Origin of the sequence: Corynebacterium sp. 045007 (assembly GCF_040743205.1) — a bacterium.
GTDB classification, from domain to species: domain Bacteria; phylum Actinomycetota; class Actinomycetes; order Mycobacteriales; family Mycobacteriaceae; genus Corynebacterium; species Corynebacterium jeikeium_D.
In genome coordinates this window covers 1-56,177 of record NZ_JBFLKW010000014.1, presented here as the reverse complement: position 1 = coordinate 56,177, position 56,177 = coordinate 1, and the positions used below count along the sequence as shown (strand labels likewise).

The following is a 56,177-nucleotide window of genomic DNA, read 5'->3' as shown; positions in this document are numbered from 1 at the left end:
AGTCCGAGCCACATTACGCTCGAGGCTATCGGCGCTCTTGCTGATGTCGACGTAGTTTTTGCTCTCGACAAGGGTGATGCCAAAGCGGACTTGTTGGCTGCGCGACAGGCGATCGTCGATAAGCATGCGCCGCATGTCGAACTCGTTACCGTTCCCGACCCGCCACGTGACCGCACGCCCGATAACTACGGCGCAGTCGTCCGTGACTGGCATCAGCGCCGTGCAGAGCTGCTTGCCGACGCCTTCGTCGCTCACCTCGGACGAGAGGGCAAGCGCCGCGGTGCGTTCTTGGTCTGGGGTGACCCCTCCTTGTATGACTCAACATTGCGGATTTTGCAGCGCGTCCGCGACCTTGGGCTGGACGTGCGCTCGCGAGTTATCCCCAGTGTGACGGCGATTTCCGCGCTGACCGCAGCGCATGGAGAATGCCTGAACCAGATTGGTAAGCCGGTATTGATTACCACTGGTCGGCGCCTGGGGGAGCGTGCGCCTGGCATGGATGCGGTGGTGATGCTCGATGGCGGTGCAGCCTGGCTCGAGCACGCGGACCCGGAGGAAGAGATTCTCTGGGGTGCATTCCTGGGAACGGAGCTGGAGACGCTCCGCCGTGGTCGCGTTGGCGACGTCGGCGAAGAGATTGCGGAGCTGAAAAAGAAGCTCCGTGCGGAGCACGGTTGGATTATGGATATCTACCTGCTGCGTTCCGGCGCCTAGGACTGAGCAGTCGCAGCCGTGCCAGTTCGGCTAGCTGACTTTCTTGCCCAAGAAGCCCTCTGCCCATCGGTGGAGGGCTTTTTCGGCGGCTTCGACGCCGTCGGCGACGGTTACCTTGGTGAGGACCTGATCGTCGTTAGGCAACACGCGTGCGGGATCGCCTGCGGGACGGACGGTGATGCTGACGTGGTCGGCATTGATGACCTCGACGGTTGCTAGTGCGAGCATCTCGACGTTCGTCTGCTCAGCAACCGCAAAGCGGTAGGCGGTGTCGTTTTCCCACTCGGTGGTGGAGTTCCGAAGGAACTCGGCGACGGAGTCAGGGACCAATTCTGTGAGTAATTGGGTTGCGACCGGGGCGTCATCGACGCGGGAATCGTGGCGCAGCGGACGGCAGTAGAAGCGGCCGGCATTTACTTCCATGGGTTCCATACCGTCCACTCTAGACGTCCTGAACAGTGTTTAAGGGCGCCGGGGGAGGGGCTGAAAAGAATCAAGCGGGGCTGGCTGCGAATCCCATCGCAACCAGCCCCGCTTAGAGCTTTAGAACTACTTCAGTTCCATCAGGACATCGCCCTTGCCGACACCTGAGCCAGCCTCGGTAGCCAGACCCGTGACAACGCCGTCCTTGTGAGCCTTGACTGGGTTTTCCATCTTCATGGCCTCAAGGACAACCACGGTGTCACCCTCGGAGACTTCCTGGCCCTCTTCGACGTTGACCTTAATGACGGTGCCCTGCATCGGAGCAACCACAGCGTCACCGGAAGCAGCCTTCTTGGAACCGCCAGCGCGCTTCTTCTTGCTCTTCTTCTTGGCACCAGCGTTGCCTCCGCCCAGAGCCAGGTCGCCCGGCAGGGCTACCTCGACGCGGCGACCGTCGATCTCGACGACAACCTTCTGAGCCGGGACGGTGTCGGTGTCAGCGTCGGAGTCCCCGTCGTACGGAGCGATCGGGTTGTCCCATTCCTCTTCAATCCACTTGGTGTAGACGTCAAACTTCTCGCCATCGCCGACAAACGCCGGGTTCTCCACAATGTGGCGGTGGAACGGAATGACCGTTGCCAGCCCCTCAACCTGGTACTCGGACAGGGCACGAGCGGAGCGACGCAGAGCCTCTTCGCGGGTCTCGCCCCAAACAATCAGCTTGGCCAGCATGGAGTCGAACTGGCCGCCGATGACGTCGCCCTCCTTGATGCCGGTGTCCATGCGGACACCCGGGCCGGACGGTTCGACGTACTTGGTGATGGTGCCCGGAGCCGGCATGAAGTTGCTGCCGGCGTCCTCGCCGTTGATGCGGAACTCGAAAGCGTGACCGCGCATCTCCGGGTCTTCCTTGATGGACAGTTCCTTGCCTTCAGCAATGCGGAACTGCTCGCGGACCAGATCGAGGCCGGTAATTTCCTCGGTGACCGGGTGCTCCACCTGTAGACGAGTGTTGACCTCGAGGAAGTTAATCAGACCGTCAGCGCCAACCAGGTACTCAACGGTGCCGGCACCGTAGTAGCCAGCCTCGCGGCAGATGTCCTTAGCGGACTGGCGCAGGCGCTCATCCTGCTCTGGGGTCAGGAACGGAGCAGGTGCTTCCTCGACGAGCTTCTGGAAACGACGCTGTAGCGAGCAGTCACGGGTGGAGGCGACAACGACGTTGCCGTGCTTATCAGCGAGAACCTGGCACTCGACGTGGCGTGCCTTGTCCAGGTAGCGCTCGACGAAGCACTCACCGCGACCGAAGGCGGCAACGGCCTCACGGGTAGCGGACTCGTAGAGGTCAGCGACCTCTTCCATCTTGTGTGCGACCTTCATGCCGCGGCCACCGCCACCGAAAGCGGCCTTAATGGCGATTGGCAGACCGTGCTCCTTGGCGAACGCGACGACCTCGTCTGCATCCTTAACCGGCTCCTTGGTGCCTGGAGCCATTGGAGCGTCAGCCTTCAGCGCGATGTGACGAGCGGTGACCTTGTCGCCCAGGGCGCGGATGGACTCTGGTGACGGGCCAATCCAGATCAGGCCAGCGTTCTCAACAGCCTCAGCGAAGTCGCCGTTCTCCGACAGGAAGCCGTATCCCGGGTGGATGGCATTAGCGCCGGACTTCTTTGCGGCGTCCAGAATCTTGTCGAAAACTAGGTAGGACTCAGCGGAAGTGGTGCCACCGAGAGCAAAAGCTTCATCCGCCATGGTCACGAAAGGAGCGTCCGCATCCGGCTCAGCGTAAACGGCGACGGAAGGAATGCCGGCGTCCTTCGCAGCGCGAATAACGCGAACGGCAATCTCGCCACGGTTGGCGACGAGAACCTTCGTGATTTTTTCAGTGGTCTGCTCGGACACGAAATCCTCCATTTTTCGTGGGCACCCCGAGAATTGGCCCTCGGGGCAAGGTTGCGACAGTCATTTGTAGGAATCACAAGCAGCACTGCAGTTAACTGAGTGGTGAACCGCAATGCGGTTCACCACGCGGTAGCTAACAGCGTGTGACCCAATGTCTCCATTGTGTCACAGGTGCGGTAAGCAACCTCTTTTTGCTCGCTACATAAGGGGGTAGGGATTGTGGTCTTGAGCAGCGTTCAAGTGGTCATGGGGGCAGCTGAAGTGGCTATTTTCCGCCCAAAAACCTAGGTTTGTGGTTAAAATTATCACCCAAGAGTGCAAGAGCCGCCCCCTTGATTGGGGGCGGCAGGGGGAAACTAAATCTCCGGTGTAGCGTCAGCCGCTGACGCTGGAAAAACGGTGGGGGAAGCGCCCACCGGTTGCGTCGATCGCCTACAGGCTTCCCGGCTCCGAACCGTGGGCAATGGGCATGCCAATCATATTGCCCCACTCAACCCACGAGCCGTCGTAGTTGCGAACATTCTCGTGGCCGAGCAGGTGGTGCAGTACAAACCAGGTGTGCGCGGAGCGCTCGCCGATGCGGCAGTAGACAATCGCCTCATCTTCAAATTGGACGTGCGCGTAAATCTGCTCGAGCTCTTCGCGATCGCGGAAACGCGAGTTCGGGTGAACGGACTGATTCCATGGAATGTTTACCGCGGTTGGAATGTGGCCACCACGCAGGACGCCTTCCTGTGGGTAATCGACCATGTGGGTTCGTGCACCGGCATACTCCTCCGGAGTGCGCACGTCGATAATCGGAGCCTTTCCAATGCGCTCACGTGTATCGCTGAAGTAGGCGCGCAGTGTCTTGTCGTCGCGCTCGACGACAGGGTAGTCAGTGCGTGGGTAATTGGGGACCTCGAAGCTCGTGTCTCGTTCTTCAGTCATCCAGGCATCGCGGCCACCGTTAAGCAGGCGCACGTCGGGATGCCCAAAAAGCTCGAAGACCCAGAGTGTGTAGGCGGCCCACCAGTTGGACTTGTCGCCGTAGATTACGACGGTGTCATCGCGCGAGATGCCCTTCTCGCGCATGAGCTCGGCAAAGCCTTCGGCGTCGATATAGTCGCGGCGCACGGGATCGTTAAGGTCGTGATGCCAGTCGATGCGAACCGCGCCCGGAATATGTCCAATGTCGTAGAGCAGTGAGTCCTCGTCGGATTCAACAACGCGCAGACCGGGAGAGCCCAGTCGGGCAGCAAGCCAGGAGCTAGAGACGAGGCGCTCAGGGTGGGCGTACTGCTGGAACTGGGGGTGCGGGTCGTGCGGAACAGCCATCGGATACTCCCTTGGCGCAAGTTGGGTGGGTGGGACTTTCTGACGTTTATCGTCAATTGCATATCTAGTTTACGGGTCGCGTGGCGAACGGCGGAATAGTCCCCAGTGTGAGCGCTTTCCGACGGCAACAATTGCGTCCGCGGCCACCCTGGGATACGCCTCACAGTTGGGGGTAAAAGCAGTGTTTTCAGCGCGCTTGGAGTCCAGGTAGTGCCCTAAAATTTAGCTGAGAGTTAGCGCAAAAACTGTGTTGATTCGTATCACTGGAAAATGGGCTGAAATGGGCTATCTGCCTGGGTATTCGCTGCGTTACGGAGACAATTGAGTGCCGGAAGTCCATGTATTTTCTTAAAAGGAGTGCCTGTGCACAAGAACATTGTTGTATTCGAGATCGAGGGCGGCTCGGACAAGTACTTCGACGGACACCGCAAGGACACCATGCCAATCGTCAACGCTATCCGCGAAGCCGGTTGGTCCGCTGAGGTCGTCTACTACCGACCGGAGTGGAAGGACGACCTGTACGACTACGTCTCCCAGAACTTCGACGGCTACATCTCCCGCGTAAACCCGGGCAACATCCCGGGTGGTGAGAGGGGCTACTTCGAGCTTCTGACCAGTCTCTCGGTCGCTGGTTTGGTTGGTATGTCCACCCCGGGCGAAATGATGGCCTACGGCGCAAAGGACGCACTGGTCAAGCTCAAGGACACCGACCTGGTTCCGTCTGACACCGCTGCATACTACGACGTCGAGGCATTCCACAGCACTTTCCCGACCTCCCTGTCCTACGGCGAGCGCGTCCTCAAGCAGAACCGTGGCTCCACCGGATCTGGCATTTGGCGCGTGCGTATCGCTGACGAAGAGGTTGCTAAGAACGTTGAGCCGGGCACCCCGCTGCCGCTGAACACCAAGCTGAAGTGCACCGAGGCCGTGGACAACCACACCGAGACTCGCGAGCTCGGCGAGTTCATGGATTTCTGCGACCAGTACATCATCGGCGATAACGGCATGCTCGTGGACATGCGCTTCATGCCGCGCATCACCGAAGGCGAAATTCGCATTCTGCTGGTCGGTCCGCACCCGGTCTTCGTGGTTCACAAGAAGCCGGCCGAGGGCGGCGACGCTTTCTCCGCAACCTTGTTCTCTGGCGCGAAGTACACTTACAACAAGCCGGAAGAGTGGCAGGACCTCATCGACATGTTTGCTGAGGCTCGCCCGGTCATTGCCGAGAACCTCGGTGGCGACAATATCCCGCTAATCTGGACCGCTGATTTCATGCTGGCAGACGGCGAGGACGGCGAGGACACTTACGTTCTCGGCGAGATCAACTGCTCCTGTGTCGGCTTCACCTCCGAGCTGGATATGGGTATTCAGGAGCTTGTTGCTCAGGAGGCCATCAAGCGCGTTGAGGCTGCTAACAAGTAGTCTCAACAGCTAAGAAAACCGCACCAATTTGGTGCGGTTTTTGCTTTACGACGTCCTTGCGATGCCTACCGATTCCAGAACTGGGAGACCGAATAGCCGTAGCGATACAGAGCTCGGCGCACGACAGGTAGCGACAGTCCGATCACACTGGATGAGTCGCCATTGATGCCATCGACAAACCAGCCGCCTAGAGCCTCCAAAGTAAACGCGCCAGCGCACTTCAGCGGCTCGCCCGTCGCAGCGTAGGCACGGATGTCCTCTTCTGGGACTTCAGCGAAATCGAGGGAAGTAATCGCCACCTCAAGGTGCTCGCCCTTTGGTGTCACGACACAGTGACCAGTAATCAGCTCAGCCGTCCGGCCACTCTGTTGATGCCAGCGCTCAATGGTCTTTTCTTCCGTGTGGGGCTTGCCCTGCAACTGCCCGTCGAGAAGCAGCATTGAATCCCCGCCAATGACAATGTCATTGGGGTAGGCCGGAGAGGCAGCGTGTGCCTTGGCCTGTGCGAGTTCCTCGACGATGCGTACCGGCGATGCGTCCGGAAGGGCTGTGATTACGGCATCCTCGTCGACGTTGGGCGCTACTGTGATGGGCTCGATGCCTGCAGAGCGGAGAATGTGCAGTCGCGAAGGGGAAGTGGAAGCCAAGACGATTCGGGGGCTGCTCATAGTTAGTGATTTTAGTGAGGGCGGAATCGTAAAGCCTAATTTTTGTGGCAAACATGCGTGGGGTTGGCCCGATTGTAAGAACAGGCAGATTTTTTAGATGGCAGCTGCCTTCTAGTGATGTAAAGTAAAGTGGACATCAAGTTAAAGAAAGTACACAGATGAGTGGGGAAGAACGTTCGAACCAGGTCAGGAGATACCGACGCTGGTTGGAGCTGAGCCAAGCGGATTTAGCCGCGCAGGTGGAGGTCTCGCGGCAAACCATTGCAAATATCGAGCGGGGAAATTACTCGCCTTCGGTGTATTTGGCGTTGCGTATCTGCAAGGTCCTGGGAAAAACAGTCGAAGAAATTTTTGGTGAGGAAGGATACTGACAATGTCCTATGCGGATGTCGTAATTGAACGCAACAGCGCCACGGTGGACGATGAGTATCAGCAGATGTTGCTGCATAAGTCCTACACGTACGGGTTCACAATGATGATGTGGGCTAACTACGTGCTTGCAACGGTACTGATTTGGCTCATTCCAGAGCCAAAGATGGTGGGCGTGACAGTGGCAATCATCTTGATGCCGCTGGTTGGACTCCTGTTTTCGCAGCGGTGGTTGCGACGTCAAGTGCCAATGCCGAAGATTAATGGTCTTACAAAAGGCGAGATTGCAGCACTCGTAGCCGTCATTGGGCTGTGGCTGATTGGTTTTATCAGAGTGCAAATGCTCTCTGAGGCAAGCGCTGGTGGGGCACTATCGGAATCGTGGGGATCCATTGCCGGCGCTGTGGTGGGTGCTGCCATCGGTCTGGCGTTTGTGTATTTCCTGTTCAAGGTGGTGTGGCCGGTAGCTCGCAACCGTGATCAGCGTCGGCTGGACCGGGAGCTCGATGACGAGTTTGATGGCGAGTCGCTGGGTGAACAGCGCTAGTAATAAGCAGTGGTCAAGGCTAAGGCAGTAACAAAAACCAAAGCGCCACCATCGGAAAACCCGATGGTGGCGCTTTGTGCTAGCGAATCAACGCAGCTAGCGTGCGGTAACGACTACGCGGTAAGCGGTAGCTGTACTAGTAGAAATGGACGTTGCGGAACGTGCCCGGTACGTGCTGGTGCGGCTGGTGGAAACCCTCTTCCAGCCGACCCCAGTTGTTACGCGGGCCGCGGTCCTCTGGGGCGCCGCCGGCTGCTGCCATACCTGCGAACAAAAGCGCGAGCGTGGCGGTTTCAGCGTCTGACGGGTTGCCTTTGAGGACGGACATGAACGGTGCAGCCGGGGCTGTAGCGGCGTCCTTGTCTTCGGTTGCTGGGGTGTTTTTGGAATCGGTCACAGCGGAATGTTCCCATGCTTCTTGGCGGGTACGTTAACAACCTTGCGATCCAGTAGACGCAGACCCTCGATGATCTGGCCGCGGGTCTCGCTCGGCGGGATAACGGCGTCGATGAAGCCGCGCTCAGCAGCCATGTACGGGTTGACCAGGGTGGCCTCGTACTCTGCCTCGTACTCCTTCTGCAGTGCGACGACGTCCTTGCCCTCGGCTGCAGCAGCCTTGAGCTCCTTGCGGTAGATGAAGCCGACAGCGCCGGAAGCACCCATGACCGCAATCTGAGCGGTCGGCCATGCCAGGTTGATGTCAGCGCCCATGTCCTTGGAGCCCATCACACAGTAAGCTCCGCCGTAGGCCTTACGGGTGATGACGGTAATCTTCGGGACGGTGGCCTCAGCATATGCGTACAGCAGCTTGGCGCCACGGCGGATGATGCCGTCGAACTCTTGGTTGGTGCCCGGCAGGAAGCCTGGAACGTCAACCAGCATGATGATCGGAATGTTGAAGGCGTCACAGGTGCGGACGAAGCGAGCCGCCTTCTCGGATGCCTTGATGTCGAGGCAGCCAGCGAACTGAATCGGCTGGTTGGCGACGAAACCGACCGAGCGACCTTCCACGCGACCGAAGCCGATGACCACGTTCTGTGCGTAGTCCTCCTGAATTTCCAGGAAGTCCTCGTCGTCGACCAGACGGGTGATGACGTCCTTGATGTCGTACGGCTGGTTTGGGGAGTCCGGAATCAGCGTGTCGAGCTCGAGGTCAGTCTCAGTGATGTTGTCAGCGATGGAGCCCTCGAACGGCTCAGCCTCCATGCGAGGAGCCTCAGCGCGGTTGTTGGACGGCAGGTAGCTGACCAATTCCTGAACGAAAGTCAGAGCGTCTTCGTCATCAGCGGCGGTGTAGTGCGAAGTACCGGAGGTGCTCATGTGAGTACCAGCGCCACCCAGCTCTTCCTGTGTGACCTCTTCGCCAGTGACGGTCTTAATAACGTCCGGGCCGGTGATGAACATCTTGGAAGTGCCATCGACCATGACAATGAAGTCGGTCAGAGCCGGGGAGTAGACGTGGCCACCAGCGCAGGCGCCCATGATCAGGGAAATCTGTGGGATAACACCAGAAGCCTGGGTGTTTCGGAAGAAGATCTGGGAGTAGAGGCCGAGGGAAACAACGCCCTCTTGGATGCGGGCACCAGCACCCTCGTTGATGCCGATAATTGGGACACCGGTCTTGATGGCCAAATCCATGATCTTGACAATCTTTTCACCGTAGACTTCACCGAGCGCGCCACCGAAGATGGCGCCGTCCTGCGAGAAGACACAGACCTGGCGGCCATCGATGGTGCCGTAGCCTGTCACAACACCGTCAGTGACAGGGCGCTTGGCATCGAGGCCGAAGTTCTTGGAGCGGTGACGTGCGAGAGCGTCAACCTCCACGAACGAGCCCTCGTCCAAGAGGAACTCGATGCGCTCACGAGCGGTCATCTTGCCCTTGTCGTGGACGCGGTCAATGCTGGCCTGGCCCATTGGAGCCTGGGTCTCTGCGAGACGGGCTCGCAGATCGGCCAGCTTTCCAGCAGTAGTGGTCAAATCCGGGGTTTCACCGGTTGATGTATTTGCGGCAGTCGTCATACCAACTAGTTTACGTTTCGAAAACGGGGGGAGGTAGTTGGGGGCAATCGCTGTTAACAAAAGTAGGGGTAATGACTAGCTCGTTGTACAGCAAAAAGCCTGCTCTTACAGTGGAATATTGCCGTGCTTGCGCGCAGGCCACGGTACTTTCTTTGAAGTTAGAAGGCGCAGATTTTTTATCACCCGAGTTCGTGTCTCGGAGGGGAGGATGACTTCATCAATTAACCCCCGTTCGGCGGCGCGATAAGGCGTGAGCATGTGTTGCTCGTATCCCATTTCCAGTTCAGCAATGAGTTCTTTCACACTCTCGGGAGTGCCAAATCTATCGGCCGCTGGATCTGCTGTGAGAGCTGCTTCGGTGGCGGTTCGAATCTCGGCACGATGGAGGAAGCGTACTGCGCCTGAGGCGCCCATCACGGCGATCTGTGCCGTCGGCCAAGCCAGATTTACATCCGCGCCGAGCCCCTTTGATCCCATCACGCAATACGCGCCGCCATAGGCTTTGCGCATGGTGACGGTGATTTTAGGAACGGTTGCTTCTGCATACGCATAGAGCAATTTAGCGCCACGGCGCAGAATTCCCTGGTGTTCTTGATTTGAACCGGGGAGAAAGCCGGGTACGTCTACGAGAAAGACGAGTGGAATGTTGAAACAATCGCAGGTTCGGACGAATCGCGCGGCCTTCTCCGCTGCATCGATATCTAGGCAGCCCGCGAATTCCATGGGCTGATTAGCGACAAACCCAACAGATTGACCATTGAGACGGCCAAGGCCAATCACGACATTGGCTGCCCGGTTTTCCTGGATTTCCAGGAACTCCGCATCGTCGCAAAGCGCGTAGATGACTTCATGCACGTCGTACGGCGTGGATGGGCTGTCGGGAATGAGACTGTCGAGGGTGCGATCGGTGTCGGTGATTTCGTCACTGGCATCGGAATCCCAGCTGGGCGCGGGGGAGGTTGTGTTGTTGGGGAGGTAGTCGAGCAAATCGCAGACCCAGTCGAGTCCATCCTGCTCGCTAGTGGCGGTGTAGTGGGAGTTTCCGGCGATCTCCATATGGGTGTCGGCGCCGCCGAGCTCGTGCTGGCTGATTTTTTCGCCTGTGACTGTTTCGATTACGTCAGGGCCGGTGACGAACATACGGGAGTTTTCCTCCACCATGACAACGAAGTCCGTCAGTGCTGGAGAGTAGGCATTTCCGCCCGCGCAGGCGCCAAAAATGACTGAAATCTGCGGAATGACGCCGCTGGCGCGAACGTTGTGGTGGAACGTCTGGGCAATAAAGTCCAGTGAGACTGCGCCATCTTGGATGCGGGCGCCGGCACCTTCGTACATGCCAATAAGGGGTCGGCCGGTAGTGATGGCAAGCTCCTGAATCTTGACCATCTTTTCGCCGTAGACCTCTCCGAGTGCACCACCGAAGATTGTGCCGTCCTGAGAGAAGATGCAGACCTCACGGCCGTCTATGGTTCCCCAGCCGGTGATAATTCCGTCGGTCACGGGGCGTTTGGCTTCCATTCCAAATGCGGTAGTGCGGTGGCGGGCTAGTGCATCGAATTCGACAAAAGACCCTTCGTCCAGCAGGTAGTCAATGCGCTCGCGGGCATTCATTCGCTCAGTCAGTTTGAGCTTGTCGTAGCCTCGCGACCCCATCGGAGTCAGTGCAGCAGTGCGTCGGCGTAAAAGGTCTTCATTGAGAAAAGCGGTGGTGTGTTGCTCCGCCGCCAAACGTGAGGAAATAGTCATGTTATGGAATGTAGTGTTTGGGAAGGAAAATAGTAAAGCAGGCGAGCTGTGATGATTCTCACGCTGTCGAGCTCTTGAGAAAGGTCACGACTCAGTGAATCCGGCCATGGCGCTAGACTGCTGTGCATGACCGACCCCAGAATTGTTGCTTCCCGCAAGCCTCTTGACGCCACGCGTGTGCGCGCAGCCGCGCCGGGCTGGAGTTCCATTGAGGTTGTCGAAACCACTGGTTCGACCAATGCCGATCTTCGGCAACAGGCGGCACTGGGGCAGGCGGCAGATCTCAGTGCGCTTATCGCCTCGGAACAGACCGCAGGTCGCGGTCGGCTGAGCCGTAGTTGGACGGCCCCGAAGGGTGCGTCCATTGCACTCAGCGCGCTGCTGCGCGCGGAAGGGCTCGCACCCGAGCAACTGGGGCTGTTGCCGTTAGTCGCGGGCCTCGCAGTTGTCGATGCTGTCGTGGAAGTTGCGGGTCTTGCACCTGAACGCGTTTCCCTGAAGTGGCCGAATGATGTCCTGGTTGACGGTCGTAAGCTCTGCGGAATTCTGGTGGAGGCTGCTTCGCTGACACCGCCAATTCTCATTCCGGGAATCGGCATCAACGTTTCCCTGCAGGAAGATGAGTTGCCTGTGCCACACGCCATTTCGCTATACCTGGCGGGAGCGGAGAACCTCGACCGCGACGACATCTCCGCTGGTGTGCTGCGTGCGCTGGGACGTCGTCAAGCGCAGTGGCGAAAGGGCGATGCTGAGCTGCTGCGGGACTACGAGGCGGTGTGCGCGACCATCGGTTCGAACGTGCGCGTGGAGTTGCCGGGGGACCGCGTGCTGGTGGGTAAGGCGGTTGGCGTGCGTGCCGACGGCGAATTGATCGTCACCGACGAAGCTGGCACAAGTCACTTTGTTGCGGCCGGTGACGTGTTCCATGTTCGCGCCACTGACGGCGGCTATGCGTCCCCGCAGGCTGATTCGGAGCGGGGGTAGTGCTGTATGGCCTTTCCCGATGATGAGTTGGACACGCGCGAGGCAATTCTGCTGGACACCAATCCAACTTTTGGTCGGCTGGTGTGGCCGCTCTTGGAACTCATGGTTATCACGGGCGTCTGCTGGTTGCTGATTGGTTTTATCGACGGCCCTGCGATTGCTCCGGGAGATCTGCAAGGTGTGCGTCAGCTGCTGCTCTTCGCGTGGCTGGGGCTTATTCTCTGGCGCGTCGTTCGTCCGGTACTAAGTTGGCTGGGGGAGCGGTTCGTACTGACTGATAGGCGAATTATTCTGCGCCGTGGCATTCTGCGCCCGCAGGTGGTCTCGATTGATCTGCGTTCGGTGCGTGCTGTCAATCGCAAGGGCGGCGTGCTGTATCTGCACACCCGCAGTTTCGGCCCGCCGCTGGCTGTGGAAGATATTCCCAGCTCCCGCAAGGTGGCTAAGTTGGTCTCCCGGTTGACTTAGAATTTTGGGTCATAACCTACAATCAGGGGTGTGATTGCTTCGGATACCCCTGAAAACCCCACTAATTCCACTTCTGATTCCGCTGCAGCGCTAACCGCTGCGCAGCATCCCGCGCATGCTGATGGCGTGCCGGTGGTGGCGGTGATTGGTGACGGTCAGCTGGCTCGCATGATGCAGACTGAGGCCATTGAGCTGGGACAGTCCATCCGTTTGCTCGCCGGTTCGCCGGATGCTTCCGCGGCGCAGGTGTGTGCGGACGTTATCATCGGCGACTACCACGTCTGGGAAGATGTTGAACGCGCTGTCGCCGGTGCGCAGGCCGTGACTTTCGACCATGAGCACGTTCCCACCGAATTCCTCAACAAGCTGACCGAGATGGGCTACTCGGTTCAGCCCCAGCCGTCGGCGTTGCTGTACGCGCAGGATAAGCTGCTGATGCGCCAGCGCCTGGAGGAACTGGGCGCTCCGGTACCTGCCTACGCTGCTATTGAGTCCGTCCAGGATGCCGAAGCTTTCTTCGACCGCGTTGACGGCGCCGTCTGCCTGAAGGCCCGACGTGGCGGTTACGACGGTCACGGCGTGTGGTTCCCGAAGGACCGCGAGGATCTGCGCGCGCTTGTCGACGAACTGTTGGGCAAGGACGTGCCGCTGATGGCCGAGCGGAAGGTCGCGCTGGTTCGTGAGTTGTCAGCCATGTGTGCGCGCACACCGTCGGGTGAGGTCAATGCCTGGCCGGTCCTCGAGTCTGTGCAGCGTGACGGCATCTGTGTTGAGGCAATCTGCCCGGCACCAGGGCTTTCCGACGAGCTTGCGAGCGCGGCCGAAAAGCTCAGTGTGGCTATCGCTTCCGAGCTGGGAGTAACCGGCGCGCTGGCAGTCGAGCTGTTCGAAACCGTCGATGCTGACGGCAATCCGGAGATTTTTGTCAACGAGTTGGCCATGCGGCCACACAATACTGGTCACTGGTCGCAGGACGGCTGTGAGACCAGCCAGTTTGAGCAGCACCTGCGTGCAGTTGCTGACATGCCACTGGGTTCCACTCGCCCGACTGCGCCGGTGACGGTAATGGTCAATACGCTCGGTGGCGATGAGGCCTCGGACGTGCCGATCTCGCAGCGCTTTGCTGAGGTATGGCGCCGCTTCCCATCGGTGAAGATTCACTGGTACGGCAAGGATTGGCGCCCAGGACGTAAGCTGGGTCACGTCAACCTGTGTGGTTATGACGCGAGCCCGGAAGGCATCGCGGAGACCCGTCGAATTGCCAACTTGGCTGCCGACTACATCGTTGATGGTGTGTGGGCAGACGGCTACACGGCATAAAACCAGCGCTGTTAAAAACTAGATTGCTATCTCAAGGAGGCAACATTGGCTGAAGCAAACCAGGTGGCAAGCCCGAAGCTGGCCAACGCAACCGGTCCGTTGGTTGGCCTGATTATGGGGTCGGACTCGGATTGGCCGACCATGGAGCCGGCAGCTGAAGTGCTGGCTGAGTTCGGAATTCCGTTTGAGGTAGGCGTGGTCTCTGCGCACCGCACTCCGGAACGCATGATTGACTACGCAAAGTCGGCCGCTGACAAGGGCCTGCGCTGCATTATCGCTGGTGCCGGTGGTGCTGCGCACCTACCGGGCATGGTGGCGTCTGCCACTCCGCTGCCGGTTATCGGCGTGCCACGCGCGTTGGAGAACCTGGAGGGTGTCGATTCCCTGCTGTCAATCGTTCAGATGCCGGGCGGCGTTCCGGTGGCAACCGTCGGTGTGGGCGGCGCTAAGAACGCTGGCCTGCTGGCTGTGCGTATTCTCTCGGCCGGTTACCCGGAGCTCATTGTAGCGATGGAGAACTACCAGGCCAACATGCGCGATGAAGTTCTGGCGAAGGACGAGCGCCTGCGCAAGAAGCTGATGGGCGAGTAGGGCGCGCAACCAGCCCCGAACTACCGGCGCATATGAACCGCGGGGTAGTGGAACGTGTCCGGGTCGGCGGTCTCCCAGGCTTCGGCCCAGTTGTGGAAGCGAGTTCCGCTAAGCAGCTCGCCTGGCTGCAGCCAGTTGTAGAGCTCCGCGTAGGTCTCACCGACCTGCTCATTGGTGCGCCGCAGCAGGTGGGACGGCCCCAGCTCAGAGAAGCTATTCAGGCCCATCGATGCCAATAGGCTAGCTGCTTCCGCGACCGTGGCATTGTGATAGTTGGCCACACGCTGACCCTTGTCGTCGACATCCAGGGCCTTCCACAGGCTCGGATCCTGGGTAGCCACACCCACCGGGCAGGTGTTTGTATGACATAGCTGAGATTGGATACAGCCGGTGGCCATCATCATGCCGCGAGCCGAGTTCACAAAGTCAGCACCGATGCACATGCGCTTCACAATATCGAAGCCAGTAATGACCTTGCCGGACGCACCGAGCTTAATGCGATCTCGCAGGCCGGCACCTACGAGCGCGTTATGGACGAGAATCAGGCCGTCGGTAAGCGGCAGGCCAACGCGGTCGGAGTATTCCAGCGGTGCAGCGCCGGTGCCGCCTTCAGCGCCGTCGACGATGATGAAGTCCGGGGTGATGTTCTCTTCCAGCATGGCCTTGCATACGGCGAGGAACTCAAGCTGGGAGCCAACACACAGCTTGAAACCGACCGGCTTGCCACCGTTGAGCTCGCGCATGGTGCCCATAAACCGAACAAGTTCACGTGGGGTGGAGTAGACGCGGTGGTACGGCGGGCTCATCACACCCTTGCCAACTGGTACGTGGCGAGTAGCCGCGATTTCCTCATTGACCTTGTGACCTGGCAGCATGCCGCCGAGTCCCGGCTTTGCGCCCTGGCTAACCTTCAGATAGGTTGCCTTGACCTGCGGAATCTTAGCCTTTTCACGGAAGAGCTCCGGATCGAAGTCGCCATCCTCGGTACGCGCACCGAAGTAACCGGAACCCAGCTGCCAATAGAGGTCGGCACCATACCTCAAATGGTAAGGGCTGATAGCACCCTCGCCGGTGTCCTGTACGAAGTTGCCCAGCTTCGCGCCCTTATTCATTGCCATGACAGCGTTAGGGGACAGAGAGCCAAAACTCATGGCTGAGATGTTGAAGATAGACGCTGAGTACGGCTGGGCGCAGTCCGGGCCGCCAATATCTACGCGCGGATCCTCGATGACGTGCTGGCTCGGCGCCATCGAGTGGCGGACGTACTCGTAGCCGGGCGCATTAATCTTTCGCTCAGTACCGAATGACTTCTTCGAGGACAGCCCCTTCGCACGCTCGTAGACCACGGTACGAGTATCGCGGTCGAACGGAGCGCCGTCGAAGTTGCGCTCGATGAAGTACTGCTGCATCTCAGGGCGAATGGTCTCACCCATGTAGCGCAGATGGCCGATGACCGGGAAGTTCCGCAAGATGGAGTGCTTCTTTTGAAGCATGTCATAGATAGCCACAACATCCAGGAAGAGGATGAAGGCCATCAGAATCCACCACCACGGGCTCAAATCCCATACAGCCAGTGCGCCCAAGACGTTGATGAGGGCGAGAATCGCAAGAATATATGGTCGGGTAATCACGGTTTCCAGGTTATCGCGACTACTTAGAGCGCTTCTCGACGGGACAGCTGCGACTAAATCACACGGGCTTTTTCGGCCGTAGAAATAGCAGTGACACGCTCGCTATCGCCACCGCGCACGACGACGGCAGCACCTCCACGAACCCAAGCCGACAGCACATTACGTGCCCATTTATCTGCGGTGACCTGTGAAGAATCAGGCACCAGCCAGCCGTCGGAGACGACGCGGGAACCAGTCGTGAGCTGCATCTCGTCCGCATAATCGCCAGCAGATGAAAGCAGTTCTGCAGCCGACTTCTCCCCAATAACGGGGGTTTGGTCGGAGTCCGGGCCTGCGCCTAGATATGCGTCTGGGTGGAAACGAACTTCCGGACCAAAGTCAATGACTCCCGGTGGAATATCATCACCGCATTCCACGACACCGCGGCCAAAGGGATCGTCGGTAAGCACTGCGATATAGGCGTCCGGAAACTTCTCCTCCCACGTGCTGACATTGGCGACCGTGGTGAAAACGACCAGAGGCTCCTCGTCGCTAACTGTGACACCAGCACGCTCGCAGCCCAGGATGATGCAGGCGGACTGCCAAATCAATGGCAGGTCAATCCATGCTTGGTCTCCGGCGACGAGATCGAACTCATCGTGCAGCATGTTGGCGATCTTGCTGGCCCAGTTGTCCAGGGTTTGAGCCGATAAATCGGTACGACCGCCGGTAGTTTCGTCATAACAGGTCAAACGAGGCACGGACGGGTCGGCCTCGAGAAGTGTCTTCAGAATCTCCACGCCTCCAAGGGTAACGAGAATCGGTCGAAGCCGTCGGGAGGAGCCAATGTAGGCAAATGCCAGCCGACCGCGCGAGAGGCAAGATACCTAACTCAATAGCAGGGTGAACAACAGGACCGTCGGCAAGCAGGCGATCGTCGTAATCACGCCACAATCGCGCGCCTGCTCAAGGTTCCGGCCGAAGCGGGAGGCGAAGGTGTAGACGTTCTGGGCTGTCGGCAGGCCGGCGATAATCACAGCTGCCAGCAGCGCATGCCCGTTGAGACCGAAGACGAAATGACCGAACAGCAGAGCGAGCGCGGGGTGGAGGAAAAGCTTCAGCATAGACGCCACCACGACGGCGCGACGAGGGGAGCGGCCGGCTTCCATAAACGGCATGCCATGCAGGCTAATACCGAAGGCCAGAAGTGCCATTGGCACTGCGGCTTGCCCCAATAGCCCCACTGGATGCGCTACGAACTGAGGTACTTCGATAGCAAACGCATTAACCGCAAGCCCCACCATCGCCGCCAGAAAGATTGGGTTCTTCAGCGGTGCCATGATGACATTGCGCGGTCGGAAATGGCCGCGGTTGGTGAGGATTTCCAGCACCGTCATGGAAGCGGGCGCATAGAAGGCAATCTGAAAGATAAGGGCTGGGACGACGGCGGTAGCGTCGTGAAGCACTGCGACTGCGATGGGCACGCCGAGATTAGCGACGTTGTTGTAACTCGTCGACATCGCGCCGACCACAGCATCGGCGCCGCGCTGTTTGAACATGGGCGCCACAAAAATCCGGTAGAACGCCGCCGTGCCAAGCGCCGACAGTGCCGCGACACCAAACGCCGAACCGAAGATGCTCGCCGAATCCGCCGTTGCGAGAGTGTGCGCGAGCATGCACGGCATCGCGATCCAGAACACGACCATGTTCAGGGTAAAAGATGCCCGCTTATCGACGATCTCACTGCGCCCAAACAACCAGCCAACAATGATCAGTACTGCGACGGAACCAAAGCCGGTGAATATTTCGGTGAGAGCGGGCATAAGTGCATATTTTAGACAATAAAAAACGGACCCAATCCAATCCCCTCGGTGGGGAAGGACTGAGTCCGTTTTACGCTGTTATCGCATGTATCGTCATGCGGCCAGCGCGTAAATAAGGCCTTTCGGCGGGTGTTCGAATGATCGGCTCCCGCCGACCAGCCATCTTTAGCGGCTGGTGAACGGCAGGAGTGCCATCTCGCGGGCGTTCTTCACAGCGGTAGCGACCTGGCGCTGCTGCTGCGGAGTCAGACCGGTGACGCGGCGGGAACGAATCTTGCCACGGTCAGAGATGAACTGGCGGAGCAGGTTAATGTCCTTGTAATCAACCTTCTCAACGCCTGCGGCCTTGAGCGGGTTCTTCTTCGGGCGGCGGGACTGCTCCATCCGCGCCTTCTTGTTAGAGTGATTGCGCTTCATTGGTGCTCCTCGACTTACCAGCTGGACTTACGGACGCCCGGGAGTTCGCCACGGTGGGCCATCTCACGAACGCGGACACGGGACAGACCGAACTTGCGGAGGTAGCCGCGCGGGCGACCATCTGCAGCGTCACGGTTGCGGACGCGAATCGGGGACGCGTCACGCGGCTGACGGTTCAGCTCGTACTGTGCGTCCATGCGCTCTTCGTCAGTGGAGTGCGGGGACTTGATGATGCGCTTCAGTTCAGCGCGACGTTCTGCATAACGAGCGACGATTTCCTTGCGCTGCTCGTTCTTGGCAATCTTGGACTTCTTAGCCATGAATTAGCGCTCCTCGCGGAATTCGACGTGCTTGCGGACAACCGGATCGTACTTCTTAATGGTGATACGGTCCGGGGTATTGCGCTTGTTCTTACGGGTCACGTAGGTGTAACCGGTGCCCGCAGTGGACTTCAGCTTGATGATTGGACGAATGTCATTACGTGCCATTTTTTAGATCTTCTCCCCACGTGCACGAATCTGAGCAACAACAGCCTCGATACCGTACTTGTCGATGGTCTTCAGACCCTTCGGGGACACATTCAGAGTGATGTGACGCCCCTCAGAGGCGAGGTAGAACTTCTTACGCTGCACGTTGGGGTTCCAACGGCGCGACGTGCGCCGGTGGGAGTGGGACACGGTCTTGCCGAAAGACGGCTTGCGTCCCGTAACCTGGCAAATCGCCGACATAGGGATTCCTTTGCTTCCTTGCCGCCCAATGCCGACATCACTGGTGCGCCACGCCGGACTATTGAATAACCGAGGAATCCACCTGGCCTTTTCCGGGGCGCTGCCCACTGACACTCGACGCTGAGCGCGTAAACGAATAACTAGACAACAGCGAGAGAACAGTTTACACACGAGTTGCGGGATAACCTAATCGCTGTTCCACTGTGGTTTTCTCGGTGCGACTCTCGAGTGTCGTCATAGAGTTCGTGCTTGTCGACGGGCGTTAGTGCAGGGCCCTTTTTTAATTTTCGGGCTCGAGCCTGTAATATTCCATCGAGTGTCACATGCCGGTTTATAGAAATATTGACCCGGTGCGTGTCATTGTAAGTCGTGTTCGTACCCAACTCAGGCACGATTCTCTCACTCTTAGCTGGGGGAAAGCGACCTGAAGTTCAATCCTGAGGGAAACGAGAATTAATGAAGAAGGACATCCATCCTGATTACCACCCGGTGGTTTTCAAGGACGCAGGCACGGGTCACTCTTTCCTTACCCGTTCCACCGCCACCTCCGACCGCACTGTCGAGTGGGAAGACGGTAACGAGTACCCGCTGATCGTCGTTGACGTCACCAGCGAGTCGCACCCGTTCTGGACCGGTGCTCAGCGTGTCATGGACACCGCTGGTCGCGTCGAGAAGTTCCAGCGCCGTTACGGTAACCGCATTCGCCGCGCGAAGAAGAACTAAGAATAGGAGGGGAATAAGAAAATGGCAGTACCAAAGCGTCGCATGTCGCGTGCTAACACCCGCGCTCGTCGTTCCCAGTGGAAGAGCAACAACGTCGCTCTCCAGGAAGTCAAGGTAAACGGCCGCGTCTACAACGTTCCTCGTCGCATCGCCAAGGCTGTTCAGCTCGGCCTGGTTGACGTCGAGAAGTTCTAACGCGCATCTTTTAGGATGCTGACAACGTTCCTCGCTGGACCGCCGAGCGCTTCGCGCGCCCAGAGTGTGTTCAGTATGTAAGGAACAGTTGGTAAAGAGCTTTTTAAGCCTCACCCCATCGCTTGTACTTGGCGATGGGGTGAGGTTTTTCAGTTGTATGGCCGAGTTTTATGGGAGCACTCTCACGAAGAATCTGTGTCACATTTACACTCGCCTTATATTTTCAAGGCACAATGGGCAGTATGAAGATTTTGGTAGTTGATGACGATCAAGCGGTACGCGAAGCGTTGCGGCGATCGTTGACTTTTAATGGCTACACGGTCGAGCTCGCCGAGGATGGCGCAGAGGCCTTGGAAAAGATTGCCAAGGATCGTCCGGATTTGGCCATTTTGGATGTCATGATGCCGAAGCTCGACGGCCTGGATGTTTGCCGTCGGCTGCGCAGCGAAGGCGATGATCTGCCGGTCATGATGTTGACTGCACGTGATTCGGTCTCCGAACGCGTAGCTGGTCTTGATGCCGGCGCAGATGACTACCTGCCCAAGCCGTTCGCATTGGAAGAGCTGCTCGCTCGTGTCCGTTCGCTACTTCGTCGTTCTGCTTTGGAAGTGCCTGCGATGGAGGATGCCGCAACTCTGCAGTTTGAGGATCTCTCCCTGGACCCGGAAACTCGTGAGGTCTTCCGCGGTGAACGCCGCATTAGCCTCACTCGTACAGAATTTGCGCTGCTGGAATTGCTGATGAGCAACCCGCGGCGTGTACTCTCCCGTACCGCCATCTTGGAGGATGTCTGGGGCTATGACTTCCCGACGTCCGGCAATGCGCTGGAGGTCTACATTGGCTACCTGCGGCGCAAGACGGAGGCAGAGGGAGAGCCGCGTCTGATTCACACCGTTCGTGGTGTCGGTTATGTGATGCGGGAGACCGCACCGTGATGTTGCGCCGTCGTCGTTCGACCGGCGGTGGCGTGCAATCAAATCAGCGTTCTGCCACGGAGGCCAATCCGGGGCAAGGTACCGTCGGTAAGCAAGAGAAGTCCGCGAATACTGAGACGATGGCAGGGGAATCGCTTCCCGGCCTGCCGCGGAGCTCGCGTATCCCTTCGCTGCGTTGGCGGCTGACTATTCTGACAGCGCTCATTGTGGCGATGTCGGTGGGGCTGATGACGCTGGCTGCTTTTTTTACTGTGCAGGCAGCGCTATACCGCGAGGTGGACAGTAACCTCCGTAACCAGGCGGAAAAGCTGCTGATGTCACCGTACGCTTCGGAGTTTGCCATTGGCCCCTCCTTTGAAGCGGACTCGAACAGGATTCTGAACCCCGATCTGGACGCGGTGTACTTTGCCCACGGCAGTGTGGCGGGCAAAGGCGGTGGCTCAATCTCTATTGGTGGCCCCGAACTTGCGGTGTTGCGGGGGAATCGACAGGAATCGATTCGCACCGATGAGTACAACGGCCGTCGTGTATACGCCGTCCGCTCCGAAGACGGTGCGACGCTAATCCTTTCTCAGGATCTGAGCTCGACGCAGTCGGTCTTGAAAGCGCTCAGTGCAGTGCTGCTGAGTATCTCTGCTATCGGAATCCTCTTCGCAATCGGATCAGGTATTACGGTGGCAACAACGGGTCTGCGCCCGGTCACTCGGCTGCGCATTGCTGCGGAGCGAGTGACGGAAACCGACGAGCTGCGCCCAATCCCTGTGGAGGGCGATGATGAGCTTGCGCGCTTTACCCGCAGCTTCAATGAGATGTTGGCTGCACTTCAAGCGTCGCGCATTAAGCAGGCGGAGCTGGTTGCAGATGCTGGTCATGAGTTGAAGACTCCGCTGACGTCGTTACGCACAAATATTGAACTGCTGATGATGGCCTCCCGTTCGGGAGCGGCAATCTCGGATGAGGATCGCGCGGATCTGGAAGCTGACGTCATCGCACAGCTGGAAGAGTTGTCGACGTTGGTCGGTGACTTGGTTGATCTGGCACGCGAAGATGGCCCGCAACAGGTTATTGAGCATGTCGATGTCGACGAAATCATTTCCACGTCGCTGGCGCGTGTTGAGCGTCGTCGTCCGGATATTACCTTCGATGTGCAGACAGCTCCGTGGTATGTCTACGGGGATTCGGCGGGTCTTGGTCGCGCAGTTTTGAACTTGATGGACAATGCTGCAAAGTGGTCGCCAGAAAATGGCACCGTGCGGGTTCGTCTGACGCCGCTCAGCGAGGTTGTTGCTGAATTCACGGTGGCGGACTCGGGGCCAGGTATCCCGAAGGAAGATCGAGACAAGGTCTTCGAGCGTTTCTACCGTTCCATTCAGTCGCGGTCGATGCCTGGATCCGGCCTGGGCTTGGCCATTGTGAAGTCGGTCATCGTCCGCCACGGGGGTACGATTACTGCCGATGAGTCCGATGATGGCGGTGCCTTGATGCGAGTAACGCTGCCGGGCAGTCCGCACAGCGGAAAAGGTGACGACTCCGATTCAGCTCAAGAGCCTAGCTAGAAACGCATAACCCCACGTCAAAGCTGATGTAATCCCCGCTGCGCGCGGCCTTTTAAGGAAGCGTGTGGCGGGGATTCGGTGTTTCATTCGGGGAATTATCGGCGAGACCGCAGACTGCTCTCAGCCAATTGTTAGACAGACAGTGCAAGGTATTACGTATGAGCAACTCTTTCAACGATTCCTCGCGGGGAGATGAGCGGGGACACTACTCCTCGCAATCTCACAACTTCAGCGAGAACCGTGCCATGGGGGATGCTGGTGAGACAAACCAGTTTTCTGTCAATGAGCGCGGCTGGGAGAATTCCCACTACAACACCATCCCGTCTCAGCCGAACGGCGCTTACGGAGGCGGTTCAGAGTGGGACGTTGCGGCCAATCAGCAGAAGACCAAGGGTGCCCAGGGGACTAAGGGCATGGGGGCGCTGGCAGTCGCTGCCCTGATGCTGTGCTCGGCCGGTATCGGTGGCGGTGTCGGCGCATGGGTAGTTCACAACTCGCAGTCGTCGGCCCCCGCGGATAACGCGCTGGATAAGCCTGCGGAAACCCGTCAGGTAGCAGCAGCTGAGGGGTCCGTGGAGAAGGTCGCGCAGAAGGTCCTTCCCAGTGTCGTGTCCATCACCACTGCCTCGGAGCGGGGCACGGCGTCGGGGTCAGGTTCCATTCTGTCGTCCGACGGTCTGGTGCTGACGAATAATCACGTCGTCGCAGGCGCGGGTCCGGACGCACATATGGAAGTCCTGCTTTCCGACGGCACCACGCACCCGGCAACTCTGGTTGCAGGGGATGCGGCTACGGATATTGCCGTTATTCGAATTGAAGGTGTTAACGGGCTGCGCCCAATCTCGCTGGGCAACTCCTCGCAGGTTCAGGTTGGCCAGGAAGTGGTGGCCGTTGGTTCGCCGCTGGGACTGACCTCCACTGTTACGCAGGGCATTGTCTCCGCTAAGAACCGTCCGGTGACCGCCGCTGGTGAAGACGGTCAGTCCTCGGTCATTGATGCAATCCAGACCGATGCGGCGATTAATCCGGGTAACTCCGGCGGAGCGCTAGTGGACATGGAAGGCAACCTCATCGGTGTGCCCAGCGTGATTGCCTCTAACAGTGAGGCATCGGAACAGGCGGGCAGCATTGGCCTTGGTTTCGCAATTCCGGTTAATCAGGCTCGTCGCATAGCGGAAGACCTGATCGATTCCGGCAAGGCGCGGATGCCTGTCATTGGTGCCCAGATCGATTCGCGTCCGATTGCACGTGGTGCACTGGTGCGAGAAGTAACGCCAGGTGGCCCAGCTGATAAGGCGGGTCTGAAAGATGGTGACCTGATTACCAAGGTTGATGACCGCACACTTGACAACGGCGTTGCACTAATTGCGGCTATTCGGTCGCATCGGATCGGGGATTCTGTCACACTTACAGTTACAGATGAGCGAGGCGGCAACGAGCGAACGGTCGATGTCACCTTGGCAGAAGCCCAGGATTGATAGGCAGCGTGGTGGAGTGAGTACCTCACCATCTGTAGAAGAGTTTTCGAGTGAAACTTCGAGTGAAAAGCTGTGGGAGAAAGCGAGATAGAGCAGATGAGCGAAACCGTGAGTACTGAGCCAAGTGACGTCAACCTCGCTGAGATGGAGCGTCTTATCAACGACGACGGCCAGGTCCGAAATGCGTTCGTTGTCCTCGTGGGGGACCATTTCGAGAACCCGGATGGTGCGGCTTCGCTCATGGTTGAGCTGTTGGAAGAAGACGGCTACTCGGTCGATGCCGTGGTCAGCACTGGTGCAGTCAAGCGTGAGATCCGGAAGGCTCTAGATACCGCTGTTGTCGGTGGCGCAGATTTGGTCGTCACGGTGGGCGGTGTTGGAGTTGGTCCTCGTGCGAAGACTCCGGATGCCACTCGCAAGGTTCTTGATGTGCGGCTGCAGGGCATCGAGCAGGCTATTCGTAACTCCGGTATGGGAGCTGGCGCCTTGGATGCGGGGCTGTCCCGCGGTTTGGCCGGTGTGTCCGGTCAGACAGTGATTGTCAATCTCGCGGAGTCTCGCGCTGCAGTGCGCGATGGCATGGCGACAATTCTCCCGCTGGTCTCACATGTGCTTGATGACCTCTGCCGCTGGAGCGTCTAGGAATGGGCGACGCCAAACATCCCAATCAGCCCGAGCAAGAGCAAGAGCAAGCCGCGCCGCGCAGTGGCAGCCGTAGGCAACGTCGTCGCGCAGGTGCACCGGCGAAAAACTTTGCCCAGTCACGCAGTGCGAAAACTGCGCGCACAGTGCACTATCACGATGAATCCCCGGAGGATGCTCGTGATTTTGATGCGGACTACTGGACAAAACAGCGCCCACCCCATTGGGGATGAGCGCTGTGTAAAAAGCGTTAGTTAGCTTCTTATCGGAAGCTCGCAACTAGCAGCTAGAGGCTAGTTCAGCTCCGTCTTCGGCTTGCCGTTCTGCTCTGCCAGCAGGTCACGAATCTCAGTCAGCAGGTCAGCCTCGGTGACCTCCGGTTCAGCGGAGGTCTCCAGACGAGCCTCACGCATCGCGTTGAACTTGTTCATCGGAGCAACGATGACGAAGTAGACAACCGCTGCGACCAGCAGGAAGTTGATGACTGCGGTGATGACAGCTGCGAAGTCAAGGTAGGTCGACGGGTTGCCGCTGATGATTTCGAAGCCAAGGCCAGTGACCTCTGCGCCACCGATGGTGTTCAGCAGCGGCTCGAGCAGGCTGTCGGTGAAAGCAGTGACGATTGCGGTGAACGCAGCACCGATGACAACACCGACCGCCAGGTCGATGACGTTGCCGCGCATGATGAACTCTTTAAAGCCCTTAAGCATAGGAAATTTCCTTCTGTAGAAACGGAACAAACCAAACGAGACCTGTGAGTCATCGTGTTGCTCATGGCAGGCCCATACGATTTTGAGAAACGGGGCAGTGCGATATCAGGCAGTGCCACTCTTCTTCGCTCTAATCGTAGTTTTGAATTGCCTGGCCATTGTATCCCCGCACTAAGTTGTGGGACAAGTCAACTTTCTGCGAAAAACACTGTTCAGGACCATAAAATCTTTGAACCAGTGAGATTTTGGTCACTAACCCGCGAGTAACAGTGTGAGCGGAGATGCTAGCGATGTCGCAGCCACCACCTCCGCGGCGCCGGTGGGCAGAGCGACCAAGACCACCTCATCGTCGACGATGTTGACCACCCTTGCCCCGTGTGCAAGCGGCGCCGCCACCCCGCGCTCATCCGCTGTCGACACAATATCCACGCTGTCACCAGTGCGAAGAGCGGACACAATGCCCGCATCAGTCAACGTGATGGCAATAATTTTGCTTTCCGACGTCCCCGTCAGCGACTTGGCAAGTGACGGGCCGACCATTCGCTGCTCTGTAATTATCTCTCTCGGTGACATGCCGGTGGCCAGGGTGCGTCCCCGCACAGAGGCGATGTCCGTTACGGCTCCACCGGGAACGAGCTCCCGGGGAATGTCCTTGAAAGCCACATCTTGTTCTGCCACCGATGCGCCAGCGGCAATGGATTTGGCGCTAACCACTACCCGAATATGGCCGCTGCGGGGTGTCAATGACTCCACCGCCGCCAGGCCGACTGCGCATAGGAAAACAGTGAGGGCAACCATCCGCCGAATAGTTGTGGGGCGGAGCTTTCGGAATGGACGCGGAAACCGGGACGAATATTTTGGGCTCATATTAAGTTAGGCGCGAAAATCCCGGAATCGGTTCCATTAAATCTGTGAAATCCCCGCTGGCGTGATCACATAATCGGCAGGAATGTCGTGCTCATCGTAGGCAAGCTCCGTGCGCAATTCGGTGTTGAAAACTGCAACAGCGATGGCCGCAGCTCTCACCCCATCCGTATCACTGTCGCGTCGAGCGAAAACCAAGCTGCGATCGTAGTAACCAGCGCCACGCCCTAACCGCATCCCGGTTGCGGGGTCGGCCGCAACTGCCGGCAGGATAATGGCGTCGGCAACACCCAGCTCAGCTGGGCCAGCAGAGTCTTCCACCGAAACAGGTTCCAAGAGTCCAAATCGGCCCTTGTGGAAGCTGCCGTTGTAGTAACCCCAGTGCAGCGGTTGTGGTGGACCGGGCGGGCAGACGGGAAGCAGAATTCGTGCTCCGGAAACCGCGTTTGCCAGAGCCTCCACAAAGCCCTGGCCGGGCTTACCGCCAGTCGAACTAGAAACGCTTGCGCCGGGTTCGTCACCAGCGGGGACATAAGCGGCAATGACAGGTTTTGCGAGGTCGCCGACGGTGTTGGATAACCATTCTTGCAACCGCTGTACCAGTGCTTCGTCGTCAAGCATGCGCTCACGCTGCCCCTTGGCGGCGCGTGCGGCGAGTACCTCGTGCCGTGTGCGGGCTTTGAAATCAGACGTGGTTTCGGGAAGCGGAGCCATACCTGCAAACCTACTCTGTCAGGTAGGGGAGCGACCTCTGTCGTCAGCGCAGGAGAAAATTTCTGATTAATGCGTTGAAAAAGCGGGGTCAGCCTCCGAGCAAATGGAAGTTATATAGGTATCGTTGCCATTATGGTCTCATCGTCTAAAGAGTCTGGTTCGGACATGACTACTCCGGTTCGAACTGTCATCGTTCCTGCCGCGGGCATGGGTACGCGATTCTTGCCTGCCACCAAGACAGTGCCGAAAGAATTGCTGCCCGTAGTTGATACGCCGGGCATCGAGATGATTGCTGAAGAGGCCGCCGCCACTGGTGCGCAACGCCTGGCTATTGTCACAGCGCCGAGTAAGGATGGCGTGCTTGGGCACTTCGACCCGCGCCCGGACCTTGAGCAGACTCTCGCCGAGCGTGGCAAGGACAAGATTGCAGCGAAGGTACGCCGCGCCACCGAGGTCATTCGCGTGGAATCCGTTGTTCAAGATCGACCGCTGGGCCTGGGGCATGCGGTGTTGGTCGCAGAGCCGCTGCTCGAAGACGATGAGGACAGCGTTGCTGTCATGCTTCCCGACGATCTCGTGCTCCCAGTGGGCGTGATGGATCGGATGACGGAAGTGCGCGAGCGCTTTGGTGGTTCGGTGCTGTGTGCGCTGGAAATTCCTCATGAAGAGGTCTACAACTACGGTGTCTTCGATATTGAGGACGCCACCCCGGCGGAGTCTGGTGAGCTCGGTGCTGACGCGGCCGACGCTGATGCCTGGGACGATGTGAAGCGAGTCAAGGGCATGGTGGAAAAGCCGGACCCTGCGGATGCTCCATCCAACTTCGTTGCAGTCGGACGTTACTTGCTCGATCGCGCCATCTTCGATGCGCTGCGCCGCATCCCGCGCGGTAAGGGCGGCGAATACCAGCTCACCGATGCAATTGAGCTGCTGATTCAAGAGGGGCATCCGGTTCATGTGGTCGTTCACAAGGGGTTCCGCCATGACCTGGGAAATCCTGGTGGCTTCATTCGTGCTTGCGTAGACTTTGGACTCAGGCATCCGGACTACGGCGAGGGGCTGCGCGACTACATGCAGCAGCGTCTGGCGCAGGATGAACAGGCTTAAAGCCTTTTTATAGAGGCTTGTACTGAGAAGCTGAATAGCATAAAGCGCACCGCGGGTTGGTGCCGAGGAAGGTAAAACATGCGTTCTGTGGAAGAACAGTTGGCGGCAATCACCGCACACGCTGTGATGCCTGATCCTGTGCGCGTTGCTATTTCGGAATCCCTCGGCATGCTGTGCGCTGAAGATGTCATCGCAGAGCAGCCGTTGCCGGGATTCGTGCAGTCAGCGATTGATGGTTATGCGGTGCGCGCTGTCGATATCGTCGGCGAATCTGGTTCTTTACCTCCGGATGCGCGTCAGAGTGATGTTGATTTTCGCGAGGTCGAGCTGCCTGTTGTCGGTGAGGTGACAGCCGGCTCTCACCACCCGATGCGTCTCCAGCCGAAGCAGGCCGTGCGCGTACAAACTGGTGCGCCGCTGCCATCGCTTGCCGACGCCGTCGTGCCCCTAAACTGGACCGACCGCGGTGGCCGTCGAGTTAATGTTCTCCATCCGGTCTACTCCGGTGACTTTGTGCGCAAGGTCGGTGACGACGTGCAGCCGGGTGACGTGGCGGTGTCCTTGGACTCGGTGATTTCGCCGTCACAGGTTGGATTGCTGGCAGCGGTGGGGCGTTCGAAGGTTTTGGTGCACCCCAAGCCACGTATGTCCGTGATTTCCATTGGTAATGAGTTGGTCGATGTTGACCGCACACCGGGGCTCGGTCAGGTCTACGACGTCAACTCCTACGCGCTGGCTGCAGCCGGCCGCGATGCTGGGGCTGAGGTACACCGAGTGGGTATTGCCACCGGTGAGCCCCGCCGCATCCGGGAAATCATCGAAGGCCAGCTCATTCGCAGTGAGCTCTTGGTCATCACGGGGGCTGTCGGCGGTGCCGCGGGTGAGCAGATTCGCCGTGTGCTGGCTGAATTGGGCGAGGTTGATGTTTCCCGCATCGCTATGCATCCTGGTTCAGTCCAGGGCTTTGGTCTGCTGGGAGATGACAAGATTCCAACGTTCCTCCTGCCGTCGAATCCGGTCGGCGCATTGGTCGTTTTTGAGGTCATGGTTCGTCCCCTCATCCGACTGGCGTTGGGGAAGCGCAATCCCCGCCGCCGCGCTGTCACCGCTCGTGCTGTCGGTCCGATCGAGTCGGCGGAGAAGCGCCGTGGCTACATCCGTGGCCAGCTCATGCGTGACCGCGAGACCGGCGAATACATGGTGCAGCCGCTGGGAGGTTCCGGCGGTGCGCAAGCCCATCTTTTGGCCGGTATGTCGGAAGCCAACAGCCTCATCGTGATTCCGGAAGACGTGCTGCACGTGCGTCCGGGAGATGTAGTTGACGTGCTGTTCATGGCGCGCCAGGCCTAACCTCACTCCACTACCGCGAGTATTGTTGCTGTGCGTACTTCTCGTCTAGTAACCAGTGGCGGCCGAGTCCGCCTGCGTGTGCCAGAGCGCTCTGATGCCTCTGCATGGCGGACACTGCGGCTGCGCGACGAGCCCATTTTGCGCCCCGTGGAGCCAACCCTCGAGGACGACTGGGATAACGCCCACAAGGCTTCTGTTTTCCGCCGTAACCTGCGCAGTTGGCGTCGTTCAGAGGCTGCGGGAGACATGATTGTCTCCACCATTGAAGTAGACGGCCAGTTCGCTGGCATGCTCACACTCGGCGGTATTACACCTTTCCCCGTCGCTCACGCATGGATTGGCTACTGGGTCGGCAGCGGCTTTACATGTGGAGGGGTCGCCACTGCGGCAGTGGCGTTGGCGTCGGATTATGCCAAGAGAGTTGGCGTCCACCGAATTGAAGCGACTGTGTTGGACAGCAATGTCCCGTCGATACGCGTGCTGGAAAACTGTGGGTTCGAGTACGAAGGCGTGGCGCGGGAAGCCTTCCATATGGATGGCGCGTGGCGCGATCATCTGACCTATGCGCGGGTGGGGGAGGACAGTGCAGTGGACCTCATCGTGGCGAGTGGTCGTGCGCAATATGAAGAGGCGGAGAAATACCCACCGCAACGGCGCGCCTGAGTAGTCTGAGTAACACACGCCGATAGGGTGATGACAACTCTACTATTGGGCGAATTCGCTCTAGATACGCTGACTGCCTTCGCAAATGCCTCTGTGGAAGGGCATGTGGGTGGCGTATTTGGGCCGGGGAGAGACGGCGAAACCCCGGGCGAAATCGCAAGGAGACACAAAATATGTCAACTTCACTGTTGCTGATACTCATCGTTGTACTGTGGCTGTTTGTGCTTGCCCCGCTGGTGGTCAATACGCGCAAGCCGATTCGTCGTACCTCCGATGCGCTAGGTAAGACCCGCGTGCTGCATCGTGGTGGCGAGGAGTTGGCCACGACGCGCCGCCGTCCGTCTTTTAAGGAGTCGGACGTGCGCGTGGCCGAAGAAGTCGACGATTCTCTCGAAACCGTTGACGCGCAGGTCGACGATGACTTCGATGTCAGCGACGTGCTTATCGACGACACCGTGGACGAGGCGGCCGACCCGGCCGTCGTTGACGGCGATATCGTCTACGAGCTGGAAGCGGCAGATGCAGAGGAGGAGACCCCGCAGGCGGATGATTCCGCTACCGAGGAAGCCACTGCTGAGTCTTCTGACCGCTCTGACATGGACGTGTCCGATGATGAGTCTGCAGACCAGTCGCTGCAGGCTGTCGTTAATGACGAGGATGCTGAATCTGACTCCGCCGTTGCCTCCGCCGAAGGTGACGTGGTTCGTGCAGATGAGTCCTCTTCCGATGTGAGCGTTGACGTTCGCCGTCAGTTTGTCGACGCCGATGACTTGATGTTCGAAGATGCCGTTGAATCTGACGCTGATTCCGGTGCCGCGGCTGACGCTGAGCACGCGGACGCTGAGGCTCTCTCTGAGACTGAAGAGGCAGCAGACACCGTAGACGAGCAGGCGGAACCCGACGAGACCGTCGAGGACGACAGCGACCACAGTGTCGAGTCCAACGATGACGCAGTTGCTGTCGATGACATCTTGACCGAAGATGATTACGCGTTCGCTGAGAAGCGCCGTGGTCGTGGTGGGTTCGATCCGATTTCGGATGCTCAGTACGCTGAGACTCGCTTTGCCCGCCGCCGCCGTTCGGTTGCTGGGCTGGCAGCGTTCATCGCGGTCACGGTCATCATCGCTGCTTTCGCCGGTGGTTGGACCTGGTGGATTCCACTGGTCGGTGTCGGCTTGATGACCCTGTATCTGGTCAACCTGCGCCGCACCGTGCGTGCAGAGCAGGAACTGCGAGCTCGCCGAATTCGCCGGATGAAGATGGCCCGCCTCGGCGTGCGTAACCGCGAGGATGATGAGCTGGGAATTCCACAGCGTCTGCGCCGTCCGGGCGCGGTAGTGGTCGAGCTTGATGATGAGGACCCGGATTTCGCAGATCTGGCCTACACTGACCACCGCTTTGATGACGACGATTATGACGAAATGCCACAGGCTCGTGTGAGCTAGTCCTGTGAACTGAGCCGTAGAACAACCTTAAAGTTGTCTGAGCACGTCAGCGCGATTTTTTGTTAGAAACTCGGCCTGTTACGATGTCACTACCTAAGACATGACACACCGGGTGTGTTTGGCGGAAGGCTTCTCCCGAGGGGTTGGGAGAAGCCTTTTTGCATGTTTAAGTCGCTGGCCTCTCGCAGCCGCAGTGCTACCGTGTTTTGACCGTGCCGTCGGGTAGCATGTCCCTCATGGATCGACCGGTAATGCGCGATATCGCGCTCGTGATTCTCCGCCTGATACTCGGAATTATCTTCATCTGCCATGGCTGGGACAAGATTTTTATCACCGGTATCGACAAGACGACCGGTTACTTTGTCGCCGCGAATATCCCGCAGGCGCACTTGACGGTCTGGGTTGTCGCTCTAGTCGAACTGGTCGGTGGCGCGTTGCTGATTCTGGGACTCTTGGCACCGACGGTGGCGATGGTCTTCATCATTGAGATGATTGGTGCCTGGTGGTCGATGCACTTGGGCAATGGCCTGTTTATCCGCGACAACGGTGCGGAGCTTGTGATGTCGCTCATCGGTGGTCTGGTGATGATTTTCGTTTTCGGGGCTGGCCGTTTCAGTTTGGACAGGCAGTTCATCAGGTAAGACCTCATTAGGTACAACCCCCTTAAGAGTTAAAGGCGGTGGAGATTCCCCGTGGAGTGCGAGGAAATTCGCGCAGCATTGTCAGCTCGCCTCGATGGCGAGCAGGCAAGCATTGCCGATGAAGTCATCGATGCCCATCTTGGGGCCTGCGAGGAGTGCCGAGCTTGGTACGAGCGAGCGGTGCGGCTGAACCGCGCCCTTACGGTTGGGCCTGCCGATGGTATGCCGGAGATTTCCACGGATGATCTCTCGGAGCGCATTTTGGTCTCCATCGAACCGGAGCGCCGGCGGCGTGAGCGCGCATGGCTGCTCATGGCCGGCACCGCCCGCGGGGTGCTCATTGCGCTGGGCCTTTGCTGGGCGGTCTGGGGGATTGCGACGCTGGTCGACGCCTCCGGCATGATGACGCTCGGACTTTCCTCGACGCAGCCGCAGGGCGGTGCAGGAAACGCGACAAGCACGGAAGCGCCTATCGACGGTTCCACTGCCACTGTTGACCCAATGGAGCTCGGAGCACGCCTTGCCATCCAACTCGCGGCAATTCGGCTTGCGTTGGCAGTGGGATTGTTCTGGGCTGCCTGGCGGCCACGCGCTGCCATGGGCATGGCGCCGGTCTACGGTGCCGTCGCCACGTTCAGCATCGGTTTTGGTATTCGTGACATTCTCATCGGTGCTCAGGGAGCATCAGAGATCGCTGGCCTGGCCTTGATGTTTGTCTCCGCTTTGACGCTGGCCGTTGTGTGGCTGGGCGGTTATACGCCGACGGCAATCGCACAGGCATGGCGGGCTGCCTCCGGGTTGCCGGTCACAGGCGTGCCGCCACAGCGGGACTAGCTCCAGGACGGCAACCAGAACCGCCATTCAAAGTGGTTGAGAGGCAGCGGGTAGCCGGTCAAAATCGGCAGCCAGAACACAAACGCGGCCACCACTAGTGCGGCGTGCGTGCCAACGATTACCAACCCCACCGGCTTATCGCGGGGCCGCCAGTGTGAGAGATCGTCGGCAAGCAGAGCAAAGGCGATGAGTACAAATGGAATCAGCGCGGTGGCGTAGAAGAAGTACATCTGACGGTCGTAGCCGATGACCCACGGCAGCCACGAGGCGAGGAACCCGATGACTGGCAGCGCGTAGCGGCCGTCGCGGCGGCCGAGCCAGCGCCATGTGGCCCACAGGACCACGGGGACCAGCAACCACCAGATGGGCGGGGTGCCAAAGAGCATCATCCATCCCTTGCACTCCTGGCCACCACTGCAGTTGGTTTCGGTGGAGTAGTAGAGCATTGGCCGCCAACTGACCAGCCACTCCCAAGGCTTGGACTCCCAAGGGTGTTTGTGGCCATTAGAGGTGGTCAGCTCGGCGTGGAACTTCAGCACGCTGTTTTGGTAGTGCAGGTAGTTCTGCAGGGCCTCGGGAAGCCAGTCGGTGCCGGGGAGTCCCGTATCGCGGTCTTCGGGTGAGACATGGCGATAGACCGACGTTTCTTCGGCGAACCAGGAACGCCAACTTAAGAAGTAAACGCCCAGCGGGACTACCACCAGATCACGCAACGCCGGGGCGGTATCACGGGAGAGTGCGCCGAGCACGGGTTTGTGCGCACCGGCATTCTTGCGGGAGACCAGATCCGTGAAGACGGACCACAGACCGAATGCGGCCATGTAATACAGGCCAGACCACTTCACCCCGGTGGCAAGCCCCAGCATGATGCCGGCGAGCAGTCGCCACCAGCGATAACTGAGATAGGGGCCGAAACTACCTAGCTCCGTGGCGGATTCCAGGCGCTTGCGGGCATCGGCCTGGTCGATGAGAAGTGCCCACGCGGCCGCAGTGATGAAGAAGGTCTGAATCATGTCCAGCATGCCGACCCGGGAGGAGACAAACAGCACTCCGTCGGCAAGCGCATAGAGACCAGCGATACCCACTGCCAACCGCGAGCCGCGAGAGATGCGTCGGACGATGTCCATGAGCAGCAGTATGACCAGCGTGCCACACACCGCCGACATAAACCGCCAGCCCATTGGTGAGTAACCGAAGATCCATTCGCCCAAGGCGATGACCTGCTTGGCCACTGGCGGATGCACAATCAGACCGTAGCCGGGATTGTCCTCAATGCCAGACGAGATGGGGTCGCGGGTGGACTCCAGAATCTGCCATGCTTGCGGCACATAGTGCTTTTCATCGAAGAGCGGGGTGCCATTGTCGGTCTTGGCAGCAAGCCCGATGAAACGGGTTAGCGCTGCGACGATTCCGAGAACCACAAAAGTGGCGGTATCCCATTTGTCCCACCGCCGCAGTGGCGGCAGCGAGGGCACCGGGGGAATCGGGCGCAGGAAACGCTTTTTCGCGCGGCGCTCGGTTTCCGGTGGTGGGGTTAAAGCGGCATCGGTCACGAATGTCAGTTTAAGCTATGGAATCATGACGCATTCGGCATCGAACTTCCAACCGCACGAGAACGCGCCTCTTAGCGAGGCAATGACGCTGGCTCCTGGCATCACTCTGGTGGCAACGCCGCTGGGCAATATCGCCGATGCCTCCGACCGCTTGCGCGGTGCGCTTATCGACGCCGATATCATCGCCGCGGAAGACACCAGGCGGGCACGCAACCTGGCCACAGCGCTGGGCATTTCCCCCAAGGGGAAGTTTGTTTCGAACTTCGATCACAACGAAGAGAGCCGCACTGAGTCGCTGATTCAGGCGGCGAAGGCGGGACAGAAAGTCATTGTGGTGACCGATGCGGGGATGCCGGTGGTGTCGGATCCTGGCCTGGCTGTGGTGGCGGCTGCACATGATGCGGGCGTGCCGGTGTCCTGTGTACCAGGACCGAGCGCGGTGACTACCGCATTGGCTCTCAGTGGTTTGGGTGTCGGCCACTTTTGCTTCGATGGTTTTGCACCTCGTAAACAGGGGGCGCGCCGGGCATGGTTGGAATCACTGAAGACAGAGAAGCGGGCCTGTTGTTTCTTTGAGTCGCCGCATCGGTTGGCTGTTACGTTGGCCGATGCTGCGGAGATTTTGGGTGAGGAGCGGCGCGCGTCGGTAAGCCGTGAGTTGACCAAGCGTTTTGAAGAGACTCGCCGTGCGACGCTGGGGGAGTTGGCGGCGTGGGCGGAGGAAGGTGTCCGCGGCGAAATTACGGTGGTGATTGAAGGCGCGGGGCAGCAGGCGACGGAGGTATCCACGGAGGACCTAGTTGACCGCGTGGAGGAGCTCGTGGCTGATGGCATGCGGTTGAAGGATGCCGCGAAGCAGGCTGCGGCGGAGGCTGGAATGACAAAGCACCGTGATCTCTATCAGGCGGTTTTGGCTGCTCGCGAGGAAAATCGTTAGGCGATTGTTACTTTGTGCCAGGAAATGCCCAGCGCACGACAGTGAACAGGGTAAACGCCATTATTGGCAGTTTTTGCAAGCTGGGAAAAAATGAAGAAAACCTGAGAAAACCCGCATTCTAAGTTGAAATCCCAGGTCAATGGTGGACATGGTGGAGGAATGACGAATCCACCAGAACATGAAATACAACAAGAAGTAGGGGAGTCGGTCGTTGGCGAAGTCAGGGCCGACGATTCTCACGCTCCCGTGAACCTCGGGGTTACCGTCCCCGCCATTGCCGCAATTCTGGCAATTATCGTCTGGGGACTGGTGTGGCCGGACAGTTTCTCCACGTTTGCATCTAGTTCTCTGAACTGGGTCGTGGAGAACACCGGCTGGCTGTTTATCTTGGCTAGTACCGTCTTTGTCTTCTTTATTGTGTCCATCGCGATTTCCAAGTTCGGTCACATCCGCCTGGGCAAGGACGCCGAGAAACCAGAGTTTTCCACACCTAGCTGGATTGCCATGATGTTCGCCGCCGGTATGGGCATCGGTCTGATGTTCTACGGCGTTGCTGAGCCACTGACCTTCTACCGCGAAGGTGTGCCGGGTCACCAGCCAAAGGAAGTCGGTACCGCCATGGCATCGACGATGTTCCACTGGACTCTGCACCCGTGGTCGCTCTACGCCATCGTCGGCCTTGCCATTGCTTACTCGACCTACCGTCTTGGTCGTAAGCAGCTGATTTCCGCGGCGTTCATCCCGCTTATCGGTGCACGTCGCGCTGAGGGATGGTTGGGCAAGCTTATCGACGCACTTGCGATTTTTGCCACCGTCTTCGGTACGGCAGCCTCTCTCGGTGTTGGTGTGCTGCAGATTTCCGCTGGTTTGGAGATCAACGGTTTCACTGCCATCAAGGGCACAAGTTTGTGGATTGGTCTTATCCTCATTCTGGGTTGTGCCTTTTTGGCTTCTGCGCTGTCGGGTGTGGGCAAGGGCATTCAGTACATTTCGAACTTCAACATGGTTGCCGCTGGCCTGCTGGCTCTGCTGGTGTTGGTCCTCGGCCCTACCGTGGTGATTCTGAACCTGATTCCGACTTCTATTGGTAGCTACCTGAATTCCTTCTTTGAGATGGCCGCCCGCTCCAGCGCTTCCGCTGACGGTACCGCCGGCGAATGGCTCTCGTCGTGGACAATCTTCTACTGGGCCTGGTGGATCTCCTGGTCGCCGTTTGTCGGTATGTTCATCGCGCGCATTTCTCGCGGCCGTACTATCCGTGAGTTCGTCTTCACCGTCGTCGCCGTTCCGTCGATTGTCTCTGCAGTGTGGTTCTCCATCTTTGGCGGCACCGCCATTACTCGTGAGCAGCAGGGTGCGTCCATCTATGGCGACGGCTCGGCTGAGAGCCAGCTGTTCAACCTGCTGGAATCCCTGCCGGGTGGCGCGATTACTTCCGTCATCGCAATGGTTCTGCTGGCTACCTTCTTCATTACCTCGGCGGACTCCGCCTCCACGGTGATGGGCACCATGAGCCAGTTCGGTCGACTCACAGCATCGCGCACGGTCACTGCTATGTGGGGTATTTTCACCGCTCTGATTGCGATTGTCCTATTGGTCACCGGCGGCAGCGATGCCCTGTCCAACCTGCAGAACATCACCATTTTGGCGGCAAGCCCGTTCGTCATTGTTATCTTGGCGCTGATGGTGGCGCTGGTTAAGGGGCTTTCCGACGATCCGATGTACCTCGATGACAAGGAACAGCGTCAGTTTGCCCTGCGCATGGCTCGCGAGCGCCGCTTGGCGGAAGCGGCCGAACAGCGCGAACGCCGCCGTGCTCGTAAATTGCGCAACTAGCTTTCCAACAGCAGCGGTGCGGCCTTGGCCTCAATCTCGGCCCATTCGCCCTCGGGCGTAGACCCGATGGTGATGCCACCGCCGATGCCAGCTTCGACCCGAACTCTCCCCGAGTTCGGGTCTTTTGCATACTCAGCGGTACGAATGGCGACATTGAGCTCAAGTGCATCCCCGTGGGCCGCACCAATCGCGCCACAGTGAGCGCCACGGGGCTCGGGTTCCCACTCGCGCAGAAGCTCAATTGCTCGCAGCTTCGGTGTACCGGTGACTGAGGCCGGTGGGAAGCAGGCATCGATCAGCTCAGCGTGGCTGAGCTGATCGGGAAGTTCCGCGGAAACTGTGGAAAAGAGGTGCCACACGCCCGGTGCCGGGCGCACACTGAGCAGATCCGTGACCTTCACAGTGCCAGTTTTGGCCACCTGGCCGAGGTCGTGGCGCACCAGGTCGACAATCATGATGTTCTCGGCGACATCCTTATCGCTGCGCAACAGCTCATGCGGGGGCCGGTCAGCGGGAATCGTGCCTTTGATAGGAGTTTCAGTCACGCTTGTGCCAGCGCGGATGAGGAACTCCTCAGGACTCAGCGAGGCCAGAATTGGAATTCCAGCATCGAGGTTGCCGGGCAAGAATGCCGCTCGAGCCGGCTGATACCGCGCCACGCGGGAGGAAAACCACGCGCCGGCGTGGGCTAGTGCAGAGTCGCTCGCTGCCAGCTCCGCGTGAAAGCGTGTGGAAATGCAGGTTTGGTACACCTCGCCCGCGGCAATTGCTTCCTTACAGTTCTCCACTGCAAGCTGGTGGCGTTCTCGGTCGCCCTGATCCCACTCCAGTGGTGTGGCCGCGGGGAGCGCGTCGTCACGCGTGTTTTCGTGCGAGTATTTGATGGTCTCCTGAAGGGCTTGGAAATCCGGATTTGAGGGGTCACCGGTGCCGGGGCCGTCGAAATGCCACGTGCCGTCGTCGGCAAGCAATGCGACGCAGGCAGCGATCCCATGCGCGCTGGTGCCGGAGTAGGGGCGGAACCCAAATAGCCACGCATTGGGGTCGGGGCTGGTGAAAAGCGCTGTCGAATCGCAGGCGGTGAGCTCGACGTTAGCGGCGAGAACCGCGCGATAACCGAACCAGGAGCCGACGAGTGCGGCGGGGCGATGACCGGCGGCGATAAGACGAGCTAGCGCAGTGGTCGCGCGCGAAGTGAAGTCAGCGGCCGAGTCGGAGGAGGTGGACCGAGTGGACATAGGACATAAGCGTAGTGACTGCGCGAGCGCGCGATGACGCTAGGGGACAGTTCTTGGAAGACTTCATGAGGGCACAGTTCATCGTGATGGTAGGTCATCTATTACCCTGTTAGATATGTCTCGCATTTTCACAGCAGTTGCGTGGCCGTACGCTAACGGTCCGCGACATATCGGCCATGTTGCAGGTTTCGGTGTCCCCTCGGACGTTTTCGCTCGCTACCAGCGAATGATTGGCAATGACGTGCTGATGGTCTCCGGTACTGATGAGCATGGCACGCCACTGCTTGTGCAGGCGGAGAAGGAAGGCGTTTCTGTCCAGGAATTGGCCGACCGTTACAACCGCCAGATTGTGCAGGACCTCGCGGGTCTGGGGCTTTCCTACGACCTGTTTACGCGCACAACCACGCGCAACCACTACGCCGTTGTCCAGGAGCTCTTCCGTGGGCTCTACGAAAACGGCTATATGGTCAAGCAGACCACGATGGGTGCGATTTCCCCGTCGACCGGTCGCACCCTGCCGGACCGTTACATCGAAGGTACCTGCCCAATTTGTGGCGCTTCCGGTGCCCGCGGCGACCAGTGCGACAACTGCGGTAACCAGCTTGACCCGGCCGATCTGATTGATCCGGTGTCGAAAATCAACGGCGAGACCCCGAAGTTCGTTGAAACTGAGCACTTCCTGCTAGACCTGCCGGCTCTGGCAGAGGCCTTGACCGAGTGGCTGCAGGAGCGCAAGGACTGGCGCCCGAACGTGCTGAAGTTCTCCCTGAACATCCTGAAGGACATCCGTCCGCGTGCAATGAGCCGTGATATTGACTGGGGTGTGCCGATTCCGCTGGAGGGCTGGTCGGAAAACGGGACGAAGAAACTCTACGTTTGGTTCGACGCCGTCGTCGGTTACCTATCCGCTACCATCGAGTGGGCCTGGCGCATTGGTGACCCGGAAGCGTGGCGCAAGTGGTGGAATGACCCGGAGGCGCTGTCCTACTATTTCATGGGCAAGGACAACATCACCTTCCACTCCCAGATTTGGCCGGCTGAGCTGCTGGGCTACCGTGGCGAGGGCTCCCGCGGGGGCGAGGTCGGGGAGCTCGGTGAGTTGAACCTGCCGACGGAGGTCGTCTCCTCGGAGTACCTGACCATGTCGGGCTCGAAGTTCTCCTCTTCCAAGGGCGTTGTCATCTATGTGAAGGACTTCCTGGCGGAGTTTGGTCCGGATCCGCTGCGCTACTTCATCGCGATGGCAGGCCCGGAGAACCAGGACACCGACTTCACCTGGGATGAGTTCGTCCGCCGCGTGAATAACGAGCTGGCCAACTCCTGGGGCAACCTGGTCAACCGCACCGTGTCCATGGCTTTCAAGAACTTCGGTGAGGTGCCAACTCCGGGCGAACTCACTGACGCTGACCGTGAACTGCTCGACCTGGCTGAGCGTTCCTTCGCCGAGGTCGGCGACGCGCTTGCGCTGTCCCGCTTCCGCGCCGGTATCACCGCCGCCATGCACTTGGTCGGAGAGGCCAACGCCTACATTGCTGCGCAGGAGCCGTGGAAGCTGGCGAAGGACGAGTCCCAGCGCGAGCGTCTCGCCACCGTGCTGTGGACAGCACTGCAGGTAGTCAGCGACGCCAATGTGCTGCTGACCCCGTACCTGCCGGAAAGCTCGCAGAAGGTCTTCGAGACCCTGGGCGGCGAGGGGATCTGGGCCGCAATGCCAGAAGTCCAGGAAGTCCAGGACGACATGCCGGTCGAACCGGTCGGCGCTGACCTGCCGGCAGAGGGTAGGAGCTACCCAATCATCACCGGTGACTACGTCAATCAGAAGGCCGCCTGGCGTCGCTTCGACATTGAGCCGGGTACGGCGCTGGCCAAGCCGAAGCCGATTTTCACCAAGCTCGACTCTGAGTTGGCTGAGCACGGCCCCGAGTGGGCACAGGTGAAGTAGGGGCTCAGTAGAGGTATGGGAAAGCGCAAACGCAAGATTGCAGAACCCGCGGAGTATCTCACTCCGCTGTTTGACGCCCACACGCATCTCGCGTCCTGTGGGGCGCAAACTCCGGAAGAGATTGCGGCGCTCATGGACCGGGCCGCCGCAGCGGGCGTCGTCGGAGTCTGCACGGTCGGCGATGGCATGCCGGAAACCGAACTGGCCTTTGCCGCTGCGCACGCGCACCCCAACGTCTGGGCCGCCGCCGCCATCCATCCGACGCGCGCGCACGAGCTTGACGACGACGCCAAGGCCCGCTTAACCGAAATGGCTGCCGACCCCAGGGTTGTGGCCGTGGGGGAGACGGGATTGGATTGGTACTGGCTGGATTCCCTCGACGGCTGCGCGTCGAAGAGCGAACAGCTGGTTGCGTTGCAGTGGCATATGGAGCTCGCAGCAACCGTCGGCAAGCCGTTGATGATTCATAACCGCGACGCCGATGAAGACCTGATGGCGGCGTTGGACGGCTACGACAATACGGTCATTTTGCACTGTTTCTCTTCGCCCATCGAGGTTGCCCGCGAAGCCATTGCACGCGGTTACCTGCTGAGTTTTACCGGCAACGTGACCTTCAAACGCAATGATTACCTGCGGCAGGCTGTGGCTGAGGCGCCGGCGGAGCAGCTGCTGGTGGAAACCGATGCCCCGTACATGACCGCGGAGCCTTTCCGAGGTGCGCGCAACGAGTCCACTTTTATCGGTCATCAGGCGCGTGCGATGGCCGCGGCCCGAGAAATCGGGGCGGAGGAGATGGCGCAGATTTTGACGGATAACGCACGTCGGGTGTACGGCATTTAAGCACGTGCTGGCGTATTGCCGCCCCTGAGCTGCGGAAATGCAGCCGGGGCGGTTTGTTGTATTTCCCGTCACTTTTATCGATATATTTTAGACAACACTGAATCTTTACCGTACTGTTACAAACTGTATTTCTTTCATCTGCTAACTGCCCATCCTCCGAAAGGCTGTGACGAACCCCGTGAGTGCTGCGAAGAAGCGTCATCTCAATCGTGCTAACGACGGAGTTTCCACTTCGTCCAAGATCGCCGCAGGCGGTCTGGTCGCTGCTGTTGCTCTGGGTGGCACTGTCGCAGCATCCAACTATGACACCATCACCGTCGAAATCGACGGCAAGGTCGAGCAAATCGCAACCTGGTCCAAGGATGACAAGGCCATTCTGCAAAAGGCTGGTGTCGAAACCACCGGTGGCGACCTGGTTCAGCGTCAGGGCGATCTCACGGACGGCGGCAAGCTGGTCTACCGCTCTGCCAAGCCGGTCACGATGATTGTCGATGGCAAGCCGCAGGAGCACAAGACCAATGCCATCACTACCGATGAGCTGATTGAAGGTCTGAAGAAGCAGGGGCTCATCTCCGATAAGGACAAGGTCGAGGTCGAAAAGGGCGAGATTTCCGCTAAGGGGGTCGAACTCGACGTCGTTCGTGCCAAGAATATTGTGCTTCACGACGATGCCAAGGACATCGACCTGACTGTCCCGGCTATGACCGTCGGTGATGTGCTGGCTCAGCGTGGCATTGAACTGCGTGAAGACGACACCGTCGAGCCGGGTCTGGATGCCCCGGTCACCGAGGGGATGCGCATCGCTCTGTCTCGTCTGATTGATAAGACCATCACCGAGACTGAGGAGATTCCAGCTCACGAGAACATCATTGAAGATGATTCGATGTTCGAAGACGAGCGCATCGTTGAGCAGGAGGGGGAGCCGGGCCAGGTAGAGCGTCAGGTCAAGGTCACCTCTCGCGACGGCGAAGAGCTCGGACGCGAGGTCCTGGAAGAAAAGGAGCTAAAGGCTCCGGGTATCTCCACTATCCGCCAGGGCACTAAGTCTCGCATTGCAGCTCAGGCCGCTGGCTACGGTGTGTGGGATCAGCTGGCTCAGTGTGAGTCCGGCGGCGACTGGGCTATCGATACCGGTAACGGTTTCTCCGGTGGTCTACAGTTCACCGATTCCACCTGGGCAGCTTACGGCGGTACTGAGTATGCACCGCGTGCATCGCAGGCTTCCCGCGAGCAGCAGATCGCTGTCGCCGAGCGCGTCCAGGCTGGTCAGGGTTGGGGTGCATGGCCCGCTTGTACCGCTTCCATGGGGCTTCGTTAAAGCTAGTTCAGACTAGCCAAAACGAGCTAAACCTATTTTTTCTTTTGACCCCGTAGTATCTAACTGTGACTAAAGCAGAAGTTTCTTTCCTGGGGCCGGTCGAAGTACGCGACCTGGCGGCGCAGTTGGATATTGTCCCGACGAAGAAATTGGGGCAGAACTTCGTCCACGACGCCAACACCGTGCGTCGAATTGTCGCTGCGGCCGATTTGCCGGAGGATTCCTACCCTGTTGAGGTCGGCCCCGGCTTGGGCTCGCTGACCCTCGGACTGCTCGAACACTGTGGTCGTGCCGCGGCTGTCGAAATCGATCCGCGGTTGGCGGAGCGTTTGCCCCAGACAGTCGCTGAGCGCGCTGACGGCTGCGCGCTAGAGCTCATTGAGAAAGATGCGCTGAAGGTCAGCCGCGAGGACTTTCAGACCGCCCCAGATGCGCTGGTGGCCAATCTGCCATACAACGTTTCGGTACCGGTGCTGCTGCACATGCTTGCCGAGCTCCCCACCATCCGCCGTGTGCTCGTGATGGTGCAGTCCGAGGTCGCTGACCGGCTGGCGGCTCAGCCGGGCTCCAAGATCTACGGCGTCCCCAGCGTCAAGGCCGCCTACTACGGCACAGTGCGTCGCGCCGGTGCCATTGGTCCGCACGTCTTTTGGCCGGTCCCGAAGGTTGATTCCGGGCTTGTGCGCATTGACTGCTACGCCCGCTCCGACGCTCCTGAGAACTCCAATGCCGCCGATGCCCCCGAGGCTCCGTGGGAAATCTCGCCGCAATTCCGCGCGCGCCTTTTCCCGCTTATCGACGCTGCTTTTGCGCAACGCCGCAAGACCCTCCGTGCGGCCCTATCGGGGATTTACGGATCTGGCGCCGCAGCCGAAGAGGCGCTTATGGCAGCGGGGATTGACCCCAAGCAGCGAGGAGAGAAGCTCGAAATTGCCGATTTCGTTCGCCTCGCTGAGGTCTCACGAGACCAGCGCTTTTAATAAAGGACAGGCAATCTTTCCCCATGCACCGTGATGACACCCCCAGTAGGGCCGAGATCGGCCGGCGCGAACCGCGCAGCCTGGCTTGGACTAAGTTCTGGCCTGACGACGACGGCTGGGTGTGCAACTGCATAGTTTTCCGCGGTGACCGCTTGCTGCTTCTGCTGCGTGAATACGAGGGCTTCCTCGGGGGCCAGTGGGATTTGCCCGGTGGCAAGCTAGACGCGGGGGAGGAGCCCGTGGAGGCCGCTGTGCGCGAACTGCGTGAAGAGGCCGGCTTGCGCGCAGCGGAGGTCAGCGAATTTGCCCATTATTCCAATCCGGACTTGGGCGGGGAGAATTTCCGCTTCCACACGGTGACCTTTCTAGTACGCGAGGCCGACGACACGCAGAATGTCCAGCTCAGCGGCGAGCATCCGGAATTTAAATGGGTAACCCGAGAGCAGTTCGAGGAGCTGCCGGTGGCTTGGTATGTTCGGCGTGTGCTTGGCAACGTCGAATGGGGCACAATAAATACTCATCATGGCGAATCTGATTAATTGCGAGAATATTTCTAAGTCCTTCGGGCTCAAGACTCTGCTCGACGGCGTCAGCCTCGGCGTTCAAGAGGGCGACCGCATCGGTGTTGTCGGTTTGAACGGTGGCGGCAAGTCCACACTGCTGAAGATTCTGGCAGGCGTGGAGCCGGCGGACTCCGGACGTATTTCGCGAGCCAACGACATGGCCATGGCGCATGTTACCCAGGGCGCGGAGCTCGACCCGAACTCCACCGTGTTTGAATGCGTCATCGCACCGCTCGGCCTCGCTGAACACGAGTGGGCGGGTAACGCTTCCATCCGCGAGGTCCTCGATGGCATCGGTATCAATGACCTCGGTATGGATACCAAGGTCGCCAATCTCTCCGGTGGTGAGCGCCGTCGCGTTAACCTGGCGGCCGCACTGGTCCGCGATCTAGATCTGCTCATTCTCGATGAGCCAACGAACCACCTCGATATTGAGGGTGTGCAGTGGTTGGCCGATCATGTTCTTTCGCGCCGGGCAGCCCTGGTCGTCGTCACGCACGATCGTTGGTTCCTGGATACCGTTGCCACGAAGACGTGGGAAGTCCACGACGGTACCGTCGATTTTTACGATGGCGGTTACAACGACTGGACGTTCGCGCGTGCCGAGCGTGCGCGACAGGCGGATGCCGCCGAGCAGCGTCGTCAGAACCTTGCGCGTAAGGAACTCGCGTGGTTGCGCCGGGGTGCACCGGCCCGCACCTCGAAGCCGCGCTACCGCATCGAAGCAGCTGAGGCGCTCATCGCCGATGTCCCGGCACCGCGTGATTCCGTGGAGCTGATGGCGTTTTCGCAGCGTCGTCAGGGCAAGGTGGTCGTGGAGTTGGAGCATGCGTCCCTGGAAACGCCCGACGGTAGGGAATTGCTTAACGACGTCACGTGGCGCCTGGCCCCCGGCGAGCGCATCGGCCTGGTCGGTGTCAACGGCTCGGGTAAGACGACTTTGTTGCGTGCGTTGGCGGGAGACTACCCCTTAAGCGATGGCAAGCGAATTGAGGGCAAGACGGTGCGCCTGGGCTGGCTGCGACAGGAGCTCGATGATCTGCCGCTGGATATGCGTGTGCTCGACGCTGTGGAGGACGTCGCGACCTATATTGACCTGGGCAAGAAGCAGATTAGCGCCTCGCAACTGGCTGAGCGATTGGGATTTTCCCCGAAACGGCAACGCACTCCAATCGCAGACCTTTCCGGTGGTGAGCGCCGTCGCTTGCAACTCACGCGTGTGTTGATGAGTGAGCCGAACTTCCTGCTGCTCGACGAGCCGACGAATGACCTGGACATTGACACGCTGCAGGAATTGGAAGACCTGCTGGACAATTGGCCGGGCACGCTGGTGGTCATCTCGCACGACCGCTACCTGATTGAGCGTATTGCGGACTCGACCTGGGCACTTTTCGGCGATGGCGAGCTGACGAACCTGCCAGGTGGGATTGGTCAGTACCTCCAGCGCCGCGCACAGCTGGCTGACTCGGCTGCAGGTGGCGGGGCCTCTCAAGCAAATGCCGGTAGTCCGCAGACCCGTGGCGCAGCTTCAGAGGAGGATGCCTCGAAGCTCTCAGCCGCGGAAGCTCATGCTGTTCAAAAGAAGATGAGCGCCCTGGAACGGAAGATGGCGAAGCTGAGCGAGCAGGAAAGTAAGCTGCATGCGCAAATGGCGGAAGCGAGCGCTGATGTAGCCAACTTGGACACACAAAAGCTGGCGGACCTCGATCGCCGTGCTGCGGAGGTGGTTGAGCAGAAGGCAGAGCTGGAGATGGAATGGCTGGAGCTAGGGGAGCAGCTCGAGGGCTAGCATCTTACTTCAGCTACTAGCCGAACATTTTAGGTATGAGCCGGGTACTCGTGGTCAGCGTGCCCGGTTCTTTCAATTTGCACCGTGGCGTGTTCAATCCCGTGGACGTCGTGAAGCAGTGCCTGCGCGCGGTCGAGCAATGCGTGCTCGTCGCCGTTGGGGAGCGTGTCGCAGCGCACGAGATGGACAGATGCCAGTAGGTCGCTGCCGTTGAGGGACCAGACGTGGAGATCGTGGACATCGACCACTCCGTCCAAGTCAGACAGGTCAGCAGTGATTCTCTCAGTGTCGACGCCCTTCGGGGTGTACTCCAGCAACACGTGGAGACAGTCGCGCACCAGAACGGCGGCTCGGGGGACGATGAAGAGCGCAATCACGATAGAGACCACCGAGTCGATGGCAGTCCAGCCGGTGTATGCGATAGCGATAGCGGAGATAATGACGGCGACCGAACCAGCGGCGTCGACAAGCACGTGCAGATACGCGCCGCGGACGTTGACGCTTTCCTTGGCAGCGCCGGCGAGCAGAAACGCCGCAATCACATTGGTGAGCAGGCCGATGACTGCGATGATGAGCATCGACGTGGTTTGAATCTCAGATTGCTCCACTGACCCGAATCGCCGGATTGCGCCCCAGAGAATCACAGCGGCAATGATGAAAACTGTCAGACCGTTGACGAGAGCAGTCAGAACCTCAACACGACGGTACCCGTACGTCGCGCGGTGATTGGCTCCGCGCTGGGCGATAGCCAAACCGGCAACTGCCATAAGCAGGCCTGCGGAGTCCGTCACCATATGGCCGGCATCTGCCAGCAGCGCCAGTGAACCCGAGACCAAGCCGCCGATGAGCTCGGCGAGAAATACGACAAGAGTCAGACCCGCAGCCACGAGCAGGCGACGGGCAGGAGTATTCGCGGGGTCAATATGAGCGTGGTCATGGCCGTGTGAATGACCGTGTGAATGACCGTGGCCGTGTGAGTGGCCAGAGTGTTCAGTTGTGTCCATAACCCCTAATGATAACAGGGCTATTCAGCCTCCGGAAGATAGCTATCCGCCCACGCATAAATCAGGTCAGCAGCGCGCGCGGCGGACTTAGCGCGAGTGAGCAAGTGGTCTGCGCGATCCAAGCTCATCAGGGATTTTGGATAGCGAGAGACCTGGAAAATCTTCTGGGCGCTATCGATACCAACAGTCTGGTCGGTCGGGGAGTGCAGAATAAGCAGTGGCTTGCGCAGCTGGCTGAGATAAACCTCCGGGTTGTAGTCCGCCAACACTTCCAAGAACTCACGGGAGATGGGAATGCCACGACCTTCAATCTGCAGAACCTGCGTGCCGTGCTCATCGACCGTCGAAATGTCACCGGCGATGCGCACAATCGAGTGTGCCGGATCGAAGGGTGCACCGATTGTCGCTACCGCCTTGATTTTCGGCATATCGTGGCCGGCGTTCAGCGCCGCTGCGCCACCGAGCGAGTGCCCAATCAGTAGCGAGGGGGCCTCAAATTCTGCCTCCATGAACTCGTAGGCGGCCTTAAGGTCATCGATGTTGGTCTGGAACGTCGTCTCACCGAAATCACCAGTGGACTGCCCGAGGCCAGTGAAGTCGAACCGGAATGCCGCAATGCCCTTCTTCGCCAGCGCCTTGCAGGTGCGTGACGCGCCGGGCACCATCCGATTACACGTGAAGCAATGACCAAATAGTGCCCACGCGCGTGGCTTACCGTCGGGCAAATCAATCGATGCAGCCAGAGTCTCGCCTGTCGATCCCGTAAATTTTAGGTGCTTTGTTGGCATAGGTTATATCCGCGTCTCAGTGTGTGCTCAAAGTGTGTACGTTTTCGCTTAACGACGCCCGTTGTGGTGGCGACCGTACGCAATACTAAACCCGAGTACCGCAAATAGTTGAGGGATTGGCCGAAAAATTCGACCAATCCCTCAGTTGCCCAGAAGTTGTGAGTTAACGCACCGGAACCCCCGGCCCCAGCGGAATGCCCGCGAGATACCAGAGGACGAAGAATAGGAACCAGCCCACCAGCATGCACAGCGAGTAAGGGATAGCCAGCGACATCAGCGTGCCGACACCCGCCGGCTTGTAGTACTTCTGCAGGAAGGTCAGTGCCAGCGCAAAGTACGGCGACATCGGTGTAATGATGTTGGTCGGGGAGTCACCAATACGGAATAGCTGCTGAGAGACCTCCGGGGAGACGTTGACGTACATCAGCATCGGCACCACGACCGGCGCCATCAGAGCCCACTGTGCAGAGCCCGAGGTAATCAGCATGTTGAGAACAGCCACCATCAGGACGAAGGCAGCAAAGAGCAACAGCGGCGGCAGATCCGCCTTGGTCAGGAATTCGGAGCCCTTGATGGCGGTCCACTGGCCGATATTGGACCACTTGAAGTAGGCCGTGAACTGCGAAACAGCGAAGAAGAGCACCATCATTGTGGTCAGTGTGCCCAGGCCACGTTCCATGAAGGCGGGCACATCTGCAGAGGAGGTGATGGTCTTGGCGCCAATGCCGTACGCAATACCGACCACGGCGAAGAAGAGGGCAATGGACACCACGACGTCGGTAAGCAGCACGGAATTCAAGATGCCGTCGCCTTCGCCGCGCAGAGGCGAACCCGGGATGAATAGGGCAGCGAACCACAGCGCCAGGAAGATGACGGCGGCGATGTTGCCGTAGCGCAGGCCATGGCGTTCGGAGGGATTTAGAACGAGCTTATCGCGGCCGCTGTTGGAGCTGCTCGACGCGGTGTCTTGCTCCTTTTTCTTAGCGTTTTCCTCAGCAGCCTCCTCCGAAGCGCCCGGCTTGGTGAACTCGGCAGCTTCGTGGTCAATATGATCGTCGTGGATGGTCTTCTCCACGTGCTTGGTGATGAACAGCTCAGTAACAGCCGTAATAATCAGAGCCAGCACAATCGACGAGGCCATGGTGAAGAAGTAGTTGGCCAGCGGCGAAACTACGTATTCCGGATCTACGAAGTGCGCAGCATGCGTGGAGATGCCTGCCAGCAGCACATCGGTAATGTTGAGCACCAGTGATGAATTGAACCCGGCCGACGAGGCGGCAAAGGCGACCATCGCACCGACAATAGGGTTACGACCAACGGCGGCAAATGAGGCGGCGCCCAGCGGAATGAGAATCACGTAGACGGCATCAGAAGCGATCGAACCAGTCACGCCGGCCAGTGCAACGATGAATGTCAGCAGGACAGGGGAGTGCACCTTGGAAATTGCCGCGCGAATTGCCGAGCCGATGTAACCGGAGTACTCCGCAATGGCGACACCGAGCATGCACACCAGAATCAGGCCAACTGGTGCGAAGTCCGTGAAGTTCGTTACCGCCTCAGAAACCATCTTTTGCAGATACTCAGCGGTAGCGAGACTTTCCACCTCGATGATGTCACCCGACGCGGGATCCTTGGCCTGCATACCCGCAGCCTCACCGAGCCACGAAGAAACGATGACTACACCGGCAAGAATTACAAACAGCCAAAACGGGTTTGGCAGTGCGTTGCCAATGCGTTCCAGTGTTGCTAGGAACCCCTTTGGCTTCGGGGGCGCTTTGTCCGGTTCCAACGTTTTTGACTGTCCCATATTTAAATCCCTCTGTGTTAGACGTTGGTAAAAGGTTAGGGGAAAGTAAGTTGCGTCACAACGTAAAAGGCCAGAGGCATATATATGTTGGCTGCAAGGAGGCGCACAAGGGAAAGTTAAGGGAATAGCTAGGAAATAGCTGTAGTGCACCTTCTTCGACTAGAGTTAAGTAGGTTATGGGCAAGAAGAAGTCGAAGAAAGAAAAGGTCAGCGCCAACAACGCGGTGGTGGCCACCAATCGTCGTGCCCGCCATGACTACAACATTCTTGACACCTACGAATGCGGTGTCGTTCTCGTGGGCACTGAGGTCAAGGCGCTGCGCGAGGGCAAAGCATCGCTTAACGACGCCTTCGCGACCATCGATGACGGAGAAGTGTGGCTGCGCGGGCTGCATATCCCGGAGTACTCCTACGGTTCGTGGACTAATCACTCGCCGCGTCGTTCGCGCAAGCTGTTGTTGCACCGCAAGGAGATTGACACCCTGTGGGGCAAGGTCCGCGATGGTAACAACACGCTTGTACCCCTGAAGCTGTATTTCACCAACGGTCGCTTGAAGGTCGAGCTCGCACTCGCCCGCGGTAAGCAGGACTATGACAAGCGCCAGGACATCAAGCGCCGCACGGAGGAGCGCGAAGCTACTCGTGCGCTGGGTCGCCGTGTGAAGGGCATCAAGGGGTAGTGGGCTTTACGACGAGGTCTGTTGACTTTCCTCGTCGTAAAGCGTTATTCTTGAACATCCTTTGAGTGCTACGCACTTTCCCGTGCTCGAAGGCATTGTATGGGGCTGACATGGTTTCGACACCGTACAGTGAGCCAGGGGAAGCGTGCCGGTGCAGGCTAGAGACCACCGTTAAGCGTCGTAGCAACTGATTAAGCGCCGAGAACACTCAGCGCGACTACGCTCTCGCTGCCTAATTAAGCGACTAGCGTGTCTGTCAGGCCGGGCTTGCCCTTTGGTCCGGACCCTGGCATCGACTTAAAAGGGCTCGCCCGATGGGTGTGCCGTAAGGCTCATCGGGGATCTTCTTACTTGCGGCTGGGCCCGTCATTCGGACATGTTTGCCTGAGCCGAAGGGTCGAGTAGAGGCGATTGTGCGAACTGCGCACGGAGAAGCCCTGGCGAGTTGGCGGTGGACCCGAGTTCAATTCTCGGCAGCTCCACAAATGGAAATCCCCGGTCATTACGACCGGGGATTTTTCGTTGTACTTGAAGACGTCTGAGCGACGTCGAAAGACCTTAGAAGGTGCTCTTGTAGACGTTGGCGATAGTGGTGCCAGCAACTGCCGAACCGTGGAAGGTCGGGTGGTTGGTCATGTTGTAGGAAGCAACATCGGTATCCAGAATTGCGGAGACCTGACGCTCACCGTCCGGACCGCACATTGCGACGTCGATGTTGGTGACCTCCTTCATGTTGACGAAACCGATACCGGATTCAGCGGCAGCACGCATCTGGCGGTTCTGCAGAGCCATCTCAAAGTGGTGCATACCGGCAGCCGGAATGTGCGGTGCAAAACCTGCGGCGTTAACCGGGCAAGCGTAGTGAGTCGGGTCATTAGAGGTGAAAGCCGGGTAACCAATCAGCATGACGCGAGCAGTTGGGTTAGCGGCCTTGATCTTCTCCACAGCGGCCACAACGTTGGTGGTGTACAGGTCATCCTGAACCGGCATTGGCAGCACAGCGCCCTGCATCGCGTCATTGGCGCCAACGTAAATGGTCACCAGCTGGGTAGCCGGGCCGAGGGAGCCCTGAGCGATGGCGTTGTCAACCTGGCCCATCAGGGACTTCTGCGGCTGAGTCGGCATGAAAGCGGTAGTGCCGTTGCAGGAGTAGTCGTGCAGTTCAAGGCCAGTCTCACGAGCAACGTGAGAGCCGATGTTCGAGACCGAAATCGGGCAGCCACCACGGCCCGGTACGGCTGGATCGGACTGGCCCGGGTTAGCAGCGAAGGAATCGCCGAAGGCAACGTAGTTACCAGTAGGAAGAGCGTTGGCAACACCACCGGTCAGGAGGGAGGCTGCCAGCGCAGAAGCTGCAGCTGCCGAGGCTGCTGCACGGCGAACAACGTTGTTCTTCATAATTAAAAACCTCTTAGTTGAAAACCTATAGAAGGAAAAACTCGCGCTACACTCGCGATTTCTTCGCCACAGACCGTCCCTGGAAGAACCCAGTCCGACAGAACCAAGTCCGACAGAACCCTGAGCGGATACTTAGAGACGCGCCTTTATCACTTTGTTATACAACTAGGTTCTAAGCCCGATGTCAACCGGAATCAGCTAGTTATATGTATATTCGGCGCTTTCAATACCTCTTTTTGTCTCTTATCGCTGGTAGGTGGATTTATGAGGCGCTTCCGAACGTGGAATACAACGCAGCGATGACACCATCGGCTACCCCAGAACCATCTTTTAGCTCAATCTCATCTTCAGCAAAGGGCCCACGCTCATCCAGTTCCGCCTCTGTGGGGCGAGGTTGGATCAGTGTTAGGTGTGGACCTTCGCTGATAACACCACTGAAAAGACGTGCCTGGCGAGCCGCCTCACCATCCGCCTGTGCCCGCACCTCGTCCAGGGATGCACCCTCAAAGCTGTCCGCCTGCTCCGGAGCGATGACCATTATTTCCTGCGCTAACACGGCACCGACGACACCTGCCGGCCACGATGTCCGAGCGATAAAGTCCGCCAACTCAGGGCTACCGCCTTCAATTCCCTCGGGGAGGGGTTCCTGCGCAACGACAGTCAATGGGGCGCTGTCAATCAGCTCGTCGGCAAGCACGTCGGCAAGCGCGGCGGTGGGGACGAGGGCGAAGAGGCTCGGAGCGCGGTCCCAACCTTCGGTGTGGACGTATTCGACAGCTTCGCGCACGGCGCGATTGAGTGCCTGCTGGCTGAGATGAGTCTGAGTGCCGTTGTTTTCGCTCATGACGCTTGACGACGCCCCTTTCCTGGCAACGCTGTATTAACAGCATCCTTAGTCAAATGTTAGGAACTTTATTTAGAGTAGATGACAGATAAGCGTACGACCGACTTACCAGCTCGCTGGCAAGTCAAGCTCAACTCGAACAGGAGAGACGTTGTCTCTAAACCAGACTCGACCGAGACGATCGGCGGGTGGCCGACCGGGGTGGCTGGCAATTACCGTGTTGGTGATTGCCGCGCTGACCTTTGTTATTCCAATCGCCGTCAATTTTTATACGGACTTTCAGTGGTTCGGTGAAGTGGGGTATCGAGGGGTATTCGCCACCACGTGGCTCACTCGTATCGTCCTGTTTATCACTGTAGGCCTGATAGCGGGCGCACTGACATTTCTATCTATGTGGCTGGCGTGGCGCTCGCGGCCCGTCGACCTCGGACTGACGGATCCACGCAGCCCGCAGGCAGTGTACCGACGGATGGCTGAATCCGGTTCGAAGTCGATGTTCACCACGCTGCCCGTTGTATTCGGCGTACTCGGTGGCCTTGTGGGGCAGGGTAATTGGCAGACGGTGCAGCTGTTCTTAAACCGGCAGTCCTTCGGTGAGACTGACCCGCAGTATGGCAAGGACTTGGGCTTCTACGCATTCCAGTTGCCGCTGTGGTCGTACATCGTTTCGACGCTGGTTGTCCTGGTAGTTATTGCGTTCCTGCTGTCGCTGGTGACGCATTACTTCCTTGGTGGCATCCGCCCAGGTAACCCGACTACAGGGGAGAAGACCCGCGTTTCCAATGCGGCTCGTGCGCAGTTGGCGTGCTGGGCCGGTGTTTTCATGCTGCTCAAGGCTGTGTCTTACTGGCTGGACCGCTATGAGCTGCTGAATAACAAGCAGAAGACCTTCACCGGTGGTTCCTACACCGATATCAATGCGCTGCTGCCGGCGAAGATTACGCTGCTGGTCATCGCAATCGTCGTGGCCGCTGCATTCTTCGCGGCCATTTTCCTGCGCAATCTTTCGATCCCGGCGTTTGCCACCGTGCTGATGTTGGTTTCCGCAGGTCTGATTGGCGTGGCCTGGCCGATGGCAGTTGAGCAGTTCTCAGTTAACCCGAACCGCGCTTCCAAGGAACGCGAATACATTGCGCGCAATATTGAATCGACGCGCTACCACTACGGGCTTACCGACGACAAGGTGAAGGTCGAGCGCGACTGGGGCGTTCCGGCTGAAAAGGAAGGCGATAAGGAAGCCGCGAAGGAAGGTGCGGACTCGATTTCCCGCGATGCCGCTACTCTGGCCAATATCCGAATCCTGGATCCGGAAGTGCTGCCACGTACCTTCACGCAGCAGCGTCAGCTGAAGAACTTCTATGGTTTCTCCGATCCGCTTGCCATTGACCGCTACCAGATCGATGGCGCGTCCCGTGACTTCATCGTCGCTGCTCGTGAACTGAACCCGCAGACGCTGCAGGGTAACCAGACTGACTGGATCAACCGTCACACGGTCTACACCCACGGCAATGGTTTCGTTGCTGCGCCGGCTAATAAGGTTGACGAGGTTGCCTCCGAGTCCGGTTCCGCCCGCGGTGGTTACCCGCTGTACACCGTGGCTGACCTGTTCGAGTCCGAGGACCCGAACGGCATGAACCTGAACCTGAAGCAGCCGCGTATCTACTACGGTCCGGTTATCGCCAACAGCGATGCCGACTACGCGATTGTCGGTGGCAATGGTGACGGCAAGGACTACGAGTACGATGCTGACGGCCGAAACTTCACCTACGACGGTGAGGGCGGTGTTGGCGTTGGCGGACTTGCCAGCCGCATGATTTTCGCCACCCGTTACCAGGAACTCAACATCCTGCTGTCCGACCGCATTGGGTCGGACTCCAAGATTATCTACAACCGCGATCCGCGTGACCGTGTTCAGAAGGTCGCCCCATGGCTGACTACCGACACCAAGACGTACCCGGCTGTAGTCGATGGCCGTATGAAGTGGATCGTCGACGGCTACACCACGCTGGCCAAGATGCCGTACTCCCAGCGCATGAGCCTCCAGGAAACCACGCAGGACTCCATTAACCCGGATGGCACTCCACGCCCGCTGCCGAACAGCGAGGTCAGCTACATCCGCAACTCGGTCAAGGCGACCGTCGATGCCTACGATGGCACCGTTGAGCTCTACGAGTTCGATGAGGAAGATCCGGTGCTCAAGGCCTGGGAAGGCGTCTTCCCAGGTGTGGTGAAGCCAAAGTCCGAGATTTCCGAGGAGCTGCAGGAGCACCTGCGCTACCCGGAGGACTTGTTTAAGGTTCAGCGTGAGCTGATGGCGAAGTACCACGTCAGCGATCCGGGCGTGTTCTTCGCCAATGACTCCTTCTGGTCTGTCCCGTCCGACCCGACCGCACCGGAAGACAAGAACCTCTCTCAGCCGCCGTACTATGTTGTCGCTTCCGATCCGGAGAGCGGCAAGCCGAGCTTCCAGCTGATCTCGGCATTCCGTGGACTGGAGCGTGAGTTCCTCTCCGCTCAGATGAGTGCTTCCTCCGAGCCGGAGACCTACGGCCAAATCACTATTCGTGCTCTGCCGACCAACACCCAGACCATGGGGCCACGTCAGGCGCAGGACACGATGATGTCCGCAGATGAGGTCGCCCAGGACCGCACCCTGCTCGAGGGTACGAACGTAGTCACCAACGGTAACCTGCTGACGCTGCCGGTCGGCGATGGCGAGATTCTCTATGTCGAACCGGTCTACACCCAACGCAAGGGGCAGGAGACCGCATTCCCGAAGCTGTTGCGTATTCTCGTCGCTTACCGCGGTCAGGTGGGCTACGGCGCTACGGTCACTGAGGCTCTGAGTCAGGTCGGTATCGATGCTTCCGCCGTGACCAAGGTCCGCGGTGAGGAAGAGGCTGAGGAGCAGCCGTCGGATAAGGACAAGGACGCCGCCGACGCTGAGTCCGACGACGAGGCACCGAAGGAAGAGCGCAAGGTTGATGTCGCTGCGCGTGACGACGCCGCTCGCCGTATCTCCGACGCGCTAAAGAAGCTTAACGACGCCCAGAAGAACGGTGACTACGCAGCCCAGGGCCAGGCACTTGCCGAGCTCGACCGCGCTGCCGCTGACTACCAGAAGGCCAACGGCCAGTAAGGTTTACAGAGAGTAAGGCTTGCAACGGGAGATTAGCCGAGAATCATAGGGTCTTATGGTTCGCAGAGTCCCCAGGTTGTAGCGAAACTGGCTATGACCTGGGGATTGGTCTTTGTTGGAAGGTCCGTGCTACAGTTACATCTCGTTGGCCGGAGAGGTCAGCACCCGCTGTGAGTGCTTGTAAAAGCCAGGACAGTTGACGCGGGGTGGAGCAGCTCGGTAGCTCGCTGGGCTCATAACCCAGAGGTCGTTGGTTCGAATCCAGCCCCCGCCACTAAGAAGAGACCCCTACCGGTGTAAACGCTGGTAGGGGTCTTCGTTATTCGGGGGTCAAATCAGGGTTAAGGGGTTAAACGACAAAATGTGTGTCTGGCTCGGCGTGTCGCGCGGGGGTTAGATTTGGCCTTTCTGGATGCCGATTGAGTGGGTGTAGTCGGTGTCGATAGCGTTGTCGTAGAGGGCTGGTCGTCCTGTTTCGTGGTCGGCTTGGTTCTCGTGTTGGGTCAGGGTGGAAACTTTGGCGAGTTGGTCCTGGCCCCAGTTGGACTGCCTGGCGATTCGTGCTGGATCGTCGGGCAGTTCGGTTTTTAAGT

General features: G+C 58.9%; 54 protein-coding genes, 1 tRNA gene, 1 other RNA gene and 1 pseudogene (1 of these 57 running past the window's edge). 32 read left to right on the top strand and 25 right to left on the bottom strand.

Annotated elements, in window-relative coordinates; translation table 11 throughout:
* On the top strand, positions 1–714 hold the 3' portion of the coding sequence (gene cobF / locus AB1Z34_RS08165; protein ID WP_016423291.1) for a precorrin-6A synthase (deacetylating). It extends 135 nt beyond the left edge of the window; only the last 714 of its 849 coding nucleotides appear in the window; its start codon lies beyond the left edge, outside the window; it ends in the stop codon at positions 712–714.
* A gap of 30 nt (positions 715–744) precedes the next feature.
* Here cobF and AB1Z34_RS08160 read toward each other — a convergent pair whose 3' ends face one another.
* The 3 genes from AB1Z34_RS08160 to AB1Z34_RS08150 all read right to left on the bottom strand — a co-directional run bounded on the left by AB1Z34_RS08160 (position 745) and on the right by AB1Z34_RS08150 (position 4,356).
* The gene (locus tag AB1Z34_RS08160; protein WP_367158205.1) at positions 745–1,146 is read right to left on the bottom strand and encodes a hypothetical protein; all 402 of its coding nucleotides are present in this window, start codon (positions 1,144–1,146) and stop codon (positions 745–747) included.
* Positions 1,147–1,263: 117 nt separating this feature from the next.
* Complete coding sequence (locus AB1Z34_RS08155; protein WP_042388874.1) at positions 1,264–3,051, bottom strand: acetyl/propionyl/methylcrotonyl-CoA carboxylase subunit alpha; 1,788 nt, start codon at positions 3,049–3,051, stop codon at positions 1,264–1,266.
* Positions 3,052–3,471: 420 nt separating this feature from the next.
* On the bottom strand, positions 3,472–4,356 hold the full coding sequence (locus AB1Z34_RS08150) for a sulfurtransferase (RefSeq protein ID WP_367158204.1): 885 nt from the start codon (positions 4,354–4,356) through the stop codon (positions 3,472–3,474).
* A gap of 363 nt (positions 4,357–4,719) precedes the next feature.
* Between AB1Z34_RS08150 and AB1Z34_RS08145 the strand changes: the two genes are divergently transcribed.
* Positions 4,720–5,778 (top strand): Cj0069 family protein, encoded by a 1,059-nt coding sequence (locus AB1Z34_RS08145; protein ID WP_049189713.1) that lies wholly within the window; start codon positions 4,720–4,722, stop codon positions 5,776–5,778.
* A gap of 65 nt (positions 5,779–5,843) precedes the next feature.
* Here the strand turns inward: AB1Z34_RS08145 and AB1Z34_RS08140 are convergent, their stop codons facing one another.
* On the bottom strand, positions 5,844–6,446 hold the full coding sequence (locus tag AB1Z34_RS08140; RefSeq protein WP_016423286.1) for a nucleoside triphosphate pyrophosphatase: 603 nt from the start codon (positions 6,444–6,446) through the stop codon (positions 5,844–5,846).
* Positions 6,447–6,604: 158 nt separating this feature from the next.
* On the opposite strand from AB1Z34_RS08140, the gene AB1Z34_RS08135 reads away from it, so the two are divergent.
* Both AB1Z34_RS08135 and AB1Z34_RS08130 read left to right on the top strand, forming a co-directional pair.
* A complete protein-coding gene (locus AB1Z34_RS08135) occupies positions 6,605–6,817 on the top strand; it encodes a helix-turn-helix transcriptional regulator (RefSeq protein ID WP_042388872.1) in 213 nt (70 codons plus the stop codon).
* A gap of 2 nt (positions 6,818–6,819) precedes the next feature.
* Entirely contained in the window at positions 6,820–7,362 is a 543-nt protein-coding gene (locus AB1Z34_RS08130; protein ID WP_048733634.1) for a hypothetical protein, read from the top strand.
* 136 nt (positions 7,363–7,498) lie between these two features.
* On the opposite strand, the gene AB1Z34_RS08125 is transcribed toward AB1Z34_RS08130, so the two are convergent.
* From AB1Z34_RS08125 to AB1Z34_RS08115, 3 genes are all read right to left on the bottom strand, one after another.
* The gene (locus AB1Z34_RS08125) at positions 7,499–7,759 is read right to left on the bottom strand and encodes an acyl-CoA carboxylase epsilon subunit (protein WP_016423284.1); all 261 of its coding nucleotides are present in this window, start codon (positions 7,757–7,759) and stop codon (positions 7,499–7,501) included.
* Complete coding sequence (locus tag AB1Z34_RS08120; protein ID WP_016423283.1) at positions 7,756–9,384, bottom strand: acyl-CoA carboxylase subunit beta; 1,629 nt, start codon at positions 9,382–9,384, stop codon at positions 7,756–7,758. The genes AB1Z34_RS08125 and AB1Z34_RS08120 overlap by 4 nt, the downstream gene beginning before the upstream one ends.
* Positions 9,385–9,489: 105 nt before the next feature.
* Entirely contained in the window at positions 9,490–11,130 is a 1,641-nt protein-coding gene (locus AB1Z34_RS08115; RefSeq protein WP_367158203.1) for an acyl-CoA carboxylase subunit beta, read from the bottom strand.
* 126 nt (positions 11,131–11,256) lie between these two features.
* Here AB1Z34_RS08115 and AB1Z34_RS08110 point away from each other — a divergent pair, with 126 nt between their 5' ends.
* The 4 genes from AB1Z34_RS08110 (at position 11,257) to purE (ending at position 14,493) form a co-directional block, all read left to right on the top strand.
* A complete protein-coding gene (locus AB1Z34_RS08110) occupies positions 11,257–12,114 on the top strand; it encodes a biotin--[acetyl-CoA-carboxylase] ligase (protein WP_088611639.1) in 858 nt (285 codons plus the stop codon).
* 6 nt (positions 12,115–12,120) lie between these two features.
* Positions 12,121–12,582 carry a PH domain-containing protein gene (locus AB1Z34_RS08105; protein ID WP_069359648.1) on the top strand — a complete coding sequence of 154 codons (462 nt, stop codon included), beginning with the start codon at positions 12,121–12,123 and terminating at the stop codon, positions 12,580–12,582.
* A 30-nt stretch (positions 12,583–12,612) separates the two neighbouring features.
* Complete coding sequence (locus AB1Z34_RS08100; RefSeq protein ID WP_083229266.1) at positions 12,613–13,902, top strand: 5-(carboxyamino)imidazole ribonucleotide synthase; 1,290 nt, start codon at positions 12,613–12,615, stop codon at positions 13,900–13,902.
* Positions 13,903–14,016: 114 nt separating this feature from the next.
* The gene (purE, locus tag AB1Z34_RS08095; protein WP_042389458.1) at positions 14,017–14,493 is read left to right on the top strand and encodes a 5-(carboxyamino)imidazole ribonucleotide mutase; all 477 of its coding nucleotides are present in this window, start codon (positions 14,017–14,019) and stop codon (positions 14,491–14,493) included.
* Positions 14,494–14,513: 20 nt separating this feature from the next.
* Here purE and AB1Z34_RS08090 read toward each other — a convergent pair whose 3' ends face one another.
* The 7 genes from AB1Z34_RS08090 to rpmB form a co-directional block, all read right to left on the bottom strand.
* Complete coding sequence (locus tag AB1Z34_RS08090; RefSeq protein WP_069359647.1) at positions 14,514–16,124, bottom strand: FMN-binding glutamate synthase family protein; 1,611 nt, start codon at positions 16,122–16,124, stop codon at positions 14,514–14,516.
* A 53-nt stretch (positions 16,125–16,177) separates the two neighbouring features.
* Positions 16,178–16,903, bottom strand: a complete 726-nt coding sequence (locus tag AB1Z34_RS08085; protein ID WP_069359646.1) for a TIGR03089 family protein — start codon at positions 16,901–16,903, stop codon at positions 16,178–16,180.
* A gap of 87 nt (positions 16,904–16,990) precedes the next feature.
* Positions 16,991–17,926 carry an AEC family transporter gene (locus tag AB1Z34_RS08080; RefSeq protein WP_049171304.1) on the bottom strand — a complete coding sequence of 312 codons (936 nt, stop codon included), beginning with the start codon at positions 17,924–17,926 and terminating at the stop codon, positions 16,991–16,993.
* Between the two features lie 165 nt (positions 17,927–18,091).
* Positions 18,092–18,343, bottom strand: a complete 252-nt coding sequence (gene rpsR / locus AB1Z34_RS08075; RefSeq protein ID WP_005511410.1) for a 30S ribosomal protein S18 — start codon at positions 18,341–18,343, stop codon at positions 18,092–18,094.
* Positions 18,344–18,357: 14 nt separating this feature from the next.
* A complete protein-coding gene (gene rpsN / locus AB1Z34_RS08070) occupies positions 18,358–18,663 on the bottom strand; it encodes a 30S ribosomal protein S14 (RefSeq protein WP_005511414.1) in 306 nt (101 codons plus the stop codon).
* A 3-nt stretch (positions 18,664–18,666) separates the two neighbouring features.
* The gene (gene rpmG, locus AB1Z34_RS08065) at positions 18,667–18,831 is read right to left on the bottom strand and encodes a 50S ribosomal protein L33 (protein ID WP_005511413.1); all 165 of its coding nucleotides are present in this window, start codon (positions 18,829–18,831) and stop codon (positions 18,667–18,669) included.
* A 3-nt stretch (positions 18,832–18,834) separates the two neighbouring features.
* Positions 18,835–19,071: a 50S ribosomal protein L28 gene (rpmB, locus tag AB1Z34_RS08060; protein WP_016423274.1), complete on the bottom strand. Its 237-nt coding sequence runs from the start codon at positions 19,069–19,071 to the stop codon at positions 18,835–18,837.
* A 456-nt stretch (positions 19,072–19,527) separates the two neighbouring features.
* Here rpmB and AB1Z34_RS08055 point away from each other — a divergent pair, with 456 nt between their 5' ends.
* From AB1Z34_RS08055 to AB1Z34_RS08030, 6 genes are all read left to right on the top strand, one after another.
* Complete coding sequence (locus tag AB1Z34_RS08055; RefSeq protein ID WP_005511390.1) at positions 19,528–19,794, top strand: type B 50S ribosomal protein L31; 267 nt, start codon at positions 19,528–19,530, stop codon at positions 19,792–19,794.
* A gap of 21 nt (positions 19,795–19,815) precedes the next feature.
* Complete coding sequence (gene rpmF / locus AB1Z34_RS08050) at positions 19,816–19,989, top strand: 50S ribosomal protein L32 (protein ID WP_005511439.1); 174 nt, start codon at positions 19,816–19,818, stop codon at positions 19,987–19,989.
* A 242-nt stretch (positions 19,990–20,231) separates the two neighbouring features.
* Positions 20,232–20,924, top strand: a complete 693-nt coding sequence (locus AB1Z34_RS08045) for a response regulator transcription factor (RefSeq protein WP_005511429.1) — start codon at positions 20,232–20,234, stop codon at positions 20,922–20,924.
* Entirely contained in the window at positions 20,924–22,480 is a 1,557-nt protein-coding gene (locus AB1Z34_RS08040; RefSeq protein ID WP_016423272.1) for a HAMP domain-containing sensor histidine kinase, read from the top strand. The genes AB1Z34_RS08045 and AB1Z34_RS08040 overlap by 1 nt, the downstream gene beginning before the upstream one ends.
* Before the next feature lie 158 nt (positions 22,481–22,638).
* Positions 22,639–23,958: a S1C family serine protease gene (locus AB1Z34_RS08035; RefSeq protein ID WP_367158202.1), complete on the top strand. Its 1,320-nt coding sequence runs from the start codon at positions 22,639–22,641 to the stop codon at positions 23,956–23,958.
* Positions 23,959–24,102: 144 nt separating this feature from the next.
* Positions 24,103–24,600, top strand: coding sequence for a molybdopterin-binding protein (locus tag AB1Z34_RS08030; RefSeq protein ID WP_224433575.1), 498 nt, complete (start codon positions 24,103–24,105; stop codon positions 24,598–24,600).
* Between the two features lie 293 nt (positions 24,601–24,893).
* On the opposite strand, the gene mscL is transcribed toward AB1Z34_RS08030, so the two are convergent.
* From mscL to AB1Z34_RS08015, 3 genes are all read right to left on the bottom strand, one after another.
* Complete coding sequence (mscL, locus tag AB1Z34_RS08025; protein ID WP_016423268.1) at positions 24,894–25,310, bottom strand: large-conductance mechanosensitive channel protein MscL; 417 nt, start codon at positions 25,308–25,310, stop codon at positions 24,894–24,896.
* A 252-nt stretch (positions 25,311–25,562) separates the two neighbouring features.
* The gene (locus AB1Z34_RS08020) at positions 25,563–26,108 is read right to left on the bottom strand and encodes an SAF domain-containing protein (protein ID WP_224433571.1); all 546 of its coding nucleotides are present in this window, start codon (positions 26,106–26,108) and stop codon (positions 25,563–25,565) included.
* A 105-nt stretch (positions 26,109–26,213) separates the two neighbouring features.
* Positions 26,214–26,888 (bottom strand): 5-formyltetrahydrofolate cyclo-ligase, encoded by a 675-nt coding sequence (locus tag AB1Z34_RS08015; RefSeq protein ID WP_049171297.1) that lies wholly within the window; start codon positions 26,886–26,888, stop codon positions 26,214–26,216.
* 132 nt (positions 26,889–27,020) lie between these two features.
* Here AB1Z34_RS08015 and AB1Z34_RS08010 point away from each other — a divergent pair, with 132 nt between their 5' ends.
* From AB1Z34_RS08010 to AB1Z34_RS07985, 6 genes are all read left to right on the top strand, one after another.
* The gene (locus AB1Z34_RS08010; RefSeq protein ID WP_016423265.1) at positions 27,021–27,995 is read left to right on the top strand and encodes a UTP--glucose-1-phosphate uridylyltransferase; all 975 of its coding nucleotides are present in this window, start codon (positions 27,021–27,023) and stop codon (positions 27,993–27,995) included.
* A gap of 78 nt (positions 27,996–28,073) precedes the next feature.
* Complete coding sequence (glp, locus tag AB1Z34_RS08005) at positions 28,074–29,345, top strand: gephyrin-like molybdotransferase Glp (protein ID WP_005511382.1); 1,272 nt, start codon at positions 28,074–28,076, stop codon at positions 29,343–29,345.
* Positions 29,346–29,375: 30 nt separating this feature from the next.
* Entirely contained in the window at positions 29,376–30,008 is a 633-nt protein-coding gene (locus AB1Z34_RS08000) for a GNAT family protein (RefSeq protein WP_049193056.1), read from the top strand.
* A gap of 173 nt (positions 30,009–30,181) precedes the next feature.
* Positions 30,182–31,453 carry a gephyrin-like molybdotransferase receptor GlpR gene (gene glpR, locus AB1Z34_RS07995; RefSeq protein ID WP_049189706.1) on the top strand — a complete coding sequence of 424 codons (1,272 nt, stop codon included), beginning with the start codon at positions 30,182–30,184 and terminating at the stop codon, positions 31,451–31,453.
* A 251-nt stretch (positions 31,454–31,704) separates the two neighbouring features.
* Entirely contained in the window at positions 31,705–32,094 is a 390-nt protein-coding gene (locus AB1Z34_RS07990) for a DoxX family protein (protein ID WP_080969568.1), read from the top strand.
* 51 nt (positions 32,095–32,145) lie between these two features.
* The gene (locus AB1Z34_RS07985) at positions 32,146–32,928 is read left to right on the top strand and encodes a zf-HC2 domain-containing protein (protein WP_367158201.1); all 783 of its coding nucleotides are present in this window, start codon (positions 32,146–32,148) and stop codon (positions 32,926–32,928) included.
* On the opposite strand, the gene AB1Z34_RS07980 is transcribed toward AB1Z34_RS07985, so the two are convergent.
* Positions 32,925–34,481 (bottom strand): dolichyl-phosphate-mannose--protein mannosyltransferase, encoded by a 1,557-nt coding sequence (locus tag AB1Z34_RS07980; protein WP_367158200.1) that lies wholly within the window; start codon positions 34,479–34,481, stop codon positions 32,925–32,927. The two genes, AB1Z34_RS07985 and AB1Z34_RS07980, sit on opposite strands and share 4 nt — an antisense overlap.
* Before the next feature lie 82 nt (positions 34,482–34,563).
* On the opposite strand from AB1Z34_RS07980, the gene rsmI reads away from it, so the two are divergent.
* Both rsmI and AB1Z34_RS07970 read left to right on the top strand, forming a co-directional pair.
* Complete coding sequence (gene rsmI, locus AB1Z34_RS07975) at positions 34,564–35,418, top strand: 16S rRNA (cytidine(1402)-2'-O)-methyltransferase (protein ID WP_367158209.1); 855 nt, start codon at positions 34,564–34,566, stop codon at positions 35,416–35,418.
* A gap of 159 nt (positions 35,419–35,577) precedes the next feature.
* Positions 35,578–37,254: a BCCT family transporter gene (locus AB1Z34_RS07970; protein ID WP_016423258.1), complete on the top strand. Its 1,677-nt coding sequence runs from the start codon at positions 35,578–35,580 to the stop codon at positions 37,252–37,254.
* On the opposite strand, the gene AB1Z34_RS07965 is transcribed toward AB1Z34_RS07970, so the two are convergent.
* A complete protein-coding gene (locus AB1Z34_RS07965; RefSeq protein ID WP_367158199.1) occupies positions 37,251–38,492 on the bottom strand; it encodes an aminodeoxychorismate synthase component I in 1,242 nt (413 codons plus the stop codon). The genes AB1Z34_RS07970 and AB1Z34_RS07965 overlap by 4 nt on opposite strands.
* A gap of 115 nt (positions 38,493–38,607) precedes the next feature.
* Between AB1Z34_RS07965 and metG the strand changes: the two genes are divergently transcribed.
* The 6 genes from metG to AB1Z34_RS07935 all read left to right on the top strand — a co-directional run bounded on the left by metG (position 38,608) and on the right by AB1Z34_RS07935 (position 45,924).
* Complete coding sequence (gene metG / locus AB1Z34_RS07960; protein WP_367158198.1) at positions 38,608–40,434, top strand: methionine--tRNA ligase; 1,827 nt, start codon at positions 38,608–38,610, stop codon at positions 40,432–40,434.
* A 15-nt stretch (positions 40,435–40,449) separates the two neighbouring features.
* A complete protein-coding gene (locus AB1Z34_RS07955) occupies positions 40,450–41,274 on the top strand; it encodes a TatD family hydrolase (protein WP_367158197.1) in 825 nt (274 codons plus the stop codon).
* A gap of 166 nt (positions 41,275–41,440) precedes the next feature.
* Complete coding sequence (locus AB1Z34_RS07950; RefSeq protein WP_367158196.1) at positions 41,441–42,592, top strand: transglycosylase family protein; 1,152 nt, start codon at positions 41,441–41,443, stop codon at positions 42,590–42,592.
* Between the two features lie 65 nt (positions 42,593–42,657).
* A complete protein-coding gene (gene rsmA, locus AB1Z34_RS07945) occupies positions 42,658–43,572 on the top strand; it encodes a 16S rRNA (adenine(1518)-N(6)/adenine(1519)-N(6))-dimethyltransferase RsmA (RefSeq protein WP_070602810.1) in 915 nt (304 codons plus the stop codon).
* A gap of 23 nt (positions 43,573–43,595) precedes the next feature.
* Entirely contained in the window at positions 43,596–44,111 is a 516-nt protein-coding gene (locus AB1Z34_RS07940) for an NUDIX hydrolase (protein WP_070429942.1), read from the top strand.
* Positions 44,095–45,924, top strand: coding sequence for an ABC-F family ATP-binding cassette domain-containing protein (locus AB1Z34_RS07935; protein ID WP_187404056.1), 1,830 nt, complete (start codon positions 44,095–44,097; stop codon positions 45,922–45,924). Before AB1Z34_RS07940 ends, AB1Z34_RS07935 begins: the two co-directional genes overlap by 17 nt.
* Before the next feature lie 29 nt (positions 45,925–45,953).
* Here AB1Z34_RS07935 and AB1Z34_RS07930 read toward each other — a convergent pair whose 3' ends face one another.
* The 3 genes from AB1Z34_RS07930 to AB1Z34_RS07920 form a co-directional block, all read right to left on the bottom strand.
* Positions 45,954–46,928: a cation diffusion facilitator family transporter gene (locus tag AB1Z34_RS07930; protein ID WP_272715419.1), complete on the bottom strand. Its 975-nt coding sequence runs from the start codon at positions 46,926–46,928 to the stop codon at positions 45,954–45,956.
* Positions 46,929–46,948: 20 nt separating this feature from the next.
* A complete protein-coding gene (locus tag AB1Z34_RS07925; protein ID WP_016423249.1) occupies positions 46,949–47,716 on the bottom strand; it encodes an alpha/beta fold hydrolase in 768 nt (255 codons plus the stop codon).
* Between the two features lie 163 nt (positions 47,717–47,879).
* A complete protein-coding gene (locus tag AB1Z34_RS07920; RefSeq protein ID WP_367158195.1) occupies positions 47,880–49,523 on the bottom strand; it encodes an AbgT family transporter in 1,644 nt (547 codons plus the stop codon).
* A 176-nt stretch (positions 49,524–49,699) separates the two neighbouring features.
* Here AB1Z34_RS07920 and smpB point away from each other — a divergent pair, with 176 nt between their 5' ends.
* Both smpB and ssrA read left to right on the top strand, forming a co-directional pair.
* Positions 49,700–50,203, top strand: coding sequence for an SsrA-binding protein SmpB (gene smpB, locus AB1Z34_RS07915; RefSeq protein ID WP_005511394.1), 504 nt, complete (start codon positions 49,700–49,702; stop codon positions 50,201–50,203).
* Positions 50,204–50,304: 101 nt separating this feature from the next.
* Positions 50,305–50,688: a transfer-messenger RNA gene (gene ssrA, locus AB1Z34_RS07910) on the top strand.
* Between the two features lie 73 nt (positions 50,689–50,761).
* Here the strand turns inward: ssrA and AB1Z34_RS07905 are convergent.
* Together AB1Z34_RS07905 and AB1Z34_RS07900 are read right to left on the bottom strand one after the other, a co-directional pair.
* Positions 50,762–51,601 carry a GDSL-type esterase/lipase family protein gene (locus AB1Z34_RS07905; RefSeq protein ID WP_048733544.1) on the bottom strand — a complete coding sequence of 280 codons (840 nt, stop codon included), beginning with the start codon at positions 51,599–51,601 and terminating at the stop codon, positions 50,762–50,764.
* A 262-nt stretch (positions 51,602–51,863) separates the two neighbouring features.
* Complete coding sequence (locus AB1Z34_RS07900) at positions 51,864–52,445, bottom strand: PPA1309 family protein (protein ID WP_016423245.1); 582 nt, start codon at positions 52,443–52,445, stop codon at positions 51,864–51,866.
* Positions 52,446–52,596: 151 nt separating this feature from the next.
* Here AB1Z34_RS07900 and AB1Z34_RS07895 point away from each other — a divergent pair, with 151 nt between their 5' ends.
* Both AB1Z34_RS07895 and AB1Z34_RS07890 read left to right on the top strand, forming a co-directional pair.
* Entirely contained in the window at positions 52,597–55,584 is a 2,988-nt protein-coding gene (locus AB1Z34_RS07895; RefSeq protein WP_367158194.1) for a UPF0182 family protein, read from the top strand.
* Positions 55,585–55,784: 200 nt separating this feature from the next.
* Positions 55,785–55,858: transfer RNA gene (locus AB1Z34_RS07890), tRNA-Met, on the top strand.
* A gap of 119 nt (positions 55,859–55,977) precedes the next feature.
* Here AB1Z34_RS07890 and AB1Z34_RS07885 read toward each other — a convergent pair.
* Positions 55,978–56,177: pseudogene (locus AB1Z34_RS07885) on the bottom strand (IS256 family transposase); the annotation flags it as partial.

Excerpts from the sequence above, each read along its gene's own strand:
- AB1Z34_RS08035 (WP_367158202.1), top strand. The coding sequence starts at position 22,639 with ATGAGCAACTCTTTCAACGATTCCTCGCGGGGAGATGAGCGGGGACAC.
- AB1Z34_RS08135 (WP_042388872.1), top strand. The coding sequence starts at position 6,605 with ATGAGTGGGGAAGAACGTTCGAACCAGGTCAGGAGATACCGACGCTGG.
- AB1Z34_RS08010 (WP_016423265.1), top strand. The coding sequence starts at position 27,021 with ATGGTCTCATCGTCTAAAGAGTCTGGTTCGGACATGACTACTCCGGTT.
- rpmF (WP_005511439.1), top strand. The coding sequence starts at position 19,816 with ATGGCAGTACCAAAGCGTCGCATGTCGCGTGCTAACACCCGCGCTCGT.
- AB1Z34_RS08110 (WP_088611639.1), top strand. The coding sequence starts at position 11,257 with ATGACCGACCCCAGAATTGTTGCTTCCCGCAAGCCTCTTGACGCCACG.
- AB1Z34_RS08140 (WP_016423286.1), bottom strand. The coding sequence starts at position 6,446 with ATGAGCAGCCCCCGAATCGTCTTGGCTTCCACTTCCCCTTCGCGACTG.
- AB1Z34_RS07970 (WP_016423258.1), top strand. The coding sequence starts at position 35,578 with ATGACGAATCCACCAGAACATGAAATACAACAAGAAGTAGGGGAGTCG.
- AB1Z34_RS08055 (WP_005511390.1), top strand. The coding sequence starts at position 19,528 with ATGAAGAAGGACATCCATCCTGATTACCACCCGGTGGTTTTCAAGGAC.
- AB1Z34_RS08020 (WP_224433571.1), bottom strand. The coding sequence starts at position 26,108 with ATGGTTGCCCTCACTGTTTTCCTATGCGCAGTCGGCCTGGCGGCGGTG.
- AB1Z34_RS08015 (WP_049171297.1), bottom strand. The coding sequence starts at position 26,888 with ATGGCTCCGCTTCCCGAAACCACGTCTGATTTCAAAGCCCGCACACGG.
- AB1Z34_RS08155 (WP_042388874.1), bottom strand. The coding sequence starts at position 3,051 with ATGGAGGATTTCGTGTCCGAGCAGACCACTGAAAAAATCACGAAGGTT.
- rpsR (WP_005511410.1), bottom strand. The coding sequence starts at position 18,343 with ATGAAGCGCAATCACTCTAACAAGAAGGCGCGGATGGAGCAGTCCCGC.
- purE (WP_042389458.1), top strand. The coding sequence starts at position 14,017 with ATGGGGTCGGACTCGGATTGGCCGACCATGGAGCCGGCAGCTGAAGTG.
- AB1Z34_RS07965 (WP_367158199.1), bottom strand. The coding sequence starts at position 38,492 with ATGTCCACTCGGTCCACCTCCTCCGACTCGGCCGCTGACTTCACTTCG.
- AB1Z34_RS07920 (WP_367158195.1), bottom strand. The coding sequence starts at position 49,523 with ATGGGACAGTCAAAAACGTTGGAACCGGACAAAGCGCCCCCGAAGCCA.
- AB1Z34_RS07930 (WP_272715419.1), bottom strand. The coding sequence starts at position 46,928 with ATGGACACAACTGAACACTCTGGCCACTCACACGGCCACGGTCATTCA.
- AB1Z34_RS07955 (WP_367158197.1), top strand. The coding sequence starts at position 40,450 with ATGGGAAAGCGCAAACGCAAGATTGCAGAACCCGCGGAGTATCTCACT.
- metG (WP_367158198.1), top strand. The coding sequence starts at position 38,608 with ATGTCTCGCATTTTCACAGCAGTTGCGTGGCCGTACGCTAACGGTCCG.
- AB1Z34_RS08045 (WP_005511429.1), top strand. The coding sequence starts at position 20,232 with ATGAAGATTTTGGTAGTTGATGACGATCAAGCGGTACGCGAAGCGTTG.
- AB1Z34_RS07990 (WP_080969568.1), top strand. The coding sequence starts at position 31,705 with ATGCGCGATATCGCGCTCGTGATTCTCCGCCTGATACTCGGAATTATC.
- rpmB (WP_016423274.1), bottom strand. The coding sequence starts at position 19,071 with ATGTCGGCGATTTGCCAGGTTACGGGACGCAAGCCGTCTTTCGGCAAG.
- rsmI (WP_367158209.1), top strand. The coding sequence starts at position 34,564 with ATGACGCTGGCTCCTGGCATCACTCTGGTGGCAACGCCGCTGGGCAAT.
- AB1Z34_RS08105 (WP_069359648.1), top strand. The coding sequence starts at position 12,121 with ATGGCCTTTCCCGATGATGAGTTGGACACGCGCGAGGCAATTCTGCTG.
- AB1Z34_RS08130 (WP_048733634.1), top strand. The coding sequence starts at position 6,820 with ATGTCCTATGCGGATGTCGTAATTGAACGCAACAGCGCCACGGTGGAC.
- AB1Z34_RS07935 (WP_187404056.1), top strand. The coding sequence starts at position 44,095 with ATGGCGAATCTGATTAATTGCGAGAATATTTCTAAGTCCTTCGGGCTC.
- smpB (WP_005511394.1), top strand. The coding sequence starts at position 49,700 with ATGGGCAAGAAGAAGTCGAAGAAAGAAAAGGTCAGCGCCAACAACGCG.
- rpmG (WP_005511413.1), bottom strand. The coding sequence starts at position 18,831 with ATGGCACGTAATGACATTCGTCCAATCATCAAGCTGAAGTCCACTGCG.
- glp (WP_005511382.1), top strand. The coding sequence starts at position 28,074 with ATGCGTTCTGTGGAAGAACAGTTGGCGGCAATCACCGCACACGCTGTG.
- AB1Z34_RS08030 (WP_224433575.1), top strand. The coding sequence starts at position 24,103 with ATGGAGCGTCTTATCAACGACGACGGCCAGGTCCGAAATGCGTTCGTT.
- AB1Z34_RS07925 (WP_016423249.1), bottom strand. The coding sequence starts at position 47,716 with ATGCCAACAAAGCACCTAAAATTTACGGGATCGACAGGCGAGACTCTG.
- AB1Z34_RS08115 (WP_367158203.1), bottom strand. The coding sequence starts at position 11,130 with ATGACTATTTCCTCACGTTTGGCGGCGGAGCAACACACCACCGCTTTT.
- AB1Z34_RS08080 (WP_049171304.1), bottom strand. The coding sequence starts at position 17,926 with ATGCCCGCTCTCACCGAAATATTCACCGGCTTTGGTTCCGTCGCAGTA.
- AB1Z34_RS07905 (WP_048733544.1), bottom strand. The coding sequence starts at position 51,601 with ATGAAGAACAACGTTGTTCGCCGTGCAGCAGCCTCGGCAGCTGCAGCT.
- AB1Z34_RS08160 (WP_367158205.1), bottom strand. The coding sequence starts at position 1,146 with ATGGAACCCATGGAAGTAAATGCCGGCCGCTTCTACTGCCGTCCGCTG.
- rpsN (WP_005511414.1), bottom strand. The coding sequence starts at position 18,663 with ATGGCTAAGAAGTCCAAGATTGCCAAGAACGAGCAGCGCAAGGAAATC.
- AB1Z34_RS08120 (WP_016423283.1), bottom strand. The coding sequence starts at position 9,384 with ATGACGACTGCCGCAAATACATCAACCGGTGAAACCCCGGATTTGACC.
- mscL (WP_016423268.1), bottom strand. The coding sequence starts at position 25,310 with ATGCTTAAGGGCTTTAAAGAGTTCATCATGCGCGGCAACGTCATCGAC.
- AB1Z34_RS07900 (WP_016423245.1), bottom strand. The coding sequence starts at position 52,445 with ATGAGCGAAAACAACGGCACTCAGACTCATCTCAGCCAGCAGGCACTC.
- glpR (WP_049189706.1), top strand. The coding sequence starts at position 30,182 with ATGTCAACTTCACTGTTGCTGATACTCATCGTTGTACTGTGGCTGTTT.
- AB1Z34_RS08040 (WP_016423272.1), top strand. The coding sequence starts at position 20,924 with ATGTTGCGCCGTCGTCGTTCGACCGGCGGTGGCGTGCAATCAAATCAG.
- AB1Z34_RS07940 (WP_070429942.1), top strand. The coding sequence starts at position 43,596 with ATGCACCGTGATGACACCCCCAGTAGGGCCGAGATCGGCCGGCGCGAA.
- AB1Z34_RS08150 (WP_367158204.1), bottom strand. The coding sequence starts at position 4,356 with ATGGCTGTTCCGCACGACCCGCACCCCCAGTTCCAGCAGTACGCCCAC.